49 protein-coding genes and 3 pseudogenes are annotated in these 56,899 nt (G+C 70.3%); 30 read left to right on the plus strand and 22 right to left on the minus strand.

Going from position 1 to position 56,899, the window contains the following annotated elements; translation table 11 throughout:
• Window positions 1-358: 358 nt before the first annotated feature.
• Both IE207_RS20370 and IE207_RS20375 read left to right on the plus strand, forming a co-directional pair.
• Complete coding sequence (locus tag IE207_RS20370; RefSeq protein ID WP_190185912.1) at window positions 359-580, plus strand: DUF7489 domain-containing protein; 222 nt, start codon at window positions 359-361, stop codon at window positions 578-580.
• A gap of 147 nt (window positions 581-727) precedes the next feature.
• Window positions 728-985, plus strand: coding sequence for a DUF6158 family protein (locus tag IE207_RS20375; protein WP_190185697.1), 258 nt, complete (start codon window positions 728-730; stop codon window positions 983-985).
• 47 nt (window positions 986-1,032) lie between these two features.
• Here IE207_RS20375 and IE207_RS20380 read toward each other — a convergent pair whose 3' ends face one another.
• Window positions 1,033-1,830: a TIGR04222 domain-containing membrane protein gene (locus IE207_RS20380; RefSeq protein ID WP_190185698.1), complete on the minus strand. Its 798-nt coding sequence runs from the start codon at window positions 1,828-1,830 to the stop codon at window positions 1,033-1,035.
• Window positions 1,831-2,037: 207 nt separating this feature from the next.
• Between IE207_RS20380 and IE207_RS20385 the strand changes: the two genes are divergently transcribed.
• A complete protein-coding gene (locus tag IE207_RS20385; RefSeq protein ID WP_190185699.1) occupies window positions 2,038-3,489 on the plus strand; it encodes an amino acid permease in 1,452 nt (483 codons plus the stop codon).
• A gap of 85 nt (window positions 3,490-3,574) precedes the next feature.
• Here the strand turns inward: IE207_RS20385 and IE207_RS20390 are convergent, their stop codons facing one another.
• The 4 genes from IE207_RS20390 to IE207_RS20405 all read right to left on the minus strand — a co-directional run bounded on the left by IE207_RS20390 (window position 3,575) and on the right by IE207_RS20405 (window position 7,892).
• Window positions 3,575-4,960: a S53 family peptidase gene (locus IE207_RS20390; protein ID WP_190185700.1), complete on the minus strand. Its 1,386-nt coding sequence runs from the start codon at window positions 4,958-4,960 to the stop codon at window positions 3,575-3,577.
• Window positions 4,961-5,259: 299 nt separating this feature from the next.
• Complete coding sequence (locus IE207_RS20395) at window positions 5,260-5,976, minus strand: VOC family protein (RefSeq protein WP_190185701.1); 717 nt, start codon at window positions 5,974-5,976, stop codon at window positions 5,260-5,262.
• Window positions 5,977-6,217: 241 nt separating this feature from the next.
• Complete coding sequence (locus IE207_RS20400) at window positions 6,218-7,108, minus strand: nuclease (RefSeq protein WP_190185702.1); 891 nt, start codon at window positions 7,106-7,108, stop codon at window positions 6,218-6,220.
• A 172-nt stretch (window positions 7,109-7,280) separates the two neighbouring features.
• Window positions 7,281-7,892 carry a CAP domain-containing protein gene (locus IE207_RS20405; RefSeq protein ID WP_190185703.1) on the minus strand — a complete coding sequence of 204 codons (612 nt, stop codon included), beginning with the start codon at window positions 7,890-7,892 and terminating at the stop codon, window positions 7,281-7,283.
• A gap of 594 nt (window positions 7,893-8,486) precedes the next feature.
• On the opposite strand from IE207_RS20405, the gene IE207_RS20410 reads away from it, so the two are divergent.
• Complete coding sequence (locus IE207_RS20410; RefSeq protein ID WP_229873844.1) at window positions 8,487-9,038, plus strand: SRPBCC family protein; 552 nt, start codon at window positions 8,487-8,489, stop codon at window positions 9,036-9,038.
• 248 nt (window positions 9,039-9,286) lie between these two features.
• A complete protein-coding gene (locus tag IE207_RS20415; RefSeq protein WP_190185704.1) occupies window positions 9,287-10,351 on the plus strand; it encodes a hypothetical protein in 1,065 nt (354 codons plus the stop codon).
• Between the two features lie 96 nt (window positions 10,352-10,447).
• Here the strand turns inward: IE207_RS20415 and IE207_RS20420 are convergent, their stop codons facing one another.
• Complete coding sequence (locus tag IE207_RS20420; protein WP_190185705.1) at window positions 10,448-11,182, minus strand: dienelactone hydrolase family protein; 735 nt, start codon at window positions 11,180-11,182, stop codon at window positions 10,448-10,450.
• A 366-nt stretch (window positions 11,183-11,548) separates the two neighbouring features.
• On the opposite strand from IE207_RS20420, the pseudogene IE207_RS34120 reads away from it, so the two are divergent.
• Window positions 11,549-11,650, plus strand: a pseudogene (locus tag IE207_RS34120) (alpha/beta hydrolase); the annotation flags it as partial.
• 121 nt (window positions 11,651-11,771) lie between these two features.
• Here the strand turns inward: IE207_RS34120 and IE207_RS20430 are convergent.
• Entirely contained in the window at window positions 11,772-13,694 is a 1,923-nt protein-coding gene (locus tag IE207_RS20430; protein WP_190185894.1) for a bifunctional metallophosphatase/5'-nucleotidase, read from the minus strand.
• Window positions 13,695-13,913: 219 nt separating this feature from the next.
• Between IE207_RS20430 and IE207_RS20435 the strand changes: the two genes are divergently transcribed.
• On the plus strand, window positions 13,914-14,543 hold the full coding sequence (locus IE207_RS20435) for a class I SAM-dependent methyltransferase (RefSeq protein ID WP_190185707.1): 630 nt from the start codon (window positions 13,914-13,916) through the stop codon (window positions 14,541-14,543).
• 144 nt (window positions 14,544-14,687) lie between these two features.
• On the opposite strand, the gene IE207_RS20440 is transcribed toward IE207_RS20435, so the two are convergent.
• Together IE207_RS20440 and IE207_RS20445 are read right to left on the minus strand one after the other, a co-directional pair.
• Window positions 14,688-15,644, minus strand: a complete 957-nt coding sequence (locus IE207_RS20440) for a M56 family metallopeptidase (protein WP_190185708.1) — start codon at window positions 15,642-15,644, stop codon at window positions 14,688-14,690.
• Window positions 15,645-15,654: 10 nt separating this feature from the next.
• On the minus strand, window positions 15,655-16,038 hold the full coding sequence (locus IE207_RS20445) for a BlaI/MecI/CopY family transcriptional regulator (protein WP_229873845.1): 384 nt from the start codon (window positions 16,036-16,038) through the stop codon (window positions 15,655-15,657).
• Window positions 16,039-16,346: 308 nt separating this feature from the next.
• On the opposite strand from IE207_RS20445, the gene IE207_RS20450 reads away from it, so the two are divergent.
• Window positions 16,347-17,183, plus strand: coding sequence for an undecaprenyl-diphosphate phosphatase (locus IE207_RS20450; RefSeq protein ID WP_190185710.1), 837 nt, complete (start codon window positions 16,347-16,349; stop codon window positions 17,181-17,183).
• Between the two features lie 86 nt (window positions 17,184-17,269).
• On the opposite strand, the pseudogene IE207_RS20455 reads toward IE207_RS20450, so the two are convergent.
• Window positions 17,270-17,479 (minus strand): annotated as a pseudogene (locus IE207_RS20455) (DoxX family protein); the annotation flags it as partial.
• A 61-nt stretch (window positions 17,480-17,540) separates the two neighbouring features.
• Window positions 17,541-18,035, minus strand: a complete 495-nt coding sequence (locus tag IE207_RS20460; RefSeq protein WP_190185711.1) for a cupin domain-containing protein — start codon at window positions 18,033-18,035, stop codon at window positions 17,541-17,543.
• 80 nt (window positions 18,036-18,115) lie between these two features.
• On the opposite strand from IE207_RS20460, the gene IE207_RS20465 reads away from it, so the two are divergent.
• Window positions 18,116-18,967: a LysR family transcriptional regulator gene (locus IE207_RS20465; protein WP_190185712.1), complete on the plus strand. Its 852-nt coding sequence runs from the start codon at window positions 18,116-18,118 to the stop codon at window positions 18,965-18,967.
• An 85-nt stretch (window positions 18,968-19,052) separates the two neighbouring features.
• On the opposite strand, the gene IE207_RS20470 is transcribed toward IE207_RS20465, so the two are convergent.
• Window positions 19,053-19,925, minus strand: a complete 873-nt coding sequence (locus IE207_RS20470) for a LysR family transcriptional regulator (RefSeq protein ID WP_190185713.1) — start codon at window positions 19,923-19,925, stop codon at window positions 19,053-19,055.
• Between the two features lie 71 nt (window positions 19,926-19,996).
• Between IE207_RS20470 and IE207_RS20475 the strand changes: the two genes are divergently transcribed.
• A complete protein-coding gene (locus IE207_RS20475) occupies window positions 19,997-20,350 on the plus strand; it encodes a nuclear transport factor 2 family protein (protein ID WP_190185714.1) in 354 nt (117 codons plus the stop codon).
• 417 nt (window positions 20,351-20,767) lie between these two features.
• Here the strand turns inward: IE207_RS20475 and IE207_RS20480 are convergent, their stop codons facing one another.
• A complete protein-coding gene (locus tag IE207_RS20480) occupies window positions 20,768-21,946 on the minus strand; it encodes a cytochrome P450 family protein (RefSeq protein ID WP_190185715.1) in 1,179 nt (392 codons plus the stop codon).
• Between the two features lie 167 nt (window positions 21,947-22,113).
• Here IE207_RS20480 and IE207_RS20485 point away from each other — a divergent pair, with 167 nt between their 5' ends.
• From IE207_RS20485 to IE207_RS20495, 3 genes and pseudogenes are all read left to right on the plus strand, one after another.
• A complete protein-coding gene (locus IE207_RS20485; protein WP_190185716.1) occupies window positions 22,114-23,103 on the plus strand; it encodes an ornithine cyclodeaminase family protein in 990 nt (329 codons plus the stop codon).
• Window positions 23,104-23,211: 108 nt separating this feature from the next.
• Window positions 23,212-23,574, plus strand: a complete 363-nt coding sequence (locus IE207_RS20490) for a transposase (RefSeq protein WP_190185717.1) — start codon at window positions 23,212-23,214, stop codon at window positions 23,572-23,574.
• Between the two features lie 412 nt (window positions 23,575-23,986).
• Window positions 23,987-24,120: pseudogene (locus tag IE207_RS20495) on the plus strand (IMP dehydrogenase); the annotation flags it as partial.
• A gap of 382 nt (window positions 24,121-24,502) precedes the next feature.
• Here IE207_RS20495 and IE207_RS20505 read toward each other — a convergent pair.
• From IE207_RS20505 to IE207_RS20515, 3 genes are all read right to left on the minus strand, one after another.
• Entirely contained in the window at window positions 24,503-24,718 is a 216-nt protein-coding gene (locus tag IE207_RS20505; RefSeq protein WP_190185718.1) for a DUF6243 family protein, read from the minus strand.
• Window positions 24,719-24,937: 219 nt separating this feature from the next.
• Window positions 24,938-26,512, minus strand: a complete 1,575-nt coding sequence (locus IE207_RS33990) for an ATP-binding cassette domain-containing protein (RefSeq protein ID WP_190185719.1) — start codon at window positions 26,510-26,512, stop codon at window positions 24,938-24,940.
• Between the two features lie 367 nt (window positions 26,513-26,879).
• Window positions 26,880-28,085 carry a COG4705 family protein gene (locus tag IE207_RS20515; protein WP_229873846.1) on the minus strand — a complete coding sequence of 402 codons (1,206 nt, stop codon included), beginning with the start codon at window positions 28,083-28,085 and terminating at the stop codon, window positions 26,880-26,882.
• A gap of 307 nt (window positions 28,086-28,392) precedes the next feature.
• Here IE207_RS20515 and IE207_RS20520 point away from each other — a divergent pair, with 307 nt between their 5' ends.
• The 6 genes from IE207_RS20520 to IE207_RS33270 all read left to right on the plus strand — a co-directional run bounded on the left by IE207_RS20520 (window position 28,393) and on the right by IE207_RS33270 (window position 32,213).
• Entirely contained in the window at window positions 28,393-28,596 is a 204-nt protein-coding gene (locus IE207_RS20520) for a hypothetical protein (RefSeq protein WP_190185721.1), read from the plus strand.
• 125 nt (window positions 28,597-28,721) lie between these two features.
• The gene (locus IE207_RS20525; protein ID WP_190185722.1) at window positions 28,722-29,249 is read left to right on the plus strand and encodes a SigE family RNA polymerase sigma factor; all 528 of its coding nucleotides are present in this window, start codon (window positions 28,722-28,724) and stop codon (window positions 29,247-29,249) included.
• Window positions 29,246-30,088 (plus strand): hypothetical protein, encoded by an 843-nt coding sequence (locus tag IE207_RS20530; protein ID WP_190185723.1) that lies wholly within the window; start codon window positions 29,246-29,248, stop codon window positions 30,086-30,088. Before IE207_RS20525 ends, IE207_RS20530 begins: the two co-directional genes overlap by 4 nt.
• Before the next feature lie 133 nt (window positions 30,089-30,221).
• On the plus strand, window positions 30,222-30,524 hold the full coding sequence (locus IE207_RS20535) for a hypothetical protein (protein WP_190185724.1): 303 nt from the start codon (window positions 30,222-30,224) through the stop codon (window positions 30,522-30,524).
• 38 nt (window positions 30,525-30,562) lie between these two features.
• Entirely contained in the window at window positions 30,563-31,930 is a 1,368-nt protein-coding gene (locus IE207_RS20540; RefSeq protein WP_190185725.1) for a pectate lyase family protein, read from the plus strand.
• Window positions 31,931-32,084: 154 nt separating this feature from the next.
• Window positions 32,085-32,213 (plus strand): RICIN domain-containing protein, encoded by a 129-nt coding sequence (locus IE207_RS33270; RefSeq protein WP_229873847.1) that lies wholly within the window; start codon window positions 32,085-32,087, stop codon window positions 32,211-32,213.
• A 380-nt stretch (window positions 32,214-32,593) separates the two neighbouring features.
• On the opposite strand, the gene IE207_RS20550 is transcribed toward IE207_RS33270, so the two are convergent.
• The 3 genes from IE207_RS20550 to IE207_RS20560 all read right to left on the minus strand — a co-directional run bounded on the left by IE207_RS20550 (window position 32,594) and on the right by IE207_RS20560 (window position 35,378).
• A complete protein-coding gene (locus IE207_RS20550) occupies window positions 32,594-33,100 on the minus strand; it encodes a SigE family RNA polymerase sigma factor (protein ID WP_190185727.1) in 507 nt (168 codons plus the stop codon).
• Between the two features lie 654 nt (window positions 33,101-33,754).
• Window positions 33,755-34,555, minus strand: coding sequence for an inositol monophosphatase family protein (locus tag IE207_RS20555; RefSeq protein WP_190185728.1), 801 nt, complete (start codon window positions 34,553-34,555; stop codon window positions 33,755-33,757).
• A gap of 79 nt (window positions 34,556-34,634) precedes the next feature.
• Window positions 34,635-35,378 (minus strand): SDR family NAD(P)-dependent oxidoreductase, encoded by a 744-nt coding sequence (locus tag IE207_RS20560; protein WP_190185729.1) that lies wholly within the window; start codon window positions 35,376-35,378, stop codon window positions 34,635-34,637.
• A gap of 1,087 nt (window positions 35,379-36,465) precedes the next feature.
• On the opposite strand from IE207_RS20560, the gene IE207_RS20565 reads away from it, so the two are divergent.
• From IE207_RS20565 to araA, 8 genes are all read left to right on the plus strand, one after another.
• A complete protein-coding gene (locus tag IE207_RS20565) occupies window positions 36,466-37,455 on the plus strand; it encodes a LacI family DNA-binding transcriptional regulator (protein WP_190185896.1) in 990 nt (329 codons plus the stop codon).
• Window positions 37,456-37,800: 345 nt separating this feature from the next.
• A complete protein-coding gene (locus IE207_RS20570) occupies window positions 37,801-38,787 on the plus strand; it encodes an ABC transporter substrate-binding protein (RefSeq protein ID WP_190185730.1) in 987 nt (328 codons plus the stop codon).
• Between the two features lie 157 nt (window positions 38,788-38,944).
• Window positions 38,945-40,474 (plus strand): sugar ABC transporter ATP-binding protein, encoded by a 1,530-nt coding sequence (locus IE207_RS20575; protein ID WP_190185731.1) that lies wholly within the window; start codon window positions 38,945-38,947, stop codon window positions 40,472-40,474.
• Window positions 40,471-41,517, plus strand: coding sequence for an ABC transporter permease (locus tag IE207_RS20580; protein ID WP_190185732.1), 1,047 nt, complete (start codon window positions 40,471-40,473; stop codon window positions 41,515-41,517). Before IE207_RS20575 ends, IE207_RS20580 begins: the two co-directional genes overlap by 4 nt.
• Window positions 41,514-42,488: a galactofuranose ABC transporter, permease protein YjfF gene (gene yjfF, locus IE207_RS20585; protein ID WP_190185733.1), complete on the plus strand. Its 975-nt coding sequence runs from the start codon at window positions 41,514-41,516 to the stop codon at window positions 42,486-42,488. The genes IE207_RS20580 and yjfF overlap by 4 nt, the downstream gene beginning before the upstream one ends.
• Window positions 42,489-42,602: 114 nt before the next feature.
• Window positions 42,603-44,354, plus strand: a complete 1,752-nt coding sequence (locus IE207_RS20590) for a ribulokinase (protein WP_190185734.1) — start codon at window positions 42,603-42,605, stop codon at window positions 44,352-44,354.
• Window positions 44,351-45,022, plus strand: coding sequence for an L-ribulose-5-phosphate 4-epimerase (locus IE207_RS20595; protein ID WP_190185735.1), 672 nt, complete (start codon window positions 44,351-44,353; stop codon window positions 45,020-45,022). Before IE207_RS20590 ends, IE207_RS20595 begins: the two co-directional genes overlap by 4 nt.
• Before the next feature lie 16 nt (window positions 45,023-45,038).
• The gene (gene araA, locus IE207_RS20600) at window positions 45,039-46,553 is read left to right on the plus strand and encodes an L-arabinose isomerase (RefSeq protein ID WP_190185736.1); all 1,515 of its coding nucleotides are present in this window, start codon (window positions 45,039-45,041) and stop codon (window positions 46,551-46,553) included.
• Between the two features lie 209 nt (window positions 46,554-46,762).
• Here araA and mmsB read toward each other — a convergent pair whose 3' ends face one another.
• The 3 genes from mmsB to chvE all read right to left on the minus strand — a co-directional run bounded on the left by mmsB (window position 46,763) and on the right by chvE (window position 50,771).
• Entirely contained in the window at window positions 46,763-48,013 is a 1,251-nt protein-coding gene (gene mmsB / locus IE207_RS20605) for a multiple monosaccharide ABC transporter permease (protein ID WP_190185737.1), read from the minus strand.
• 3 nt (window positions 48,014-48,016) lie between these two features.
• A complete protein-coding gene (mmsA, locus tag IE207_RS20610; protein WP_190185738.1) occupies window positions 48,017-49,564 on the minus strand; it encodes a multiple monosaccharide ABC transporter ATP-binding protein in 1,548 nt (515 codons plus the stop codon).
• A gap of 109 nt (window positions 49,565-49,673) precedes the next feature.
• Window positions 49,674-50,771 carry a multiple monosaccharide ABC transporter substrate-binding protein gene (chvE, locus tag IE207_RS20615; RefSeq protein WP_229873848.1) on the minus strand — a complete coding sequence of 366 codons (1,098 nt, stop codon included), beginning with the start codon at window positions 50,769-50,771 and terminating at the stop codon, window positions 49,674-49,676.
• A 525-nt stretch (window positions 50,772-51,296) separates the two neighbouring features.
• Here chvE and IE207_RS20620 point away from each other — a divergent pair.
• The 3 genes from IE207_RS20620 (at window position 51,297) to IE207_RS20630 (ending at window position 56,853) form a co-directional block, all read left to right on the plus strand.
• Window positions 51,297-53,888, plus strand: coding sequence for an IPT/TIG domain-containing protein (locus IE207_RS20620; protein WP_190185739.1), 2,592 nt, complete (start codon window positions 51,297-51,299; stop codon window positions 53,886-53,888).
• 621 nt (window positions 53,889-54,509) lie between these two features.
• A complete protein-coding gene (locus tag IE207_RS20625; RefSeq protein ID WP_190185740.1) occupies window positions 54,510-56,177 on the plus strand; it encodes an FAD-dependent monooxygenase in 1,668 nt (555 codons plus the stop codon).
• 325 nt (window positions 56,178-56,502) lie between these two features.
• Complete coding sequence (locus tag IE207_RS20630; protein ID WP_190185741.1) at window positions 56,503-56,853, plus strand: VOC family protein; 351 nt, start codon at window positions 56,503-56,505, stop codon at window positions 56,851-56,853.
• Window positions 56,854-56,899 lie beyond the last annotated feature (46 nt).

The raw sequence follows: 56,899 nt of genomic DNA on the forward strand, positions 1-56,899 counted from the left end.
CAAGGTCCCGGACCAGAACAAGGTGCCGGACAAGCCGCAGAACCCGGGCCAGGATCAGGGGACCAAGTCAGACCAGAACAAGGTCCCGGACCAGAACAAGGTCCCGGACCAGAACAAGGTCCCCGACCAGCAGCAGAACCCCGGCCAGGACCAGGGGAACAAGCCGAACCAGGGATGAGGGTCCGTCCCGTCGCCCTGGTGCCAGTGGTCCGAAGAGTCGCCCGGCTGGGAAGCCCCGGCCGGGCGCCTGTCATGCCGACCCAGCGGCGTTCCGGCGCCCCGACATGACATATGTACCCCACAAGAGGTGATTCGCCGCCCTACCGAGGTGTCTGCCGCTCTCCCTAGACTTCACATCATGTCGAAACCATATGAATTCGGACCCGACGACTCCTGGGAAGGCGTCGTCACCAAGATGTCCCGCGGCATGCTCGACGGCTCGAACATGTACCACTTCGTCGAGATCCGCCTTGCCAACGGCGAATCCGTCAAGGTGCGGATCAGCCGCCGGCTCTGGAAGTCGGTGACCGTCGGCGATCGGATCGTCAAGCAGCCGCACGCCGACCCGGCCAAGGAGTAGCCCCCGGCACCGCACCCCCAAGCCACCCCCAAGCCGCCCCCAAACCGCCGGGCAAGCCGTCGGGACGAGCAGCCATCCGTGAGGGGCAGCATGATGGAAGGAGCGGCCCGGGGGCCTGGCGCGTGAGCAGAAGGAGGCGCACCTGCGATGACCGATCACCAGGGCGGCCCGTCGGCCCAAGATCTTGAAGAAAGCGTGCTGCTGAGGGAGCTGGAGGCCATCCACCGCACGCGCCACGAGACCCTGCTGCACGGGTCCGACGATGCGCTGGCCACCCACACGAAGCGGATGGACGAGCTGGAACGCGAGTACCTACGCCGTCACCCGCAGCGCGCCCAGACCCAGGCCCGCACCCGCTCGGGCGCCCGTGCCCGCGCCGCCGACGGCCGTGGCGACGGGGACTGAGGCGACGGTGGTGGGCCTCCTTGCGGTTGCGGGGGAGGGGCGCGCTCTCAGCCCCCGCAACCTCCGCACCCTCCTGACGTCTCGTGCCAGCCGCCCCTTCCGCCCCGCTCCATGGGCTCCCTCGGGGGGCGGGTCAGCAGTCCGCCCTCCTCGGTGAACCGGGGGAGCTGGGCGCGCAGCGCCGACGCGCCGAATAGCGCCACGCTCAGCAGCAGCATGCCCGGATCGTCGCGCTCCGTGGCCCGGCGGGCTCCGGCGTGCTCCAGGCGCAGCCGGGCGAGCAGAGCCGCGCCGCGCGGGGTGCGCCGGGACCAGGCCCACGACGCCACCGCGGTGACGTCGGCGAGGAGGGCGAGCCACAGCCACACAGCCGTCCTTCCGCCTGCGACGGCCTCCAACGGCGCCGCGGCGAACACCGGGAGCAGCAGGGCCCGTACGGCCCATCGCCGCCTCCCGGACATCAGCAGCCCCGCGCGCTCCAGCCCCTGGGCCGTCTCCCCGATGGCATCCCGCACTCGCTCGTAGTCCCGCAGCCGACGGGGGTGCATCCCCCGGTAGAGCGAGCCGTACTGCGCACGGGCCACCGCGGACGAGCCGTGCGGCGGCAGCCGCGTCTCAACGCCCCGGACCGTCTGACGGAACCCCGCCTCCACCGCGCCGACGAGGTACAACTCGACCAGTCCGGTCTGCGCCGCCCCCGGCGCGCCCCCGCGCAACAGTCCCACCTCGACCGGCGACAGCGCCCTGCCGAGTGGCCGGGCCCGCCCGCCGCTGAGCCGCAGCCCACCGGCGAGCAGCAACAGGCACCACGCCACACCGGTCGGCACCCCACCCGTCAAGCCCATGCGAACCACCCCCTGCCCTCACCTTCCCCGGCTCCCCGTCGCCCCAAGCCGGGCCGGCGGGACGGGCCCGCTGCGACGTGTTCTCCCGGCAACCGCTCACGCCGACCGGACTGCCCCGCCCACGACGACGCGCGGAGCGCCTAACTCCGCCGTCCCGGTGACTGCGCCATCATGAAACCCCGTCAGCACCCGTGGAAAGGACCGGACATGTCGAGGCTGCGGATGGGAGAAGGCGTACTGCGCCGCAAGCCGATCGAGCACATCGATGAGACCGAGGGCGCCCCCAGCGAGCAGCTCACGCGGACCCTCGGCCTGTGGCAGCTCACCGCGATCGGCGTCGGCGGCATCATCGGCGCCGGCATCTTCACGCTCGCCGGCACGGTCGCCCACAGCATCGCCGGGCCGGCCGTACTGGTCTCGTTCCTCATCGCCGGGGTGGCCAGCGCCGCGGCCGCCTTCTCGTACGCGGAGTTCGCCGGCCTGATCCCGAAGGCCGGCTCCGCCTACACATACGGATACGCGGTCCTCGGCGAACTGGCGGGCTGGTTCATCGGCTGGGACCTGCTGCTGGAGTACACGGCCATCGTCGCCGTCGTCGCCATCGGCATCTCGGGCTACTTCAACTTCCTCCTCACCGACACCGGCGCCGGCCTGCCCACCTGGATGCTCGGCGCGCCCGGGACGGGGGAGGGCCACCGCGTCGACCTCATCGCCGCCGTGCTGTGCCTGTTCACCGCCTATCTGCTCAACCTCGGCATCAAGAACGCCGCACGCTTCGAGACGGTCGTCGTCGTGCTCAAGGTGCTCGTCGTCCTGCTCGTCATCATCGTCGGCTTCTTCCACATCAACACCGACAACTACACCCCCTTCTTCCCGTTCGGAGTGGGAGGCGCCTTCACCGGGGCGGCCACCGTCTTCTTCGCCGTCTTCGGCTACGACGCGATGAGCACGGCGGCGGAGGAGTCCAAGGACGCCCAACGCCACATGCCCAGGGCGATCATCTACTCGCTCGCCATCGCCATGGTGCTGTACGTCCTCGCCTGCCTGGTCCTGACGGGCATGCAGCACTACACGGAGATCGACCCGGAGAGCGGGTTCTCCAGCGCCTTCAAGTCGGTGGGGCTCGGCGCGCTCGCCGACGTGATCGCGGTCGGGGCGATCATCGGCATCCTCACGGTGATGTTCACCTTCATGCTCGGTGTCACGCGCGTGTGGTTCTCCATGAGCCGCGACGGACTGCTGCCCCACTGGTTCGCCAAGACGCACCCCACCCGGCACGTCCCGACCCGCGTCACCTGGATCGTCGGCGTGGCATCGGCCGCCATCGCGGGCTTCGTGCCGATCGGCGCGGCTGCGGAGCTGACCAACATCGGCATCCTGCTCGCTTTCGTGGTCGTGTGCAGTGCCGTCATCGTGCTCCGCTACCGGCGTCCCGACCTGCCGCGGGAGTTCCGGGCACCCTTCATGCCCGTCACCCCCGCCATCGGGGTGATCGCCTCCATCTGGCTCATCACCTACCTCCAGGTGCAGACGTGGATCCGGTTCGTGGTCTGGTTCCTGATCGGGCTGGTCATCTATTTCGGCTACTCCTACCGGAACTCGGGACTTGCCAAGGCCGCCCGGGACGGCTCTGCGGCCCGGCCGGACGGCGCCCCCTGAAAGCCCCGGTCGCGGAGGGCGTGCGCACGGCACCGCCCGGAGAACCGGGCAGTGCCGTGCGCGACGGTCGTGAGCCGCCCGGTGATCAGTAGTGCCGGCCCTCCCGTGCCAGGGCCGGGACGAAGCGTGCCGCGTCGATGGTGCCGAGGCCGGTCGCCATGTCGTAGCCGTTGACCGCGGTGTAGCCGGTCACGCCCGCGTAGCTGTTGTTCGTGCCGTCGTTGACGTCCACGAGGCCGCTCGACGGCTTGTAGCCCTCGTCCTTGTACAGCGAGTACAGGGCCTCGTTGAGGTTGCCGATCCGGCGACCGGCCGCCTGGTCGGCGAGGGCGACGATGCCTGAGAACAACGGCGCGGCCTCGCTGGTACCGCCGGACACGTCCCAGCCGACCGCGGTCGGGTCGTAGCTGGAATACACCCACGCCCCGCCGTTGACGGCGGCGGCCATCGAGATGTCCGGGGTGCCGCGCCGATTGCCGACGATGCCGCGGACGCCGTTTTGGAACGCGGGCCGCTCGAAGACGTGCGACTGGCCGCCGCCCCCCGCTCCGTTGTCGTTGTAGACGCTCTCGGGGCTGAGGCGGTTGCCCTTGTCGTCGAGGTGCAGCTGGGTTCCGCCGATCGAGGTGACCAGCGGGTCGGACGAGGGCCAGGAGTTCACGCGCTCCTTGTAGTAACCGCTGCCGTCCGCCGTGCTGTCCGTGGCGCCACCGTCACCGGAGGAGGCGAGGACGGTCACGTCGTGCGCCGCTGCCGCCTTGAAGGCGTACCGCAGGTTCTTCAGGCTGGAGAAGTCGCCCTTGTCGAAGCCCGGGAAGGTGTTCTCGGTCGCGCCGAAGCTCTGGGTGATGACGTCGCCGATTCCCCGGTCGATCAGGGACTTCTCGGCCGACATCATCTCGGGGAAGCCGGTGACGCCCTCGGTCTCCGCCACCGCGGTCTCCACGAGCACGATCTTGGCGTCCGGCGCCATGGCGTGGGCCATTTCGACGTCGAGTGTGGACTCGCCGGCCCAGCCGGTCATGTCGGCGTTCTTCGGGTCCCAGGCCGGGACGTTGCCCCACTTGACCACCTGGACCTTGCTGCTGGGAATGCCGAACTGCTTGCTGTACACGTCGAGGTCGTGCTGGATGGTCGGCGAGCCGAACGAGTCCACGATCACGATGGTCCGGCCCTTGCCGGTGATGCCGGCCTTGTAGAGCGGGTCCAGGTGGTACGCCTGGCGGTACTGCAGCGGTCCGTAGCAGGCGATCTTCCACTTCGCCTGACACTGTTCCGTGGACAGCGGGCTGCCGACGGCGCGGACCAACTGGTGTCCGGCGACGGCGGGAACGGGCTTCACCTGCCGGCCGGCGGTGGGGCCGGCCGAGGCGGCCCCGCTCAGAGGAGTGGCGACCAGGGCGGCGCAGGCGAGGGCGGTGGCCCCTGCCGTGGCGACCGTGGCGCGGAGCCGGGGGCGAGGTATGCGCATGAGTGCTCCTTGTGTGGGGTGGAGCCGCACGTGACGGCTTCCGTGATCCCATCGGGAGGTCATGCACAGGACAAGCACCTTTGTCACTTGATGTCGAACGCTTTGCTTGACTCCTCATCCTTTGACGCTTCCTGACCCAATCATGGGCGGTGTCCCACGGCGGATCTGCGACGGGGCGTCCGCCCGGCCCGCGGCCGATGTGGAGCCGCTCCCATGTACAGGCCAAGGCGGTCAGCGTCCCGCGCAGTTGCCGCGCGGGCCTCATCGACGCGCGATCCCGGCCCCCGCAACAGCCCTCGCTACCGGCGCTTTTGTACGGAGAACTCGTTGCCGTCGGGGTCGAGCATCAGTGCCCGGGCGCCGTCGCCCTCGCCGGTGTGCGTCGCGCCGAGCGAGATCAGGCGGTCGACTTCCGCCTCCCAGCCCGAGCCCGCGGGGGGCGCCAGCTCGAAGTACAGCCTGTTCGTCCCCGTCTTCGGCGCCACGGGAGGACCACCCCAGGTGATCTTCGTACCGCCGTTCGGCGATTGGATCGCGGTCTCCTGGTCCTGGTCCCAGACCAGCGGCCACCGCAGCGCCTCGCTCCAGAAGTAACCGACCTCCTGCGCTCCGTCGCAGGCCAGTGCTCCGATGAAGCCGGTGTCGGCGAGGAACTTGTTGCCCGCCTCGATGACGCAGAACTCGTTGCCGTCCGGATCGGCGAGGACCACGTGCCCCTCTTCCGGCAGTTGCCCCACGTCGATGTGCTTCCCGCCGAGAGCCAGCGCCCTGGCCACCGTCTGCTGCTGATCCTCCGGTGAGGTGCTCGTCAGGTCGAAGTGCGCCCGGTTCTGGCCGGTCTTGTGCTCCTGGCCAGGCAGAAAACGGATGCGGATCCCGGCGGGGTCGGGGGGCAGGAGCGTGACGTCGGTGTCCGGTCCCTCGGTCGACTCCCAGCCCAGGAGCCCGGACCAGAACTGCGCGAGGCTCGACGGCCGGGTCGCACGGAAACAGATCGCGAACAATCGACTGGTCATATCCCGTGCGTCCCCGATCCACTGACGGTCGATACGGCGCCTCACCCTCCCGGCGAGCGCAGCCTAGGGCCGGCCGTGCGGCACCCGCATCCGAGTTTCCGTCGCGGCCGGCCCGGTCCCCCCACAAGACGGGGGACACCGTCGTCAGCGGCACCGTCGTTTCCTGATGCCGACGGGGCGTTTCATGTGGCGTTTCATATGATGCCGGCGGCCTCCGCGTGGTCAGGCCGGCGGCCCGGGTTCACTTCTCCGTGAAAATGATCTCTCTGGCCGGGTGGGTCATCTTCACGGTGTTGTCGGCGGTGACCTGGACGATGTTGTGCAGCCCGCTGAAGAGCTGCTTGGTGTCGGGCAGGAGACGGTACTCGTCCGCGCCGCCGGCCAGGTACGCCCGGAAGCGATCCAGCGAGGGATCGTCCGGGGTGAAGTCCAAGTAATCCTTGAGGCGGCGGAACAGCTTCGGCAGCATCACCTGTCCGCTGTGGTCGTCCGTGATCGAGGGCATCCCGGTGACCGTCGCCCCGTCGATGGTCTTGTCGACACCGGCGGCCCACAGGCCCGCCCCGGCCGCCCGGGCCTGTTCCGAGGCGTCGGTGAGCAGTTCACGCAGGTACCCGGCCAGGCCGGAGTAGTACGTCGGGTAGGTCAAGCCGAGCCGCAGCAACTGGTAGTTGGCGGTCTTCTTCAGCAGCTCTTCGTCGATGGCCGTCTCGTAGCCGCTGTACACGGGCGGGGTGGTCTTGCCGACGAAGGCCACGCACCGGCCGTGGACGTCGCTGCCCCGGGTGAGGATCCAGCCGGGCACGCTCTTGGGCACGGTGACGACGGTCTCGTCGTCCTCGTTGCGAATGACGGACTCGAAGCCGACGAGGGTCAGCAGCTTGTCCGCGGCCTGGTGGGCGAGGTCGCGCGGCTGGTGCTCCTCGTGCGGCTTCTGGCCGTAGTGGGTCTCCAGCGCGTCGATGGCCTCGAGCCGGATGCTGACGCGGCCGTCGGCCTTGGGCACGATCGGTGCGCATCCGGGCACGAGCTTCCAGTCGGCCACGTTGTCCGCGACGAACGGAAGCGTGTCCCCGTCCGGCCGTGCGCGGTCCGTCATCTTGAACGAACCCCTGATCAGCAACATGGACATGACGACTCCCACAGCGAACGGTCGAGGTCGGTGCGCATGGTCGGGCACGTGGTCGGGTCGGTGCACGTGGTCGGGGCGGGGCACGAGACGCCTGCCCCCCGCGGCCGCCGTTGATCAGAGCACCGTCGACCTTGCAGACCCTGCTCGCAGTGCCCGGACCTCACGCCCCGGATCACTGCTGGCAGCGCCCGAAGGTCACGACGTACGTCCCGGCCTGGCTCGCGCCGGCTCCGGCCTGGTCGGCCGCACCCGGCTGGGCCCAGGCCCCTATCTCTCGCATCGACGGGTCGAGGATGATCTGGCGGTGGCCCCACGTGCTGACGTTCATCCACCAGTTGACGGCGGCGTTCGGGGTCCCCGAGCCGCCCCAGCCGGTGTACGTGATTTCAGCGACGGCCCATGATCTGGGGTTGGGGCAGTAGCCGGCGGCCTTGATCCGACTTTCCGGTGTCGATCCGGTCTGGGGGTTGCGGTGCGAATCCTTGCCCGGTCCCCACCACTTGAGCGCTACGGCGGCGGCGGAGTGCTGCTGTGCCGCGGTCGTCAGGGCCGTGTTCGTGCTGAGCGCGGGAAGGCCCCTCTGGGTGCGCTGGGCGTTGATGAGGCAGAGCAGCGCGTTCCGCACAGCGCTGTCGTTGCTGCTGCCGGGAGCTCGGGCAGCGGCCGCGGCATCGCATGCGACGGCCGTCGCCGGTGCTGTGGAGACCGGCACCAGGGCGGCCGACAGGACACCGGCCACGGCGAGACTCCGTACGATCCTGGTGAGCGAAGCCTGTCTGCTCAAGGAGGTTCACCTCCTGGGAACATGGGGAGACGACCAGTTTGCGGCGGTGGAGACTTTCACACCGCGCAGGGGCGGCGCGTGACATTCTGCGCCGCTTCGGTCTCTCCTCCAGGCTGCCACCCGACGCGCCGACCCGCCATCCGGGCCCGGGGGCAGGCGGACCGCCCGCCGTAAGCCGCGTGTCGCGCGCGCATCTTCACGGTGCCTCGGGAGTGGCCGGGCGGGTGCGTCGGGCGGCGGCCACTCGACCGCCGCGTCGACGTAGTCGCCCAGTTGGGCCCTCAGCGCCGGACACGGGGTTGTGCTTCGCGTTCCTGCTCCCCCGGGTGAAGCGCTGTTCCCGCAGCGAGAGCGCTGCCTCGATGAGCGCCTCTCGCTTCACGAAGTGCCAGTGAGGCTGCCCCTGGTCGTGCCGAGCCGGGCCGCGAGCGGCTCCACCGCGACGGCGCTGACTCCGCCTTCGCCGAGGGCGCTCAGTGCGGCTTCCGTCCAGTCGTTCGCCGAAACCGCCGACGATCTTGTCCCCTCCCCATACGGTAGCGTACGGTCGTATCCATACGCACCCGTATGGAGTGTGTTCGGAGGAGGCACCGCATGCGCAACATCCAGCGCCGCGCGATCGAGGCACCGGCATCCGAGGTCGGGCGGCTACTCGACCGCCTGAGCACCCCACAAGACCGCTTGTGGCCGGCGCGTTCCTGGTCCCCGCTGCGGCTCGACGCCGGACTGGCCGTCGGCTCGGCCGGGGGGCACGGCAGGATCCGCTACGAGGTCAGCGCGTACGAGCCCGGCACCCGGGTCCGGTTCACCTTCACCCCCGGGCTGGGCCTGGAGGGCCACCACGAATTCGTCGTCGTACCCGACGGGCCGGCCCGCTGCGAGGTCGTCCATACGGCGTCGGGGCGTCTGGCCGGGAAAATGCGCCTGGTCTGGCCGCTCGCGATCCGCTGGCTGCACGAGGCGCTCCTCGCCGACCTGTTCGACAACATCGAGCGGGAGGCCACGGGCCACCTGGTCCGGCCCGCCCGTTGGTCCCCATGGGTCCGCCTGCTGCGCCGCTTCTTCCCGCCGGACTCGGCATCGACCAGCGGTCGCAGCCCCGGCCCGACATCCGGGCCGCGCGACGAACCCCCGACGGGGCCGTGATTCCCGCATCGCCAAGCGTGCCCGCCCGGGGGAGGGGGGCCGGTAGCGGGCGCTCCTCGCCCAGGAGTCTTTCTGCTTCCCGTGTTCCGGGACCCGGGGAACTGCCATGGTGGGCGTATGGCCTTACAGATCACCTACAGGGGCGTCCGGCTCGGTGAGGACCTTGACATCACCGTGTACTGGTTCCCCCGGGATCCTGACCGGCCGACGGACACGTCGCGGACACCCTGGGCGCATGGCGAACATCGATGCCCCGTTATGTGGACGTGACCGGCACGCCGGAGGAGGTCGCTTCTTGGACCGCCGCCGCTGCCTCGTTCGTGCAGCAGATCGCCGCGGAGGAGCAGAAGCTGCTGAAAGCGGAACGGTGGATCGGGCGGTGGGACACGATCGTGACGCGTCGACGGGCGCGGGCGAGGTACGACGACGCCGGGGCATCGTTCCTGGCGCAGGTGCGGTCTGCGGCGGCCGCGTACCAGCCGGTCCGGGACGTCATCGAAGCGCGCCTGACGGAGCGGGAGGCTCACGAGCGCGAAATGGCGAGGCGTGCGTACCGGGAGAAGGAGCGTCAGCGGACGGAGGTCATCGCCCGGCTCAGGAAGTGGGAGAGCCGGCAGGAGGTGGCTGACCGCCCGCTGTCGGGCGGCCTCAGCCCCCGCCAGATGGCAGCGAGAGGAGAAAGCCCCGCGAGTTGGCCTCCGCAAGTGCAGTCGGCCGTGGGTGACGTCGCCGTGTGGTGGGCGGGTGTGCGCGCGTCGGTGCGCAACAGGCAGGCGAGCGCGCGAGCCGTACGGAAAGTCGTCGAGGCGATCACCGAAACGGCCGCAGCACTGGAGGAGGCGGGCAGGCCCGGCATCAGCACGATAAGGGCGAATCCCCAGGAAGTGCTCCGTGGCTGGTGGATCCGCTTCGACTGGTCGGACCTGCCCGACACCACCCGGCTCCGGACGCCACCGGACGTGCCGGCCGGATGCGTTGACGCGAAGGAATGGCTCTACCAGCTGTACCTGCCCCCCGACCAGATCCTCACCGTGCACCGATCGGGAGAGTTCGGTTTCGCGAGGGAATTCAGGTCAAAGATCCCGCCGGGGGGCTATGGCTATACGTACTCGTGGTTCAAGCGGAGCATCGAGGAGTTCGCGGAGGAGCTGATCCGCAACGAGATCATCGTCTTCCGGCCCCCGGGCCGCGACGAACCTCTGGCACTGCCGATGACCGACCACGCGGACCCCGAGGCGTACATGCCGTACGTCGAAGCCGTAGCCGAGCGCGCGGCGGCCCACTTCCACGCCCTGATCCCACGTCAGCCGTAGCGATCCGGCTGTGACCGCAGGGCCGGAGCCCGTTCTCGGCGGGTGGCATCCCGGCCGGCACGGGATGCCTCCTGCTGCCGGCCTGACGGCCCGGCGTCACCGCAGGTGCCGGGTGAAGAACTGGGCCGCGGCGTCCGCCGCGAACTGCGGGACGCCGGTGTGGCCGCCCATGTTGGCGTGGAGGGACTTCTCCTCGGAGCCGAAGGCGTCGAACAGGTCCAGGGCCGCTTGCCGGTCGTTGCCTTCGTCGTCCCACTGGAGCAGGACGTGCAGGGGAATGGTGACCTGGCGGGCCTGCTCGAACATGGCGCGAGGCACGAAACTCCCGGCGAAGAATGCGGCGGCCTCGATGCGCGGTTCGACCACCGCAAGGCGAACGCCGATGGAGATCACTCCCCCCGAGTACCCGACCGGGCCGCCGATCCCGGGCAGCGACAGGAGGTCGTCCAGGGCGGCCTGCCATTCGGGGACGGCTTTGTCGACGAGCGGGAGGACGAGGGCGTCGATGATGTCGTCGCTGACCGGGTCGCCCGCTTCCATGGCCCGGCGCAGGTCGGCGCGGGCCTGCTCGGCGGCGGCCCAACGGGGCCGGTCGCCGCTTCCGGGGAGTTCGATGGTGGCCGCGGCGAAGCCGTCCGTCACGGCGCGCCGGGCCCGGGCCACCAGCCGGGGATACATCTTGTGCAGTCCGAGCGGAGGGTGGCCGAGCAGGATCAGTGGGACCGGCGCGGATGCGGATACGGGCGTCCACAGGATGCCGGGGATCTCGCCGAGGGTGAATTCGCGTTCGAGGACACCGTCGTCGAGGTGCTGCTCGGAAGTGAAACGCATGGTCGTGCCTTTCGGGAGTGCTCAGAGACGGCGCTCCCGGACGACCTATCGTCCGACCGTGACCCCGGAGGGGAGCACCCATGTCGATACTGCGTCCACGGGTACCACCTCCTCGTTCTCTCGCACGGCCTCCGCGAGGTTAACAGTGGTCGCCGGCGTCCGCCAACGGGTTTCGCGGAGGCTCCCTGTGGACGAACCCTCCCGCCGAGCGCCTCCTCGCACTCGGCGAGGTCGCCGTCCCGCCGCCACTCGGGGGGCGGGGCACCGCGTGGCACCGGTCGCCCGCCCGAGTCGGTGGCTCTCCTCCGGCTCGACACACCCGCGTCATCACTCGCGTGATGACGTACCGGATGGTGGAACTGGTGGAGGACAACCGTCTTCCGCGCGGTGGGGATGCTCAGCGTCCCCTACGCCCCGCGCGGCGGGCCGCGGCCCAGCAAGGTCTTCGCGCAGATGGGAGGGGACGAGCGTCCCGCCGAGACCAACCGGCTCCTTGCCGACTGGCTCGCCTCCCTTCCCGCCTGAACCTGGTCGACGTCGTACTGCCGGATCGGTCCTCCAGGCCGCGGAGCGGCGGCGTCAGGACGGCTCAGCACGGCGGCCGGTGGCCGTCGCGCACGGCGTGGGGGCGGTCCGCCGAGACGATCGCCGCTTCGGCTCGCGGCATCGGGCTGCCGTCGGGAAGCAGGAGGAGGGCGGGTTCCAACACCGTGCCCACGTCGGCGCCGCTGTGCGTCGTGTTCACGGCCGCGACGCGGTTCAGGGGGGCGGGTGCCAGTGTCTGCGTCTCGCGGATGTACGCGACGAAGCTCTCGAAGTCGCGCTGGTGGCGGTACGGCTCCCGGAAGCCGGTGAGCGCGTCGTAGCCGTCGTTCGCGAGGAAAGTGTAGGAGGGGGAGGCCAGGCGGTAGGTGCCGGTGAGGTCGAGCGGGGCGCCGTCGATGACGATGTCCGCCGGGCTCACGCGATCACCGACCCGGCCCAGGGCGTTGAACGTGTAGTGGACGTTCTTGGAGAGGGCCAGCGGCGCGAAGCGCAGTTCGCCGCTCGCCGTGCTCGTCCACTGCTGCTCCAGCGCGTCGTGGATCTGCTGCCCGCTCACCCACGCGCTGACCACCGGATCGCCGAAACCGACGGCCCGCCAGGCATTGCCGAAGGGCACCGCCCCGTCCGACGCCGCGTCGCGGACCAGGTCGCCCGCGATGACGGCTTGGCCGACGCGCGGAGCGGCGGCGACCAGGGCGAACTGGGCCGGCACGTTGGGGTGGATGTTGGCGTCGTTCTCGGGGTCGCTCGGGCGGCGGCCCGCCCACAGCGCCCAGTCGGCGACCAGGTCGCCCATCGTGCTCTCGCCCGCCGCGTTACGGGTGCGCAGGAACGAGCCGGTCTGACGGCCGATCCTGGACCGGTCGCGTGCGGCCGCCTGGCCGGCCCAGTAGTCCACGACCTCTTTGAGGACCGGGTCGGGGGTGACGTCCCGGGTGTTGGGGTGGTTCGTGGAGACGGTCAGCTCGCGGATCACCTTGCCGGTGACCGGGTGGAGGCGGAGGTTGATCTCGTTGATGAGCTGGCCGTAACAGCCCGCCTCGACGAAGGGGCGGGGGATCCCGGCGGGGTCGGGGAGCATCATGTTGAACCGGCAGTGCCAGTGGCCGGTGACGATGGCGTCGATGTCGGGGGAGACCCGCAGCGCCAGGTCCAGGGCCGGGCCGGAAGGGTCGGTGCCGCTGTTGAAGTCGGCGCCTGCCACTGCTCCGTCGTGCATGCTGAGGACGATGGCATTGACGCCTTGGGCCTTGAGCATGGCCGCGTACCGGTCGGCGGTGGCGACCTCGTCGAGGGTGGCGAGGCCGGGCTGGTACGAGCCGGGGAAGAGCTCGGTACCGAGGGCGGTGAGGTGGATGAAGCCGATCTGCAGTTCCCGGCCGTCGGCGTTGTGGACCTTCTCGATGCTGTACGCGGGCAGGACGGTGCTCTGGTCGGCGGCCCGGACGACGTTGGCGCTGTAGTAGCGGAAGTCGGCGCCGTGGAAGCGGGCGCCGGAGGAGTCGGTGAAGGAGGCGTCGCGGCCCTCGACGGGGAAGGGGATGCCCTGCTCCATGTGCCGTTGCAGCAACGCGGGGGACTTGTCGAACTCGTGGTTCCCGGCCGTCGCGAAGTCGAGGCCCATCCGGTTGAGGGCCTCGATGGTGGGCTCGTCGGCGAAGGCGGCGGCGTCGAACTCCCAACCGGAGAAGGCGTCACCGGGGGTGAAGAAGAAGGAGTGGGCGTGCCCGGAGCGGAGCCGTTGGAGGTGGGCCGCCATGTAGGCGACGCCGCCGACGGTGTAGCTGCGGCCGCTGTTGCCGGTGATGGTGGCGTTGCTTCCGGGCGCGGCCTGGAGGTAGCCGTGCAGGTCGGTGATGTTGAGGAGCTGCACGTCGACGTACTCGTCGGCGGTGGCCGCGTCGCGGGCGTGGTGGGTCGCGTAGGCGGGAACCCCGGTGGCGAAGGTCGCTGCGGCGGTACCCATGGCGGTGAGGAAAGCGCGCCGCCCGAGGTGGGCGGAACTTCGGTCCGGACAGGTGGTCTTGGAGTACGAGTGCCTCGTCACGGAGGAATGGTCCCGCCGGACGCCCCCCGTGTCGACTCGCCGGGCCGCACACCCGCAGCCCGTCGGTCCTCGCGGGGCGGGACGGCGCCATGGCGCCGGAGAACGGCTTCGAACGGCGTGGATGTTAGCTTCGTTCCCGTGGCGGAACACCAGGACCGGACCAGGACGGCCTACGACGGGGTCGTCGAACTCTATGCGTCCATGTTCGCCGACCGGCTGGAGACGCGGCCGTTCACCCGGGCCATGGTCACCACCTTCGCAGAGCTGGTGCGCGCAACGGGCAACCTGCGGACCGCCGACCTGGGGTGCGGGCCCGGACATCTGACGGCCGTGCTGCACGACCTGGAGCTGGACGCCTTCGGACTCGACCTCTCCCCGGCCATGGTCGCCCACGCCCGGCGGGCCCATCCGTCGCTGCGGTTCGACGAGGCGCGGATGGAGGCCCTGCCGGTCGAGGACCGCGCACTCGGCGGCGTGCTGGCCCACTACTCGATGATCCATACTCCGCCCGGGGAACTGCCCGCGCTGCTCGCCGAGCAGGCGCGTGTCCTGGCTCCAGGGGGCCTGATCCTGGTCTCGTTCTTCGCGACGGACGGCCCCGAGCCGGTCCGCTTCGACCACAAGGTGACGCCTGCCTACAGCTGGCCGGTGGACCGCTTCGCCGAGTTGCTGGCAGGGGCCGGCCTCGCAACGTTCGCCCGGCTGCTCCACGACCCGGCCTCCGAACGGGGCTTCCTCGACGCCCACTTGCTGGCCCGCTTGCAGTAGAGCACGTCCGCGGCCGCGTGGCGTGCGCCTCCGCGACGGGCGTATCCGCGGGGCAGGGCCGGCGGGCCGGCCAAAGACCGGGCAGCCGGCACCGCGGCCGCACCGCCGGGCCCGGCCGGAGTGCGGGTTCAGCGGCGCACGGGTTCAGCGGCGTGCGACGCCGTGCCTGGCCAGGTCCAGGAGGGCCTCCAGGTCGCGCGTCGCCTCGAAGGCGCACACGGCCGTCGCCAGCAGCAGTGCGACGATCGCGGCGACAAGCAGGGTGCGGTTGCGCAAGGGCGGCGTGAGCAGGGCCGCGACCCGACGCGGTACCGGGCCGGGTTCCGTGGGAGCGAACCGGCCCAGGACGCCGAGCGCGGCGGCGGGGATCCAGCCGCGGGCACGGGTGCGCTTGGCCGCCAGGGCCGCCTTGCCCACGGTGCGGGCCACCTGCCGTCGGTCGCCGACCGCGGTCGCGGCGCTCTCGTCGGCCCAGCGTTCGACCGTGTAGGACGTGGTGGAGGCGAGCGGCCGGAGCAGAGGATTCGCGGCCGCCGCGAGCTGGGTGAAGGCGACGAACAGGTAGTGATGGTGGGTCAGGTGGGCCCGCTCGTGGGCGAGGAGGACCTCGTGCTCGGAGCTGTCGAGCGCGTCCAGCATGCCGGTGGAGACCACGATGCGGCCCGGCAGCCCGGGGAGGGCGTACGCCTCGGCCGCCGGGTCTTCGACGACCACCAGTTGCTCGTGGCCCGGCATGCAAGCGGCTTCCGCCGCGGCGGCGGCCAGCGTGCGTACCCGGCGCCACAGCATCACGGCCGCTGCGGTGGCAGCGGCGGCCAGCACGGCGCAGGCGAGGAGACCGACCGACAGCGAGGCCGGGTCGTGGTGCTGGGCCACTTGCGCCGACCAGCGTCCATCGGCCAGCCGCGCGAGCAGGGGGAAGCGGAGCAGCGCGGTGATCGCGAGCACTCCGAGGGCAAGGCTGCTTGCCGAGGCCAGCACCACCGCGCCGACCGTCAGCAGCCAGGTGGCCAGGCGGGGCGGCAGTCGCTCGCCCAGCGGCCGGGCGGCCCAGGCGGCCGGCACCGGGAAGAGCAGGAGCAGGTACACGGCGAAATGCATCAGGGGAGCCTCAGTCACCGATGTCCAGGAGCTTGCGCAGCAGCTGCTCGTCGTCGTCGGAGAGGTCGTCGACGAACCGGGTCAGTACGGCTTCGCGGTCCGGGCGGCCCTCCAGCACCTTGCGCATCTCGTGGGCGGCAAGGCCGGATTCGTCGGCGATGGGGGCGTAGGCGAAGGCGCGCCCCCGCGGGCTGCGCTTGAGCAGGCCCTTGGCGTACAGCCGGGACAGGGCCGTGACGACCGTGCTGTACGCGAGGTCGTCGCCGAGGACGTCCTTGACTTCGCCCGGGCTCAGGGCCTTGGGTGCGGCGTGGTGGAGCGTGTCGAGGACCTCGGCCTCCAGCTCGCCTTTGCCCCGTCCGCGCTTGGGCGGGGTGGGTTCGTACACGGACACGGTCGGCCTCCTCCAGCGCCGTCTTCTGCGTTCACGCAGATGTTCTACGTTGCCGTAGAAGCTGCTCCTGGAGTCTGCCATGCCCGACGGCCGCCGTGCAGGTCCGGTGTCGCCCCGGGTGGCGCCACGGTTCCGGGAGTGTGCCCGCACCCATGGGTTTTGTGTTCCCTGACGCATCTTCTACAGTCACGTAGAACTTCTGCGGCGGCGCTCGACCTGCTCACCCGGGTGGTGGGGGTACCCACGCGAACCCTCGCCTTGCAACGCCTGACCACGCTCACCACCCACGACGAAAGAGATGGACCCCTATGAGTGCTATCAGCGTCGGACAGGCCGCAGTCCTCGGAGTCGTGGAGGGGGTGACCGAATTCCTGCCCGTCTCCTCGACCGGCCACCTCAAGATCACCGAAGGGCTGATGGGCATTCCCGTCGGCGACGCCTCCGTGGTCGGTTTCACCGCCGTGATCCAGGTCGGCGCGATCGCCGCGGTCCTCGTCTACTTCTTCAAGGACATCGTGCGGATCGTCTCCGCCTGGGGCCGCGGTCTGGCCAACCGCGAGGAGCGCTACCACCACGACTACAAGTTCGCCTGGTGGGTCATCTACGCCACCATCCCGATCGTCGTCGTCGGCCTGGCGGCCAAGCCGCTGATCGAGGGCACCCTCGCCTCCTTGTGGGTCGTTGCCGGATCACTCATCGTCGGCTCCGCCCTCATGTGGGCCGCCGACCAGATGGGCCGCCACAAGCGCGGCGAGGACGACACCGGTCTCAAGGACGCCATGCTGGTCGGCTGCTCCCAGATCCTCGCCCTGCTCTTCCCGGGCTTCTCCCGCTCCGGCGCCACCATGTCCACCGCCCTCATCCTCGACCTCGACCGCGTGGCGGCCACCCGCCTCTCCTTCTTCCTCGGCATCCCGGCCCTGACCGGCGCGGGTCTGTACGAACTCAAGGACGCCATCGGCGCCGGAGTCGACCCGCTGCCACTCGTCGTGGGCACCGCCGTCTCCTTCGTCGTCGCCTACGCCTCGATCGCCTGGCTGCTCAAGTTCGTCGCCAGGCACTCCTTCAACGCCTTCGTGCTGTACCGGATCGTCATCGGTGTCCTGCTCTTCGGCCTGCTGGGCACGGGAGTGCTCGCCGCCTGACCGCTGCGGGGGAGGGGCGCGCCGCCGCGCCGGAACGCCCGCCCCTGCGCCAACGCCCGGTCCGGCCACGGGGCATCGCCGCCCGGTCACAGCCAACCGGTGGCCGGCCAGACGGTGACGGCCGCAGCGGCGATGAGGTCGACGTTGAGTACGACGCGGCGGTCTTCGCCGGTCAGGTGTACGGCGATCGCACCGCTCTGCAGGAGCACGAACCCGACGGCCGCGGCCAGGGCGAGCCACGGCGCGACGCCGGTCGCCGGTGGCAGGAGCAGTCCGGCGGAGCCCAGGACTTCGAGCGTTGTCCCTTCATGCTGACCGCTCGCGCCCGAACCCGGCCGGTCGGTCGGCCGGCTCGGTTCAGGCGAAGTCGGTGGCGGGCTCGGTGGCGTAGCGGCTCATGACCTGGATGCCGGCCCGGGGTGTGAGCGGCCTGCCGTCGGCGGCCAGGCTCTGGAGGTCCCGGAAGTACTGGACGTACAGGGCGGGCGTGAACGTGCTGAGCATGACGGCGGGTTGACCGGTCGGGTTGGTGAAGGTGTGCGGGGTGCCGGGCGGGACCATCACGAGCGTGCCCGCGCTCGCGTCGTAGTCCTCGTTCCCGACGGTGAACCGCACCGTGCCGGAAACGATGTAGAAGCCCTCGTCGTGCAGGGCGTGGCGGTGCTGCGGGGGGCCGGGGGTGTAGGGGGCGAGCACGGACTCCGTCATTCCCAGACGGTGCCCGGTGTGGCTGCCGTCTTCGAGGACGCGCATGCGCGTGGTGCCCAGGACGATCACCTCGCCGTCGTCGGGGCCGGTCACCGATACGCCGGGGGTGGCCTGCGGTTCACTGGTCTTCGCTTCGTCGGTCATGCTCCCAGTGCAGCGCCAGGGCCCTGCGGGTGTCCAAGACCTGTTCCGCCGCCCGGATACCTTGCCGGTATCGTCGCAGCGTGGAGCTACGCACCCTCTCCTACTTCGTGGCGGTCGCCGAGGAACTCCACTTCGGCCGGGCCGCGGCCCGGCTGCACATGAGCCAGCCGCCGCTGAGCCGTGCGATCAAGAAGTTGGAGACGGAGATCGGTGCCCCGCTGCTCGTCCGCTCCCCTGCCGGCGTCACGCTCACCCCGGTGGGGGCCTTGCTGCTCGACGAAGCGCGGGCCCTGCTCGACCAGGCCGACCGCGTCCGCGCCCGCGTGACCGCGGCGGCCGGCGCCGCGACCCTCACCCTCGGCATCCTGGGCGACAGCACCGACCCCGCCATCATCAGGCTGGCGGCCGTCTTCAGGCGACGGCACCCCGGCGTCGACATCCGTATCCGCGACGCGGACCTCACCGACCCGACCTGCGGACTGCGCGCCGGACTGGTCGATGTCGCCCTGACCCGTGCGCCTTTCGACGGCACCGCCCTGACGGTGCGTGAGCTGCGCGCCGACCCGGTCGGCGCGGTGCTGCGCGCCGACGATCCGCTGGCCCGTCGCGACCACCTCCAACTGGCCGACCTTGCCGACCGCCGTTGGTTCCAGTTCCCGCAGGGCACCGACCCGGCCTGGCAGTCGTACTGGAACGGCGGCGAGCCGCGCGAGGGCCCGGTGGTACGCGTGGTCCAGGAATGCCTGCAAGCCGTGCTGTGGAACAGCACGGTCGGCCTGGCCCCCCTCGGACACGGCCTGCCCGATAACCTGGCCGTGGTTCCGCTGGTCGACATGGCGCCCAGCCGCGTGGTCGCGGTGTGGAACGACGGTGACACCAGCCCGTTGCTCCGCTCGTTCATCGAGATCGCGACGGCCGTGTACCGCGCTTGAGTTCCGTGGCCCGCAGCTTTCACGGGCAGCGGCACGTGCCATGCCGCTCGGGCCGCCACGATGGGCAGGCATCCGCGCGGCGCTGTCAGCCGGTCAGTGCCGCGCGCAGCCGTGCCAGCGTGAGTCGGGCTGCCGGGGAACGCTGATCCGGCCGGATGGCCAGTCCGAGGCAGGCGCGCGTCGTGGCATCGGTGATGGGCACGGGGCTGATGCCGTCACCCACGCCCGAGGACGGGCTCAGGACGGCGACTCCGGCGCCTCGTCGGGCGAGCCCGAGCAGCGTCTGCGGTGAACTGGCTTCGATGTCCACGCGCGGTTCGATCCCCAGTTGGAGGCACGACCGCTCGTAAGCGTCCCGGATGCCCGTGCCCTGCGGCAGGCACAGCACCCTCTCGCCCTGTAGCTCGGTGAGCCGCATCGACGGACGCGCCAGCCGGTGCCCCTCGGGCACCACCGCGGCGATGGGTTCATCGATGATCACGGTGACGTCCAGCTCGGGCTCGGCCCGGTCGGCGAACGCGATCAGGGCCAGGTCGAGGGAGCGCGTGAGCACCTGGGTCCGAAGGGCATGGGAGTCGTCCTCGTGCAGGCTCAGGACGACGTCCGGGTGGGTCTTCCCGATCCCGGCCACGGCATCGAGAAGGCCCGGGATCGCGCACCCTCTGATCATGCCGAGACGCACCCTGCCCCGGGTGGCCTGCGCGAACTCGGACGCCGTGTGCTCGATGCTGTCGAGCGTCTCAAGCGCCTCCCGGGCGAGAGGCAGGACCGCTTCACCCGCGGCTGTCAGATGGACGCGGCGTCCGGACCGCTCCAGAAGCTGTTGTCCCAGCTCTCGTTCGAGCTTGCCGACCTGTGTGCTGATGCCGGACTGACTCACGTGCAGACGTGCTGCCGCGGCCGTGAACGTTCCCTCGTCCACCACCGCCGCGAGGTAGCGCAACTGGTGCAGTTCCATAATCAGCGATGATACTTGGCATCTCGATCATCTGTTGGACTGATGGGTGGATCTTCCGTGACCATGGACGCATGAACACTCCTGAACAGATCTCCGAGCAGTACTTCACTGCCTGGGAGGCGGGCGACTTCGACACCCTGTCCGGCCTTCTGGCAGACGGTGTCGACTTCGTCGGCACCCTCGGCCGGGCATCCGGCAGGGAGGAGTGCCTCCGTGGCCTGCGCGGCCTGGGCCGGATCGTGGAGAAGATCGAGGTGCAGGCGAGGGTGGCCAACGACACGGACGTGATCACCTGGTTCAACCTGCACACCATCGGCGCTCCGCCGACGCCGACGGCGAACTGGAGCCATGTGGAGGACGGGCAGATCACCCGGATCCGGGTGACTTTCGACCCGCGGGCGATTCTGGCCCAGCGAGACCACTGAGCAGTCGGCGGCCGGTTCGAGATCCGGACCGGCCCCCAGCCGGTACCCGTCGCTGACATCGCGGAACGGCTCGCTCCGTCGCTCCGTCGGGGCGACAGCGTGCGGTCCACCGGGCCCGTGCCGGACCACCTCAAGCGCTGGCTCAGGGTGCGCGGGACCATGCGGTGGCGGGAAGCGTCCGACGGTGGCGACGAACCGGTACCTGTCCGAAGAGCGCGATCTTCTTGCGGTCCGGAGGCAGACGCGGCTCCAGGAACGCGCCGCGGCCAAGCTCGCCGAGGTCGACGCGGAGATCGCAGACCTCACCACCATCCGCACCGCTCTGACAGCGGCCGTGGACGTGGGCTGCGAGGAACGCCGGACCCACCCTGCCGACCCCCGCCCCGGCAGCGCGCAGCACGCCATGCAGGCCGGCCGCTACGTCTGGAGGGGAAGCGATACCAGCCCGCGGACCAGACGGGTGCTCCGCCAGGCCAGGCGGTCGGGCGGCACGGCAAGCCGGATTCCGGGAAACCGGGTCAGCACCGCTCGCAGGGCGATCTCCGCCTCGGCCTTGGCCAGGGGAGCGCCGAGGCAGCGATGGATGCCGTGGCCGAAAGCGAGGTGAGCGCGCGCGTCGCGGTCCAAGTCGAGGACGTCCGGTGACGCGAACCGCTGTGGGTCACGGTTGGCGGCTCCAAGAGCCACCAGGACCGGGACACCGGCCGGGATATCGCTGCCGCCGAGCGTGACCGGCTGGGTGGTGAACCGGAACGTGGCCGTACTGACGGGGGAATCGAACCGGAGCAACTCGTCCAGCACGGCTGGGACACCGTCCGGATCCCTCCGAAGAAGATCGAGCTCGGCAGGGTGCCGCAGCAGCGCCAGAGCGGCGTTCCCGAGGAAGTTGGTGGTGGTCTCGTGCCCGGCCACGAGCAGCAACACCGCCAGAGAGACCAGCTCGTCCTCGCTCAGACGGTCGTCTCCGTCGCGAGCCGCGATGAGCTGGTCAAGCAGAGAGCCACCGGGGTCCGCTCGCTTGGCGGCGATGAGGCCGGCCATGTAGCCGGCCAGGGAATGCGAGGCCGCGTCGATGACGTCGGGCTCACCCGCGGCGAACAGCTCTGCGGACCAGCGCTGGACGTCGGGCCGGTCTTCCCCCGGGACCCCGAGCAGCTCACAGATCACGATGACCGGCAGTGGCACCGCCAGGCCGGCCACGAAGTCGAACCGCTCGCCGACGGGCCACCGATCCAGCAGTTCGTCGGTGACCCGGGCAATGAACGGACGCAGCTTCGCGACGGCTCCGGTCGTGAAGGCCTTGGTCACAAGCGTGCGCAGCCGCGTGTGCCGGGGCGGGTCGCTGGCGAGCATGGTGTGCGCCACCGCAGGGTGCAGGCGGCGCCGTGACCCCTTGCCCGCGAAGAAGGCCGCCGTGTCCTTCGAGAGCCGGGCGTCGCCGAGGGCTTCCCTGGCTTCCGCATAGCCGGTGACGAGGTAACCGGCGTGTCCACCGGAGCCGGTGGGCACGAGCTGCACCGGGCACCTGGACCGCATGGAGGCATAGGCGGGATAGGGGTCTTGAAGGAAGCGCGGGTCCTGAGTCGGGTCGGTCATGCCTACAGACTCCCTGTCGGCGTACTCGCGATGAACGTGACCCGGCGGCGGGCACGGATGAAGATGTTCCGGGGGCGGCGTGTCACGGCCGCGGCAACAGTGCCGTGGGACAACCTTTCATCGACCGTCCGCCGCCGGGCGCGACGGCCCTCTGGAGGTTCCGCCGGATGCTCGTTCTCGGGCGCTCGCAGGTCGAGGCCCTCATCGATATGGACGCGCTGATCGACGCCTTGGCCTCGGCCATGGCGGATCTCAGCGCGGGCCGCGCCTCGGCACCCGAGCGTATCGCTGCGCTCGTGCCCGAACGAGAGGGCTTCCTGGCGGCCATGCCGGGCTACGTGCCGTCGGCCTCAGCACTCATGACCAAGCTGGTCACCCTCTTCCCAGGCAATGGCGGGACGCCGGTGCCGACGCACCAGGCGGCGATCGTCATGTTCGATCCAGCCACCGGTGCGCCTGCCGCTCTGCTGGACGGCACGGCCATCACCGCGGCGCGGACCGGCGCCTGTTCGGCGCTGTCGGCGCGACTGCTGGCGCATGAGGACGCGACGGTCCTGGCGGTCCTGGGCACCGGAGTGCAGGCCCGGTCCCACGCCCGCGCGTTGTGCCTGGTCCGCCCGATCCGCGAGGTCCGCGTTGCAGGCAGGGATCCGGCGAAGGCGGCCGCCCTCGCTGCTGAGCTCTCGTCCGCGCTGCACGCCGAAGTGCGGGCGGTACCCACCTACGCCGAGGCGCTCGACGGCGCGCACATCGCCGCGGCGACCACCCATGCCACCGAACCGGTTGTCCGTCGCCCCTGGTTGACTCCCGGGGTGCACATCACCTCGGTGGGCTACAACCCGGCCGGCCGCGAGGTCGACGACGCCACGATCGCCGATGCGCTGCTGTGCGTCGAATCGCGGCAAGCCGCGTTGGCCCCCTTCCCAGCGGGCAGCAACGACCTGCTGATGCCCATCCGGCACGGCGTCATCACCGCCGAGCACGTGCACGCCGAACTGGGCGAACTCGTCTCCGGCAGCAAACCGGGCCGCACCTCACCTGACCAGATCACCTTGTACAAGTCCGTCGGGGTGGCCGTCGAGGACGCCGTTGCCGCCGCGTTGGTCGTCAGCGCCGCCCGCGTGCAGTCCGTCGGCGACGACATCACACTGGCGTAATGCCGACGTTCGGCCCGCCCAGGCGCGCGGCGGTCCAGTGCACGGGCGTCGTAGCGACGCGCCGGGAAAGGTCTCGTGCCCGGGCTCGTGGCGGATCGTTCAACCGGTATGAACACATTCCATGATCTCGACGATCGGCAATGGGCGGCCGTCTGCGGCCTGCTCCCGCGGTGCGGGCCGCAGGGACCGGACTACCGGAGCATTGTCAACGGCATCCTGTGGCAGCAGAGCGGCGACCGCCGCTGGCACGACCTGCCGACCCGCTACGGCCCCTGGCACCGCTGCGCGGAGCGCCTGCGCTTGTGGAGTACCGACGGGACCTGGGAGAAGATCCTCGCCGCCCTTGCCGGCATCGAGCAGCTCGCCGAAACCACTGCGACCGATCAGGCGGTGGCGGGGGCCGAGGTGGGGACGACGCCGGGGACTGCCGGGAATACGGCGGACTACTGGAACCGCCCCTGGCTCGTGTAGCGAGAAGGGGTGGCCGGTCAGCCGGTCTCGGGCGTGGCGGGCGCTTGTGGCCGCCAGGGTAGGCAGGCGGCGTCGCCCGGTCGACGTTGCCGGCTTTCGGCTGCTCGACGTGGCAGCCGTCACCGGCGGTGTGCCACCCCCCCCGCAGCGACCGGCTGCCGCGCGCTCATCGGGGACCGCCCGTGCTCCTCTCCCGGGTCGTCGACGCCGCCCACCCCCTGGTCGCCGTGATCGTGCGGACGAGCCGTAGAAGGCGAAGGGGGACATCGCGTGGTGACCGGGTTCGCCCACTGAGGGCACGCGCCCCAGAGGTTTCAAACCGTCTGCTCGGGACCACGAGTCGCCGGAGTGCGGCCCGGGGTCCGGGGAGAGGCGGCCCACGAGGCGAGCAGGCGCAGTCCTTCTTCGGAGGGGGCAGGAACTCTTCTTCTCCCACGTCGGCCTGCGCGGCGGCCCCGCCCCGTCCGCCGCTACCTCCCCGACCTCATCGACCGCGTCCTGACCCGCGCCATCGACCCGGTCAAGGTCTTCGACCTCACCCTCCCATGGTCCACCTGGCCGTCAAGGAAGGCGACGCCGACCACGGCGTCGTGAACTGGCTGACGCCCGTCACCGACGAGGAATACGCCGCCGCCCCGGCCACCGGCTGAAATCCGGCCCCGGGCCGCCCCGCCCAGTGGCGTGGTGGGGCGGGCTGCTCGTCCGGGCCGGCCGAGATGAGCGGTTTCCTGACCTGATGACGGCCGCGGTGCGGAAAATGCCGCACGGCCTGGTCCTCGCCGGGGAACTGCTCGTGTGGGACGCGGAGGTGGGCCGGCTCCCGTTCGAGGTGTTGCGGCAGCAGCGCCCCGGTACGGCAGCAGGGCCCGGACCGCGCGTCGCGGTCCGGGCCCTGCCCCGTGCGGTGCCGCCCAGCGGCGGCGCTGCGTCAGCCCTGCGAGGGTTCGCCGCCCGCCTGCCCGGCGCCCCCAGCTGCCTCCGCCTTCTCACGGATCTTGCGCACCAGCTCCGCCTTCTTGTCGGCGGCGCCCTGGCGGTCGAGGTTGCGGTGCGGACCGTGGTTCTGCCGTTCGGTACGGGACAGCCTCTTGCGCTGGCCGCCGCCCTGGCCCACGGGGTTGTTGATGTTCTTGCTCACGGTCACGGGTTCTCCCGGTAATGAGGTGAAGTGATCTACGGATTCATCGGTGAGGGACGGGCGCGGCGACATCGAAGGACGTCAGCGGGGCCCATCGCGCTCTCAGTCGTAAATCGGCGTCGGGAAGAACATGACGAAGACGTTACCTTGTTCTCCCGGCGTGGCGTACACCCTCATGTAGCGGAAGGGTTTGACGGCGACGCCCAGTAGCCCGTCACGGGCCGGCTATTCCACTGCGCGCGGGATGTTGCCGCGCACCCGTCCGCCGCGTGCCCGGTCCCGGAAGTGGCCGTAGGCCATGAACGCGAAGAGGACCGCCAGGAGTACCGCCGAGGAGCCGGCCGTGCCCAGGTCGAGGCCTCCCTTGGCGGTGGGCTTGGTGAGGAAGTCGCCCGCGGTGGCGCCCAGGGGGCGGGTGAGGACGAAAGCGATCCAGAAGAGCACGACGTTGGGGACGAAAGGCACGCGGATGAGGGCGACGAGGATGAGCAGAATGCCGGTGATGAGCAGGGCACTGCCCGCGTAGCCGAGTCCGGAGCTGTCGGAGAGGAAGTCTCCCATCGAGGTGCCCAGGGTGTTCGAGACGAGGATCGCCGACCAGAACAGCGCCTCGCCGCGGAAGGTCACGATGTCTCGGATCACGAAGGTCTGGCCGGTGAACTTCCAGGCGACGAAGATCGCGATGAGCAGTGAGATGAGGATGGCCGCGCCGACCGGATAGCCGAGCCCCAGGCCCTGTGGGCCCCAGCCCAGTGCGGTGGTGCCCTTGCCCAGGTACTTGGAGCTGGCATCACGGTTCATGAAGTCCGACACGGTGGTGCCGACCATGCTCGTGGAAACGATGACGGGCCAGTAGAAGAACGGGTTGTACCGCTTGGAGCGCAGCTGCACCAGCAGGGTCACCACGAACATGAGGAACAGGGCGATCGTGGTGAGGAAGTAGCCGAGGCGCAGGGTCTGCGCGAACAGGTCTCCCGCGGTCTCGCCCAGCGTGGTGGCGGCAATCTTCATGATCCAGAAGGCGAGGGTGACCTCTGGCAGCTTCCGCACCACGTACTGGGCGGTGCTCGCTCCGTCTGCTTCGGGCAGGCTGAGCAGGGGATCGCTCGGCGCCGCCCCGGCCGGGGGCGGGGGACGAGGCGAGAGGTGCAGGCGACCCTCGTGCATCGCCCACCGCTTGCGCAGTCGTCCGGCGACAGCCGGGTCACGCGTGGTGACCACGAGGGCGGCTCCCGCCTCATCCGCAGCTGCGAAGAGCACGTCGATGACCCGTCGGCCGGTGGCGTGGTCCAGGTCGCTCGTGGGTTCGTCCGCCAGGATCAGGCGGGGGCAGGTGGCCAGCGTGCGGGCAATGGCCACGTGCTTGGCCTGTCCGCCGGAGAGTTCGGCGGGCATTTTGTGAGCGAGTTCGGCGGCTGCCACCACGGCGAGGCAGTGCAGGGCCCTGAGGTGCGCCTGTTCCTTGGGAACACCGGCCAAAACGAGGGGCAGCGCGGCGTTCTCCGCCACGTTCAGCGCCGGCACGAGGGCGGGTCCGTGGAGTACGACTCCGACCCGTCCGCGTGCGGGTACCCGGGGCAGCCCCGGCCAGGTGATCTCTCCGGCCGTGGGTGGCACGACGTCTGCCATGAGGTGCAGCAGGGTGGACTTTCCGGAGCCCGCAGGGCCCGTGATGGCTATCCGGTCGCCGGCGTGGACCTGGCACGTCGCGCTGTTCACGGCGGCCACCGCCGTCGGTCCGTTGCCGTAGGTGCGGGCGGCATCCTGGCATCGCACGAGCAGGGTGCCGGCGGCGGTCACGGCAGTGCCCCTCGGCGGCCCTGCCGGTCGACCCGACAGGCGGCCCCGATGACTCCACGGGTGTCGAACGGAAGGGTGGCCCAGCCCTCGGTGGCGGGCGCGGGAGCCGAAACGGTCGTACGTCGCATGATCATGGCGCCTTCCAGGAGACGAAGCGGAACCGCAGGTCTCCTCTGATGCTAGGCAGCGGCTGGTTAGCGCCCGGCCCGCTCAGGGTGAGACGACGGTAAAGCCTCAGCTCACGCATTCGGCTCGCCACCGGAAAACCTGGCCCCGTGCCTGCCGGCGGTCCCGGCAGGCGCCTCGCGCCGGTTGGCTGCCCCGACACATGGGTGTACGCCGGGGCGGTCCGTCACCCGTCGGCTGATCAGCCGAGCGAGGTGAGGAGCGTGTTGAGTGCGTTGACCTCGGTGGCCTTGTCGGGGTGCGGGGCGCGCAGTGCCTTGAGAACCTGGTCGATCTCCCCGTCGAGGAAGCTCCACGCCTTCTCGCTCTTGGGCTCAAGGGTGGACTGGTCGTCGTCCCACGCGGTCTCCAGGTCGGCAACGCGGCTGGTCGCGGCTCGCTGATCGCCCGAGTTGACCTTCGCCAGCGTGTCGGCCGCAATGGTGCGGAATTTTGCGATCTCGGCCGGAGGGAACGGCGACGTCGCCTCCTGTGGGGCGATGTGGCCGGCCACCGGCGCGGGCGACTCCTCTTCTGCGCCCGCAGCGGCGTGTGGCTGGTGGTTCGCCCAGACGAGAAGCGCTGTGGCTGCGACCGCCACGGCCGCGTAGTAGGCGAGCATGACCCGCTCACGTGCCGGGTTCAGTGCCCGCGCGGTACTGGCCGGCTCCTGAGCCTCGATGACATCACTGCGGCTGCGCGTGAGGTACACGACCGTTGCGAGGATGGCGAGCAGGAAGATCACGCTCGTCAGGGCGGTGCCGAGGCCCAAGCCTCCGTCGCCGCTGGGTGACCCGAGCCAGTCGCCGAGGTTGGCGCCGAGCGGGCGGGTCAGGATGTAGGCCAGCCAGAAGGAGAGCACGGCGTTGGCGCCGAGGCGCCAGCCGACGAAGATCGCGACGATCAGTCCGAGCGGCAGGAGTACGGAAACGCCCGCGGTCCAGCCGGTCAGCTCCAGGGTCCAGTCTCCGGTGGCGGTACCGAGGGCAAAAGTGACCAGGACCGCGAGCCAGTAGAAGAGCTCACGGGGCCGGGTCGTGATGCTGTGGACCGACAGGGTCCGCTCTCTCACGTACCAGACGCCGAAGACGACGGCGAGCACACCGGCGAACACACTGCTGCTCAGGGCAAGGGGCACTCCCTGGCTGTCGGTGAGGATGTCGGTGTAGAGGGTGCCGGTCACGCTCACCACCACGACGGTGAGCCAGTACACGAACGGGATGTAGCGCTCGGCGCTGAGTTGCCAGACCAGGACGGCTGCCAGAGCTCCGGTGAAGATCAAAGCGGTGCTGATCAGGCCGACACCGAGGTTCATGTTGATCCAGTCGGCGAAACTCTCGCCGACGGTGGTGCACAGGACCTTGATGATCCAGAACCAGACCGTCACCTCGGGAACCTTGTTCAGCATCTGCCTGGCAGGTGTCCGAACGCTCCCGCCGACTCGCAGCTGGTCTCCTGGATGGGCGCCTGCCCCTGGAGCCGTAGGGCTCTCAGACGTTTCGTTGGTCATGCGGCCCGACTGTGCCATCGGCGACCTGAACGCATCCTGACTGTCTCACCGCGCATGACGGCAGCGATGCACCGGGCCGGGTGCCTGAGCCCGCCGAGATGGGGATGAGCCGCTGGTGAGAACTTCCAGGTTCAGCGGCAACCTTTTCGTACGCGGCGGCAACTGAGGGGGGAACAGTGCACTCAACCCCTAGGAGCGACCACGCATGTCCCCCGCTTCCCCCCACCGCCGCACCGCCGGTCGTCGTAGGCTCGCCCTGTTCGCCGAGTACGCCAAGGCTCAAACCGGCCCCGGCTCCGGCACCGGTGGGGGACCGAACCGCAACTCGCCGCGAGCGGCCGGGGCGGCGACCACCCGTACCGTCCGCTCCTACCTGGCCGGCACCGACGGCTGGAACGCGACGCGCTGATGGGCACGACCACGCAGAACCGCCCCCGGCAGGCCCAGACCGCCGAACGACCACCGAACGGGCTGCTTCACTCCCGCACCCGCCCGGGAACGCCCCACATCGCACCGAGAGGCCGCACCGAGGCCATGACCACCGATGAGGCGTCCGATGACTTCCACGACTTCTTCGAACGCCATCACGCCGAACTCTCCCGCCTCGCCTACATGCTGACCGGCGAGGCGGACGCCGCCGACGACCTCGCCGCCGACGCGATGGTCGCGCTCTGGCACCGCTGGGACCGGGTCCGGGGCGCCGACTCCCCGGCCGCCTACGCCCGCGGGGTCGTGGCCAACCTCGCCCGGAGCCGGATCCGGAGCACGGTGCGCGAGAGACGGCGCGTACTGCTGTTCTGGTCGCACCGCCCGGACCGCACCGACGGGCCGGACGTGGCCGCCGTCATGGACGTACGCGCCGCACTGGACCGGCTGCCGTTCCGCAAGCGCGCTTGCGTCGTCCTGCGCTACGCGTTCGACCTCTCGGAAAAGGACACCGCGCACGTGCTCGGCATATCAGTGGGTACCGTGAAGAGCCAGACCTCCAAGGGGACGGCGGAACTACAGCGGCTGCTCGGTGCCGGGGCCGCAGGCGAACTGGTGGGGAGCAGGAACCGATGACGGACGAACTTCGACACCTGCTGCGCGAGAGCGCCGAAGCCCACCGGCCCGACCGGGCCAGCATGCTCGCCCGGGTGGAGCGCGGCACGGCCCGTCCGCAGCCGCTCGGCCGCCCACCCCACCGCGAGCGGGGCGGGGCCCTGTCCTGGCCGAAGGTCGTCCTCGCGACCCTGGCCACCACCGGCGCCCTGGCAGTGGGCGGCTTCGCGGTGGTCGCCGTCGTCCGCGCCCCCGACCCGCCGCAGACCACGATCGCCACCGACGCCGGCACCCCCACCCCCGCGCCGCCCTCCCCGGCCGGGACGCCTTCCGCCGCGGCGCCGTCCGCCCCTGCCGCGCCCGAGTCCAGCCGGACCCCCGCAGGGCCCACCACCGGCGGCCCGTCCGCCTCCGGCTCCGCGTCGAGCGGCCCGCGCCCGACACCACCCGCAGACGGCGCCCGCACCTCGGACGGTCCGCTGTGGGCCGACGGCTCCGTCGACCCCCACAGCAACGCCTACTGGGCGCAGAGCAATGTCACCCTCAAGACGCGCAGCCCGCTCTCGGCGCTCACGGTCGAACTGAGGATCGCCCTGGGAGGCGGGGTCAAGACCACCGGCAGCTGGCTGACGCGCCCCGCCGCAGACTTCGACGTCTCCGTCCGCGAGGAGGGCCGCTTCCTCGTCTACCGGTGGACCCTCAAGCCCGGGAAGACGGTTCCGGCCGGCCAGCACGTCTTCGCCGGTCAGTACAACCACGCCACCGGCGGACGCGACGCCAAGGACGACGGTTACCGCGCCGAGGCCGTCACCCCGGCCGGAAAGGCCGCGGTATGGGGTGATTTCGCGCGTACCGGCTGAATGGTCCTGCATGGACGAGCCGGATGCACGAACCGGCGGCCGGATCCGAAGCCTGCGGTCGTCGGCGACCTTTTCGCTTCCCGCGGTCACTGGTGAATGCACCATCGGCTCGATCTTCCGAAACGGACGGGCCATGACGACACCGAGGCAGGCTGCTCGGCAGCGCAGGCACAGACGCAGGATCATGCTGGGCGCCACACCGGCGCTCACCGCGGCGGGGGCTCTCGCCTACCTGGTCATGGCCGTGCCCCAGGACCGCAAGGCGTTCGCCAAGCTCGCCGATCCGGGCGTCGGCCGGACTACTTCATTTCCACGGACGGCGGCGGGTGCGGCGGCGCGATCGCGCCCAGTGACACCCGAGCATCAGGTGGAGGCTCCTGCGAAGGTGGCCCAGGTTGGCGGTGGCGGCAACCTCGCGCCCGGCGGCGGCAACTGAAGCACTGACAGTCCGCCTCACCGAAGGATTGACATCACGTGTCTGCTTCATCGCACCGCCGCTCGCCCGCCCGCAAACGTCTGGCCCTGATCGGCGCCGCCTCCCTCGTGGCTGCCGGTCTCGCGGCCGTGCCGCTGACCATGAGCGCGGGCGCCGCCACCGTCGACCTCGCGCACGCGGTGCTGCCCGCCGACGACGGCTGGGCCGCCAGTGGCTCGGGCACCACCGGCGGCCACGCCGCAGACGCGGCGCACACCTCCACCGTCTCGACCCGCGCCGAGCTGGCGAAGGCCCTCAAGGCCGGCCCCGAGGGAGCGCCGAGGATCATCCAGGTCAAGGGCGCGATCAACATGAACACCGACGACTCCGGCAAGCCCCTCACCTGCGCCGACTACGCAGCCGGCACGGGCTACTCGCTGAACTCGTACCTGAAGGCCTACGACCCGGCCGCCTGGGGCCGCTCCAAGCTGCCCTCCGGCGCACAGGAATCGGCGCGTGCCGCCGCGCAAGCCCGGCAGGCCGGACGAGTCGTCCTGAGCGTTCCCTCCAAAACCACGATCGTCGGCGTGCCCGGCTCCGGCGCGACGATCGTCGGCGGCAGCCTCCAGGTGAGCAACGCGGACGACGTCATCATCCGTAACCTCGTCTTCAGCGACACCCGTGACTGCTTTCCCCAGTGGGATCCGACAGACGGTTCCACGGGGAACTGGAACTCCCAGTACGACGCGGTGTCAGTGCGCCGCTCCACCCACGTCTGGGCCGACCACAACACCTTCGGCGACGGCCCGCACTACGACAGCTCGAACCCCTCCTACTTCGGCCGGGAGTACCAGGTCCACGACGGCGCCCTGGACATCACCAACGCCTCCGACCTCGTGACCGTCGAGTACAACAGGTTCACCAATCACGACAAGACCATGCTCATCGGCAGCAGCGACAAGGACACCAAGCTGCGGGTGACGCTCCATCACAATCTGTTCCAGGGAATCGTCCAGCGTGCCCCGCTCGCCCGGGTCGGGCAGATCCACCTGTACGACAACTACTACGAAACGGCGACGCTCAACGGCTACGCCCACAGTTACAGCATCAACTCGCGGGCCAAAGCGCAGGTAGTCGCCCAGAACAACTACTGGGTCCTTTCCGACGGGCGGAAGGCCTCGCAACTGCTCAGTGGGGACGGCACCGGCGCGGTGGCGGGCAGCGGCAACCTGGTCAACGGCACAGTGACCGACCTCGTCGGCGCGTACAACGCCGAGCACTCCGGCAAGAAGATCGCAACGGCCGTGAACTGGACGCCGAAGCTGACCGCGGGCCTGGAGCCGGCGAACGGTCTGCCCGCCAAGCTCACCAAGTCCACGGGCGCGGGCGTACTGACCGTGGCGGGCGCAACCACCGCCGGCCGATAGCGGCATGGCGGCTGCCCGTATCCACCGTGCGGCGACGTGGCCGGCGGTCACGGCCGGCCGCCGTGCTGTCGATGATCTTCCTCGCAGGCTTACCGGCCGCGCTCAACGCCCGCGCCGCCCATGGCGGGACCGCGGGCGGCATCGTCTCGGCACGGTGTACACGCTCACCGGCGTCGCCTCCGGCCGGGCGCTGGACGTGCCGGGCGGGCAGGGTACCAACGGCGCCAGGGTGCAGGTAGCGGACTCCAGTGGCGGCGCCAACCAGCACCGGAACCTCGGGTAGACCCGAGCCGCGCCGCAACGCGGTTGCCCCGCTGACCTAACGGGCTCGTTCGGGAAGGTGCGCGGTCCGCGCACCTTCCCGGAACGGATCGACGGTCTGACTCGTTCCGGAGCGCACCGCGGCGGAGGGCAGTGCGCGGGGTGCCGAGTGGGCTCTGCGGGGGAGTGCGGTGGATGTGACGGGCCAAGACAAGACCCAGGGCCGTCGCCGCGAGGGTCCAGCCGGCAAGAGCGGTGAGTGCGGTGAGCCAAAGGGGCATGTGGACAGTCCGTTCGACCTGGGGTTGATGTGGAGCGCTGGCGGGGCGTGGTCCGCGGGGGAGTGACGGTTGCCGGCGTCCGAGGCGGGGTGCCCGTTCACCGACTCCTCGTCCCTGCCACCTATGTTCTGACCGCTCGCACGTCGAGTACGCGTTCCAGCTCGGCCATTCCCTTCGAGGTCTGGCTCTTCACCGTGCCGATCGAAATGCCCAGAGCCTGCGCGGTGTCCTTCTCGGACAGGTCGAGGGCGTGGCGCAGCACCACGCACGCCCGCTTGCGGAACGGCAGGCGGGCGAGCGCCGCGCGGACGTCCATCACGGCCGCTACGTCGGGGCCCTCCACCTTCTGCGGACTGCGGGCCCAGAAGAGTGCGATCCGGCGCCGCTCGCGCACCGCACCGCGGATCCGCTCCCGGGCCATGTTGGCGACCACCCCGCGGGCGTAGGCGAGCGGGTGATCGGAGGCGCGGAGCCGGTCCCAGCATTGCCACAGGGCGATCAGGGCGTCCGCGGCGAGGTCGTCGGCCGCGTCCGTCTCACCGGTCAGGAGGTGGGCGAGGCGCGAGAGTTCGGCGTAGTGGAGTTCGAAGAAGTCGTGGAACTCCGCGGACGTGTCATCGAGGAGCATCTTCCCCGGGCGCCCTCTCCCTGCAATGTGAGCGTTAACGGTGGGCGTGAGAGTAGCAATGTCTCCCGTACCGGCATGGTGGTGGCCCCCCTTGGGCGGACATCCGGCGGCGAGCCGGCGAGCGGCGCGATCACGTCCGTGCGCACCGGACACCGGCCGGCGTGGGGCCGTCGACTTCGGCGAAGGTCTCTTTGCCGGGGCCGAGCCGCGTGGGTGCGCGGGGCCGACCGGGACGGCGTGCGTCATTGCCCTCATGCCCATCCGTTCGCTGGATCAAGTCGAGATCGCGCTACTCAGTGGCCACGGAAGCCGAAAGGGTTGCCGGTTCGGCGTGGCGTACCGATTCCGATTTCTTCCCGTAGGCGGCGGGCCGGCCCCTTCCGCACCGGGCCCGCCGCCCACGGAGCAACTCAGGTCAGGAAGGATCGCCGTACACCACGCCACGGCCGTAGGCGCCCAGGTACACCCGGCCGTGCGATGCCCGGGCGGCGCCCTGCTGTTCGGCGCGGGTCAGGAGGAACAGACGTCGATCGAGACCGACGGCGGAAACCTGATCAGGAAGACGATCACCTGTCACAACTCGGGTGGTGCAGCGCTCGAATAGGGTCGGGACGGGACCCCCGGGCCGCTCCGGGAGCCGGACAGATTGCAGTACTAGCCTCGGCCGTCGCCGATCAGCGACATCAGCAGGTCGTGGGTTTCGGGGTCGGCGGCCGCGACGAGTCCGCGGCCTGCCTCCCCGACCGGTGCGCCGTCGATCCCGGTGACCACACAGCCGGCGGCCCGGCACAGGGCGATGCCGGCGGCGAAGTGAACGCTTCCGGACAGGTCGCCGCCATCGGTGACGTACGCGGCACGCTTGCCGGCGGCGACCCAGGCCAGAGCGAGCGTCGTGGAGACCACCCGCGGCCGGAACCGGTCGACGAACAGGGGGTGGGCCAGCAGGTCGACGGCCCGCAGGCCGGGCGCGCTCGGGAACGGCGGATCCAGATTGACGTCCACCAGCCGGGTGGCCGACGTGGGCGCCAGCTGCGTGTCCACCCCGCCGCGTCGCACCGTGGCCCGCTCGCCGTCGGTGAAGAAGACCTCCCCGCTGAACGGGTCGGCAACGGCCGCCGCCCCGCCGCGCAGCGCCACGTTCACGGCCACCAGCATGTTGCCGACGGCGTAGTTCAGCGTGCCGCACAGCGGATCCACCAGCCACTGGCGCGCGGCCTCGGCGGCGCCCTGCTCGCCGCCCTCCTCGCCCAGTATCGCGTCATCGGGCCGGGCGGCCCGGATCACGCCGAGGATCGCCTTCTCCGCCTCGATGTCGGCGGCGGTGGCGAAATCGCCCGCGCCCTTGTCGATGCGGGTCAGACGCCGGCCGTACATGCTGCGCACCACCTCCGCTCCGGCGCCTGCCGCGGCTATCGCGACTCCGGTGTCGTCACCCCTCGCAGATGAGTTGATCATGCGGTGCAGCGTAGCGGCGCCAGTGCGTCGGGGCAGGCGACCACCACGCTCCCTTGGTCACAGCACCCGGCCGGACAGCTCACAGGGGAACTCCCGTTTCACGCGCCAGCGCCCGTAGGAGGCGGTCTTGGAACCCGTGGTCGTGGACTGCTTCGTGCGGTTCCCGCCGCTGACGGTGATACCAGTACCCACCACTCGTCAGGGCCTCGGAATCGTCGCTCGACGCCAGCCACGCCTGCGTCCGGTGGCCGAGCTCGAGGTCGTCCGGGGCGTTGGGGCCTCCCATCTTCGTCGGCACCCAGCCCGGATCCACGGCGTTGCTCAGCACCCCGGGACGCAGGCGCGCCACCGCGGCGGCGAGCGTCGTGACGAACAGTTTGCTGTCCGCGTACGAGCCCGCGTGCTCGCCGCCCCAGTCGATGTCGTCCAGCGAGGAGCGGGGGCGGCCGCCGAAATGCGAGCCACTGCTCAGGTACACCAGCCGTCGCGGTGCACCCAGCAGGGCCGTGAGCAGGTACGGCGCGACGACGTTGACCGGCATGACCGCCCGGCCGCTCCACACGCCGGCGTTGTGGATGACCGCATGGAGGGCCGGTGCGTCGTTCAGCGCCGCGGCGACGCGCCGTACGGCGTCGCGGTCGGTGAAGTCGCCGACCACGATGCCCGCCCCTTGCTCCAGCAGTGGTCCAAGGCCGGCCGCGCGTTCCTCACTGCGCGCGTGCACCACCACCTCGTGCCCCGCTGACAGCAGCGAACGCGCTGCGGCTCGTCCCAGACCGTCGGTGGAACCGGTCACCAGAATCCGGCGGGGCGTGTCGTTCACGGGATCTCCTCAGGGAGGCAGGAGGTTGCCATTGCGTGCGACGTCGGCGGACGTACTCCGCATCCTGGCATCAATGGGGTGGACGTTCCTCGCGCGCAGCGGGGAGCCGTCGTGTTCCGCCCGAGTGGCAGCGCGCCCTCAGGCACCGGCCGGGGACGGCGCACGGTCCCCCGGGCCACCCCAGCCCGTCCGTCAACCCTTCGCTCGCACACCGGGGAGGTCCGGACGTCGGGTTGCGGTCGGGTGCCCGGTCCTCGCGGGGGCGGCGCCGGCCGACCCAAGGGGACCGGCTTCGACCCCGGCGGCCACATCCCGTCACGGAGCCCGGGCGCCGTCTCCGGCGGCGCGCAGGATGAGCTCCGCGCGTGGTGGGGGGCCGTAGCGTCTGCCTTCCCGAGCGTGTGGCTCTCACGGACCGGGTCGGGACGCTTCCGGACGCCAGGTCCCGGCTGCGCCGGCTGCTGGTCCGCTGACCCGACCTGACCTGTCCGTCGCGCCCGCCGAAACCGTCTGAGAAACGCACGCGCTGCGTCTGCGTCCGGCGGAGATCGCGCCGTGCAGATGCACAGGTGCAGGTCTCGGCCCGGTCCACCCGGAGTTGGTGGGCGGGGTCAGTGCCGACCGGTCGGCGAACCTCGGCGGCGTGCTCCGGCACCCCGCTGCCCTTCAACAGGTCGCGCCTGGATGTGGGCGCGGAGGGTGCGCCGGAGGTCGGGCCGACTCGGGCGCGCGCCGGACCGGAGCGAAAGCGCTGCGCACAGGCCGCAAGGAGGCGACGGCGCCGCCACTGACCCGCCTCCGCGCGCGAGCCGGTCGGTCATCATGCCGCGGCCGGGCGCGTGACCGCCCGTCTCGCCGCGCGCCGGTTGCCGCGTGATCGCGAACAAATACACTCTCGTCAGCACTCATGAGACAGTCGTAGTGTCTGCGCGGCCCGCGTGCCTGACCGGCCGGATCCCGAGAACGGTCGGCCCGCCGAACGCCGTCACCCGCAGACACCGACCGGCAGCCGATGGGCACCGATAGACCGACGAGGGGGCCTTGAGTGGGAACTGCAAGCACCGAGCCGGAGTCCCGCCAGCCTGTGATGGCGGACGTGGCACGGGTGGCCGGGGTGTCCCACCAGACCGTATCGCGGGTGCTGAACGGTGCACCGCACGTCCGGCCCGACACCCGGGACCGGGTGCTCGCCGCCATCCGCGAACTGGACTACCGCCCCAACTCGGCAGCCCGTGCGCTGGTCACCCGCCGCTCCCGGACCCTCGGTGTCGTCAGTTTCGGCAGCGCGCTCTACGGGCCCGCGTCGATGCTGGACGGGATCGAGCAGGCCGCGCGCAGTGCCGGGTACTTCGTCAGCGTCGCGAGCCTGCGTTCGCTGGACAGCCGCTCCGTGCAGGAAGCGGTGGACCGGCTCCGTGACCAGGGCGTGGAGGGCATCGTCGTCATCGCCCCGCAGATCTCGGCGGTGAGTGCGGTGGGGAAACTGTCCAGCGCGGTGCCGGTGGTCGCGGTCGGGTCGGGCAGTCAGTCCCGGGTGCCGATGGTCGCCGTCGACAACGAGTCGGGCGCGCTGGCCGCCACCCGGCACCTGCTCGACCTCGGGCACGCCACGGTCCACCACGTCGCCGGCCCGTCCGGCTGGATGGAGACCAAGACCCGGCAGGACGGCTGGCGCAAGGCCCTCGAGGCCTGCGGCGCCGAGGTGCCGCCGGTGCAGACCGGTGACTGGAGCGCGAGGTCCGGGTACGAGGCCGGCCTGCGGATCGCCGAGGATCCCCTCGTCACGGCGGTCTTCTGCGCCAACGACCACATGGCCCTCGGCCTGCTTCGCGCGTTCCATGAAGCGGGCCGCGCGATTCCGGGCGACATCAGCGTGGTCGGCTTCGACGACATCCCGGAGGCCGCGTACTTCGCCCCGCCGCTGACCACCGTGCGTCAGGACTTCGGCGAGCTGGGACGCCGCGCCCTTGAGTTGCTGGTGGAGGAGCTGACCGGCGTCGGCCATGCCCGCAGCCACGTGCTGATCTCCCCGGAGATGGTGCTGCGCCGCAGTGCGGGCACGGTGGCGCGCCGGTAGTCGGCAGTCCGCCGACGACGGTCCGGGCTCGGGTCGCGCGAGGGCCGGGTCAAGATTGGGTAACGGCACGGCGACCCTCTTGTCCGCCCAATTGTGAGCGTTAACAATCTCTCACACGAACGACGCGGACCGGACCGCTGACCGACTGCCTCCCTGCACTTCCACCTGCACCTCCGCCCGCACCAGCCGCACCGGGCGCCCATCGCCCCGACGGTGTTCCCGCACCTCCCGCGCCGACCGGCGCTGCCCTGTCGGCCCGTCCGCGGTCGGTCCATCCGTGGCGGTCCGTCAAGCGCGCCGTCACAAGCGTCGGCAGCGGCCTCCCCACCCGAGAGGAATCCCAAGATGTCCAAGAGAGCTGCGGCCGCCCTGGCCGCCGCCACCACCATGGTCGCCGTTCTGTCCGCCTGCGGTTCCGGGGGCGGCGGCGCGGCCGACAGCAAGGGTTCGGGTCACAAGCTCACGGTGGGCTTCTCCCAGGTCGGCGCGGAGAGCGGGTGGCGCACCGCCAACACCAAGTCCGTCCAGGACGCCGCCAAGAAGGCCGGGATCACGCTGAAGTTCTCCGACGCCCAGCAGAAGCAGGAGAACCAGATCAAGGCGATCCGCTCGTTCATCCAGCAGAAGGTTGATGTCATCGCCTTCTCGCCGGTGGTCGAGTCGGGCTGGGACACCGTGCTCAAGGAGGCCAAGGCGGCGCACATCCCGGTCGTACTGACGGACCGGGCAGTGGACTCCAAGGACGAGTCGCTCTATGCCACCTTTCTCGGCTCCGACTTCGTAGAGGAGGGCAAGAAGGCGGGCGACTGGCTGGTGAAGGAGTACCAGGGCAAAAGCGACGCGGTGAACATCGTGGAATTGCAGGGCACCACCGGCTCCGCCCCGGCCAACGACCGCAAGTCGGGCTTCGCCGACGTCATCAAGACCGACGCCAAGTTCAAGATCACGGCTTCGCAGACCGGTGACTTCACGCGTGCCAAGGGCAAGGAGGTAATGCAGGCCTTCCTGAAATCCCAGCCGAAGATCGACGTGCTGTACGCGCACAACGACGACATGGCCCTCGGCGCCGTCCAGGCCATCGAGGAGGCCGGCAAGAGGCCCGGCACCGACATCAAGATCATCTCGGTCGACGGTGTCAGGGACGCCTTCACCGCGATGAGCCAGGGCAAGATCAACGTCCTCGTCGAGTGCAACCCCCTGCTCGGCGACCAGCTGATGGACCTGATCAAGAAGGTCAAGGCCGGCGAGCAGGTGCCGCGCCGGATCAAGACCGAAGAGGGCGTCTTCACCCAGGACCAGGCCGCTGCCGCCCTGCCGACCCGCCAGTACTGACCAGACCGGTGACCAGGCGCTGCTCGGCCCGGCCCCTGCCGGGCGGCCGCCGTCCCGGTCCCGGTCCCGGTCCCGGTCCCGGTCCCGTCCGGGTCCCGGTCCCGTCCGGGTCCCGGTCCCGTCCGGGTCCCGGTCCCGGCCAAGAAAGGAGACGCGGATGCCTGCGCACCCCGCAAGACAACCGGTCCTGGAAGCACACGCGATCCGCAAGGAGTTCCCCGGCGTGGTGGCACTGGACGGGGTCGACTTCCGGCTCTTCCCCGGCGATGTCCACGCCCTGATGGGCGAGAACGGCGCCGGAAAGTCCACCCTGATCAAGGTCCTCACCGGCGTCTACGCCTCGGACGGCGGCGAGATCGTCCTGAACGGCCGCCCCGTGCGCATCACCGGCCCGCTACAGGCGCAGCGGGCCGGGATCAGCACGGTGTACCAGGAGGTCAACCTCTGCCCGAACCTTTCGGTCGCGGAGAACATCTTCATCGGCCGGGAACCACGCCGCCTCGGACTCGTCCACTGGTCCGAGCTGCGCACCCGCGCAGCACGCCTGGTTGCCTCCCTCGATCTCGACGTCGACGTCAGCGCCCCACTGAACAGCTACTCGATCGCCATCCAGCAGTTGGTCGCGATCGTCCGCGCGGTGGACGTCTCGGCCAAAGTGCTGATCCTGGACGAGCCGACCTCCAGCCTGGACCGTGACGAGGTGCGGCAACTGTTCACCGTGCTCCGCCGGTTGCGCGACCAGGGGGTGGCGATCTTGTTCGTCTCCCACTTCCTGGAACAGATCTACGAGATCTGCGACCGGATGACGATCCTGCGCGACGGCAGGGTCGAGGGCGAGTACGCGATCGGCGAGCTCAGCCAGGCCGACCTCGTCGCCCGTATGATCGGCGGCGAACTGGCCGGCCTGGAGGACCTGTCCGGCCGCCACGGCCCCCACGCCGAGGCCGACGCCGCGCCGTTCCTCCGTGCCGAGGGCCTCGCGCGCAGCGGCGCGGTCGAACCGTACGACCTCACCATCAGGGCCGGGGAAGTCGTGGGCCTGGCCGGTCTGCTCGGATCCGGCCGCACCGAAGCGGCCCGCCTGCTGTTCGGTGCCGACCGCAGTACCGAGGGTTCGGTGCGGATCGAGGACGCCGTCGTCACGCTGCCCACACCGCGCGCCGCGATCTCGTACGGGATCGCCTTCTGCTCGGAGGACCGCAAGACCGAGGGCCTGGTCGGTGAGTTGACGGTTCGCGAGAACATCGTCCTCGCCTTGCAGGCGGCCCGCGGCTGGCTGCGTCCGCTCTCCCGCGCCAGGCAGGACGAGATCGCGCTGCGCTGGATCCGGTCCCTGGACGTCCGACCGGACGACCCCGAGACGCTCGTACGCAACCTCAGCGGAGGCAACCAGCAGAAGGTGCTGCTGGCACGCTGGCTGATCACCGACCCCCGGCTGCTGATCCTCGACGAGCCGACCCGGGGCATCGACATCGGTGCCAAGGCCGAAATCCAGAAGCTGGTGGCCGAGTTGGCGCAGGACGGCATGTCGGTGCTGTTCATTTCGGCCGAGCTGGAGGAAGTGCTGAGGCTCAGCCACCGGGTGGGCGTGCTGCGCGACCGCCGGCTGGTGGCCGAGCTGCCGAACGACGGCTCGCTCACCCCCGAGCGCATCATGGCGACGATAGCGAGCGGGGCCCCGTCATGACCAAGCACCGCCTCTTCTGGCCTGCCGTGGTGCTCGCCGCCCTGCTGCTGGCCAACGTGGTGTTCACCCCGGACTTCTTCGCGATCCGGATCAAGGACGGGCACCTGTACGGCAGCCTGATCGACATCCTCCACTTCGGCGCGCCGCTGATCCTGGTGGCGCTCGGCATGACGCTGGTCATCGCGACCAGCGGCATCGACCTCTCGGTCGGCTCCACCGTCGCCATCGCGGGCGCGCTGGCCTGCCTGCACATCAGCGGGGCGGCCGACCCGGCGAGCCCCGCAACGGTGCTCGGCGCCGTCGCCCTCGCCCTCGGGGTGGCCCTCGTTCTCGGGGCGGTCAACGGCGTACTGGTGGCCCGGGTCGGTGTCCAGCCGATCATCGCCACCCTCATCCTGATGGTGGCCGGACGCGGCGTCGCCCAGCTGGTGACGGACGGCCAGATCGTCACCGTCACCAGCGAGCCCTACAAGCTGATCGGCGGCGGCTACTGGCTCACCATGCCGTTCGCGATCCTGTTCGCGGCCGCTGTCGTCCTGCTCACCTCTCTGCTGACCCGGCGTACCGCGCTCGGGCTGCTGCTGGAATCGGTCGGCGGCAACCCGGTGGCCAGCCGCCTGGCCGGCATCCGGGCGACCGGCCTGATCGGCCTGGTGTACCTGTTCAGCGCGCTGTGCGCAGGGGTCGCGGGGCTCATGATCAGCTCGAACGTCTCCAGTGCGGACGGCAACAATGCCGGGCTCTGGATCGAGCTGGACGCCATCTTGGCCGTGGTGCTGGGCGGCACCTCACTGACCGGTGGGCGGTTCTCACTCGGCGGCACGGTGATCGGCGCCCTGATCATCCAGACCCTGTCCACCACCGTGTACACCATCGGCATCCCGCCGGAGACCACCCTGGTCTTCAAAGCCTTCGTGGTGATCGCGGTCTGCCTGATCCAGTCACCCGCCTTCCGGGCCAAGGCCGCCCGCCGACGGGCGCGGCCCGGGCGCGGCACGGCCTCTCGTCCGTTGACGCCCGAGAACACGGAGGTGGGGGCATGAGCGCGATCGCGGCGGCCCGTGGCCGCGCGTACGTCCCGCTGCTGGTCACATCGGCCCTGCTGGTGGCCATGTTCAGCGCCGGATCCGTCCAGTACGAAGGCTTCTTTTCCGGGCAGGTGCTGCTCAACCTGCTCATCGACAACGCCTTCCTGCTGGTGGTCGCCATCGGGATGACCTTCGTGGTGCTGGCCGGAGGGATCGATCTGTCGGTCGGCGCGATGGCCGCGCTGTCGACGATGATCTCCGCTTGGCTGGTGGAACAGCACGGCTGGCCGCCGCTGCTGGTGATCCCGTTGGTCCTGGCGGTGGGGACGGGTGCCGGGCTCGCGATGGGATGGGTGATCCACTCTTTCGAGATCCAGCCGTTCATCGTGACGCTCGCCGGAATGTTCCTGGCCCGTGGCCTGTGTTACACGATCAGCATCGACTCGATCTCCCTGACGGACCCGGCCTACGTGGCCTTCGCCCAGACCCGGATCGCCCTGCCCGGGGGCCTGTTCGTCTCGCCGAGCGTGCTGATCGCGGTAGGTGTGCTGGTGATCGCCTTCGTGGTCCTGCACTACACCCGGCTGGGGCGGAACGTGTACGCGTTGGGCGGCAACGAGCAGTCGGCCCGGCTGATGGGGCTCCCGGTCGGGCGGACGAAGATCGCCGTATACGCCGTCAGCGGCTTCTGCTCGGCGCTCGGAGGAGTGCTGCTGACCTTCTACATGCTCTCCGGTTACGGGCTCCACGCAGTGGGCCTGGAGCTGGACGCGATCGCCGCCGTGGTGATCGGCGGGACGCTCCTGACCGGGGGGTCCGGGTACCTGCTCGGAACCCTGCTCGGGGTGCTCGTACTCGGCCTCATCCAGACCGTCATCAGCTTCCAGGGCACGCTCAGCTCCTGGTGGACCAGGATCGTGGTCGGCGGCCTGCTGTTCGTCTTCATCCTGCTCCAGCGCCTGATCGTCGGCCGCCGCAAGGTCTGATCGCCTGAGGGACGGCTGACCCTTGACACAGCAATTGTGAACGCTAACAATCACCGAGCGGGTGACCCGGCGGCGCCCTTCGGCCCTCCCGGCGCTCCGTACGAAGGATGTGAAGTGACCGTGACCCCTCCCACCCCGGCCGCGGAGAGCCACGTAGTGGGTGTCGACTTCGGCACGCTCTCCGGCCGGGCCGTGGTGGTCCGCGTACGCGACGGCGAGGAGGTCGGCTCCGCCGTCCACGCATACCCCCACGGCGTCATCGAGCACGAACTCCCCACCACCGGCCGGACCTTGCCGCCCGACTGGGCCCTCCAGCACCCCGACGACTGGCGCGAGGTGCTGCGCACCGCCGTGCCCGCCGCGGTGGCCGCGAGCGGCATAGACCCGGCCGCCGTCATCGGCATCGCCACCGACTTCACCGCCTGCACCGTCCTGCCCGTACGGGCCGACGGCACCCCGCTCGCCGAGACCGCGCTGGGCGTGCGGCCGCACGCCTGGCCCAAGCTCTGGAAGCACCACGCAGCCCAGAGCCAGGCCGACCGGATCAACCACCTCGCCCGCCAGCGCGCCGAGAAGTGGCTCCCCCGTTACGGCGGCAGGATCTCCGCCGAATGGCAGTACGCCAAGGCGCTCCAACTGCTGGAGGAGGACCCGGAGACCTACGCCGCCACCGAGCGCTGGATCGAGGCCGCGGACTGGATCGTCTGGCAGCTGACAGGCGTCGAGACCCGCAACGCCTGCACGGCGGGGTACAAGGGAATCCACCAGGACGGCCACTACCCGAGCGAGGACTACCTCGCCGCCCTGCACCCCGGCTTCGCCGACTTCGCGCGCACCCGCCTGGAGCACCCGCTCTCCCCCCTGGGCTCCCGGGCCGGCTCCCTGACCGCCGAGGCCGCCGCCTGGACCGGGCTGCCCGAGGGCATCGCCGTCGCCGCCGGCAACGTCGACGCCCATGTCGCCGCCCCCGCCGCCCAGGCCGTCGAGAACGGGCAGCTCCTCGCCATCATGGGCACCTCCACCTGCCACGTCGTCAACGGCCCCGTCCTCGCCGACGTCCCCGGCATCTGCGGAGTCGTCGACGGCGGCATCATCGAAGGCGCCTACGGTTACGAGGCAGGGCAGAGCGCGGTCGGTGACATCTTCGCCTGGTGGCTGCGCCAGGGCGTACCCGCCGACTACCTGGCCGAGGCCGAGAACACCGGCGAGGACCTCCACCAGCTGCTCTCCCGCAAGATCGCCGGTCAACCCGTCGGCGGCCACGGCCTGGTCGCCCTCGACTGGATGAACGGCAACCGCTCCACCCTCGTCGACCACCACCTCTCCGGCGTCATCGTCGGCCTCACGCTCGCCACCCGCCCCGAGGAGGTCTACCGGGCGCTGCTGGAGGCCACCGCCTTCGGCACCCGCACCATCGTCGACGCCCTGGAGCAGGGCGGCGTCCCCGTCACCGAGTTCGTCGTGACCGGAGGACTGAGGAAGAACCCCCTGCTCATGCAGATCTACGCCGACGTACTGCGCCGCCCCGTCTCCCTCGCAGAGTCCGCCCAGGGCCCGGCCCTCGGCTCCGCCATCCACGCCGCCGTCGCCGCCGGCGCCCACCCCGACGTACGCACCGCGGCCGCCGCCATGGGCCGGGTGCGGCGCGGCGCCTACCAGCCGGATACCGCCCGCGCCGACGTGTACGACTGCCTCTACGCGGAGTACCGCGCCTTGTACGACCACTTCGGGACCGGGCCCGACAAGCTCCTCCACCGCCTGCGCGCCCTGCGCAACGCGGCGCTGACCGCCGCGCAAGCCGATCCGAAAGCCACCCCGGGCGCCGCCCCGGCCGCTGCCGTCCGAAAGAGCGAGGTCCGACCATGAATTCTCCGATCGACCTGATGCGCCGCCAGGTCAGCGAGCTCCACCAGGAGCTGGTCCGCTACGGCCTCGTCGTCTGGACGGCGGGCAACGTCTCGGCCCGCGTCCCCGGCAAGGACCTGCTGGTGATCAAGCCGAGCGGCGTCCCGTACGACGAACTGTCGCCCCGGAACATGATCGTCTGCGACCTGGACGGCACCGTTGTCGAGGGCGATCACTCCCCGTCCTCGGACACCGCCGCGCACGCCTACGTCTACCGCCACATGCCCGAGGTCGGGGGAGTGGTCCACACCCATTCGACGTACGCGAGCGCCTGGGCCGCGCGCGGTGAGGCCGTGCCCTGCGTACTGACCGCCATGGCCGACGAGTTCGGCGCCGCGATCCCCGTCGGCCCCTTCGCGCTGATCGGTGACGACTCGATCGGCATGGGCATCGTCGAAACCCTCCAGGGCCACCGCTCTCCCGCCGTCCTGATGAAGAGCCACGGCGTCTTCACCATCGGCAAGGACGCCAAGGCCGCCGTCAAGGCCGCCGTGATGTGCGAGGACGTCGCCCGCACCGTCCACATCTCCCGCCAGCTCGGCGAACCCCTGCCGATCGCGCAGGACGACATCGACCGCCTCAACCACCGCTACCGGACCGTGTACGGCCAGCGCCCCGCTGCCCGCTAAGGAGACACCCGCCCCCATGAAGGCACTGAAGGCAATCGAGGGCCGCGAGGTCTGGTTCCTGACCGGCAGCCAAGGGCTCTACGGCGAGGACACCTTGCGTCAGGTCGCCGTGCAGTCCTGCCGGATCGCCGAGACACTCGGCGACTCCCCCGGGATGCCGGTCCACATCGTCTGGAAGCCCGTGCTCACCGATGCCGGCGCGATCCGACGGGTCTGCCTGGACGCCAACGCCGACGACGCCTGCATCGGCCTGATCGCATGGATGCACACCTTCTCCCCGGCGAAGATGTGGATCTCGGGCCTGGACGCACTGCGCAAGCCGCTGCTCCACCTGCACACCCAGGCCAATGCCGCACTGCCCTGGGCATCGATCGACATGGACTTCATGAACCTGAACCAAGCGGCCCACGGGGACCGCGAGTTCGGCCACATCCAGTCCCGGCTCGGTGTGGCACGCAAGACGGTCGCCGGGCACGTCACGGACCCCTCGGTCGCCGACCGGATCGCCTCCTGGGCCCGGGCCGCCGCCGGCCGCGCCGAGCTGCGCGGCCTCAAGCTGGCGCGATTCGGCGACAACATGCGCGATGTGGCGGTGACCGAGGGCGACAAGGTCGAGGCCCAGCTCCGCTTCGGCGTCTCGGTCAACACCTACGGCGTCAACGACCTGGTGGAGGCGGTCGACGCGGCGGCCGACGGCGAGATCACCGAACTGGTCAAGGAGTACGAGGACACCTACCGCCTCGCCCCCGAGCTCCGCGCGGACGGGGACCGGCACGAGTCGCTGCGGTACGCCGCCCGTATCGAACTCGGCCTGCGCGGCTTCCTGGCGGACGGCGGCTTCCAGGCTTTCACCACGAACTTCGAGGACCTCGGAGGGCTTCGCCAGCTGCCCGGCCTGGCGGTGCAGCGGCTGATGGCCGACGGCTACGGGTTCGGCGGCGAAGGAGACTGGAAGACCTCCGTCCTGCTGCGCACGCTGAAGGTGATGTCCGCCGGGCTGGTGGGAGGCACCTCGTTCATGGAGGACTACACCTACCACCTGGAGCCGGGGCGGGAGCTGATCCTCGGCGCGCACATGCTGGAGGTCTGCCCGACCATCGCGTCGGACGTACCGTCCTGCGAGGTCCACCCGCTGGGCATCGGCGGCCGCGAGGACCCGGTCCGCCTCGTCTTCGACGCCCGGACCGGGCCCGCCATCGTGGTAGGACTGGCCGACATGGGCGACCGGTTCCGTATGGTCGTCAACGAGATCGACGTGGTCGAGCCCCTCGAACCGCTGCCCCATCTCCCGGTCGCGCGTGCGGTGTGGCAGCCGCGACCGAACCTGCGCACCTCGACCGAGGCGTGGCTGACCGCCGGCGCGCCCCACCACACCGTGCTGTCCGGCGCGATCGGGACCGAGGAGCTCGCCGACCTCGCCGACATGCTCGCCACCGAGCTGCTGGTCATCGACGCGGACACCACGATCCGCCAGTTCACCAAGGAGATCCGCTGGAACCAGGCGTACCACCGCCTGGCCCAGGGCTTCTGACACCGACTGGGTCCCAGGCCGCCGCTCCTCCCGACCGGGAGGGGCGGCGGCCGACGTCATGCCGGGGGCACGAGCGTGGCGGCTTCCCCGGCGCTCTCACGGTGGTGGACACGACCGACCGCGCCTGCCCGGGCCCGGTCCCGGCGGTGGGAACGGGGCCGGCGCGCCCCCCCCGCGAGGGGGACGCGCCGGAGAGGGGACGCACCCGGTCAGGAACCGGCCTTGCGCTTGTTGTAGACGTCGAACCCGACCGCGGCGAGCAGCACCAGGCCCTTGATGACCTGCTGGTAATCGGTGCCGATGCCGACCAGCGACATGCCGTTGTTCAGCACGCCGAGCACCAGGCCGCCGATGATGGCGCCGAGCACGGTGCCGACACCGCCGGAGGCCGAGGCGCCGCCGATGAACGCGGCGGCGATCGCCTCCAGTTCGAAATTGATGCCGGCCTGCGGCGTACCCGCGTTGAGGCGCGCCGCGAAGACCATCCCGGCCAGCGCGGCCAGCACCCCCATGTTGACGAAGGCGAGGAAGACGATCCGCTTGCCTTTGACGCCCGACAGCTTCGCCGCGGCTTCGTTGCCGCCGATCGCGTAGGTGTGGCGGCCCAGGATGGAGTTGCGCATCAGGTAACCGAAGGCGACCAGCAGCACGCCGAGGATCAGCAGCACGATCGGGAAGCCGTGGTAGCTCGCCAGCAGCAGGGTGAACACCAGTACCGCGGCCGCAATGGCACCCAGCTTTGCCAGGAAGAAGCCCAGCGGGAGCACTTCGAGGCCGTAGCGGGCGGCTTGCCGGCGCCCCCGGACCTCCTGGAGGACAGCCAGCGCGAGTACGCTGAGCCCCAGCAGCAGGGTGAGGTTGTGGTAGTCGGTGTGCGGGCCGACCTCCGGCAGGAAGCCGCTGCTGATCTCCTGGAAGCCCTTCGGGAAGGGCGCCACCGACTGGCCCTGCAGCACGATCTGCGTCCCGCCGCGGAACAGCAGCATGCCGGCCAGCGTCACGATGAACGACGGGATGCCCACGTAGGCGATCCAGAACCCCTGCCAGGCCCCGGCGGCCGCGCCGATCAGCAGGGCGGCGGCCAGCGCGAGCGGCCACGGTACGTCGTGCTGGACCATCATCACGGCCGCGGCGGCCCCTACGAAGGCGGCCAGCGAACCGACCGAGAGGTCGATGTGCCCGGCGATGATCACGATCATCATGCCGATGGCCAGGATCAGGATGTAGCTGTTCTGCTGGATCAGATTGGTGATGTTGAGCGGCTGGAGCAGGATGCCGTCGGTCCAGATCTGGAACACCGCGACGATCAGCGCCAGCGCGACCAGCATGCCGTACTGGCGTATGTTGCCGCGCAGGGCCCGTGCCAGCAGCGGGCCGAGGCCGCCACCGCCTCCGGGCTTCGCGGGCGGGGCCGTCTTGAGGTCCGTGCCCGTGGTGTCCGTGGTCTTCGTCTGAGCCATGCCCTACACCTGCTCGTTCTGGGTCGCGGCGCTCACGGTCATGAGGCGCATGAGTGATTCCTGGGTCGCGTCCGCGCGGTCCACCTCGCCGGTGAGCCGGCCTTCGGCCATCGTGTAGATGCGGTCGCACATGCCGAGCAGCTCGGGGAGTTCGGAGGAGATGATCAGCACCGCCTTGCCCTGGGCCGCGAGTTCGGCGATCACCGTGTAGATCTCGGCCTTGGCGCCGATGTCGATGCCCCGGGTGGGTTCGTCGAGGATCAGCACGTCCGGCTCGGAGAAGATCCACTTGCTGAGGACGACCTTCTGCTGGTTGCCGCCGCTGAGCTTCCCGGTCTGCGCGAACACCGACGGTGCCTTGATGCGCATGCTCGTGCGGAAGGACTCCGCGACCCGGTTCTCCTCGTGCTCGCTCACCCAGCCGCGCCGGGAGACCTTGCCGAGCGCGCTCAGCGAGATGTTGCGGCTGATGCCCTCCGTCAGGTTCAGCCCGAGGCGCCCCCGGTCCTCGGTGACGTACGCGAGGCCGTGGCCGATCGCTTCTGGGACGGTACGGGTGCGGACCTCCGTGCCGTTCAGCAGCACCCGGCCCCCCGTATGGCGCCCGTACGAGCGGCCGAAGACGCTCATCGCGAGCTCGGTGCGGCCCGCACCCATCAGGCCGGCGATCCCGACGATCTCACCGCGCCGCACGTGGAGTGACACGCCGTCGACGACCTTGCGCTGATGGTCGATCGGGTGCTGCACCGTCCACCCCTCGACGGCGAAGACGACGTCGCCCGCCTCGGAAGTGCGCTCGGGGTAGCGGTGCTCCAGATCGCGGCCGACCATGCCCCGGATGATCCGGTCCTCGGAGATGCCGTCCGCGTCGACCGCGATGGTCTCGATGGTCCGGCCGTCGCGCAGGATCGTGACCGAGTCGGCGACCTGGGCGATCTCGTCCAGCTTGTGCGAGATGAGGATGCAGGAGATCCCCTGGGCCTTGAGCTCCAGGGTGAGGTCGAGCAGCTTGCGGCTGTCCTCGCCGTTCAGCGCCGACGTGGGCTCGTCCAGAATCAGCAGCTTGACGTCCTTCGCGAGCGCCTTGGCGATCTCGACCAGCTGCTGCTTGCCCACGCCGATGTCCGCCACCCGCGTGTGCGGGCTCTCGTCCAGCCCGACCCGTCGCAGCAGCGACGTGGCGTGGGTGAGCGTCTTGTTCCAGCTGATGATGCCCCGGCTGGCGTGCTCGTTGCCGAGGAAGATGTTCTCCGCGATGGAGAGGTACGGCACCAGGGCGAGTTCCTGATGGATGATCACGATGCCGCGCTGTTCGCTGGCCCGGATGTCCTTGAAGGCGCAGGGTGCGCCCTGGAAGAGGATTTCGCCCTCGTAGGAGCCGTGCGGGTGGACCCCGCTGAGCACCTTCATCAGGGTGGACTTCCCGGCGCCGTTCTCACCGCAGACGGCGTGGACTTCGCCGTGGGCGACGCTCAGGTTGACCTCGGAGAGCGCTTGGACACCGGGGAAGGACTTGCTGATCGAACGCATTTCGAGGACGGGTCCGGCCATGGTGGTGCGTCCGTTCGACGGGGGCGGAACGGGCGGGGGCCTGTCAGGTCGACTTCCCCCGCCCGGACGCGCCCGGCTTAGGTGGGGCCCTGCGTTCAGGGCCCGGCGGCTACTTGAGCTGGTCGGCGGTGTACTGCCCGCCGTCGACCAGGACCTTCCGGTAGTTCTCCTTGTCGACGCTGACCGGCGGCAGCAAGTAGGCCGGGACGACCTTGACCCCGTTCTGGTACTGCTTGGTGTCGTTGACCTCGGGCTTGCCGCCGGTGAGCAGCGCGTCGCCCATCTGAACCGCGACCTTGGCCAGCTCGCGGGTGTCCTTGTAGACGGTCTGGGTCTGCTCACCCGCGATGAGGGATTTCACCGACGCCAGCTCGGCGTCCTGGCCGGTGACGATCGGCAGCGCCTTGCCCGAGCCGCCGTAGCCGACTCCCTTGAGGGAGGAAAGGATGCCGATGGAGATGCCGTCGTACGGGGAGAGCACCGCGTCGACCCGGGCCGAGGTGTACGACTTGCTCAGCAGGTTGTCCATCCGGGACTGGGCTACACCGCCGTCCCAGCGCAGAGTGGCGACCTGGCTGAAGCCCGTCTGGCCGCTCTGGACGACCAGTTTCTTCTGGTCGATGTACGGCTGGAGCACGCTCATGGCGCCCTGGAAGAAGAAGGTGGCGTTGTTGTCGTCCGGCGAGCCGGCGAACAGCTCGACGTTGAAGGGGCCCTTGCCACTCGCGAGGTCCAGCTTGTCGACGATGTAAGTGCCTTGCAGCACACCGACTTTGAAGTTGTCGAAGGTCGCGTAGTAGTCGACGTCGCCGGTGCCGCGAATGAGGCGGTCGTACGAGATCACGGGGATCTTCGCCTCGGCGGCCCGGTGGAGGACGTTCGTGAGCGAGGAGCCGTCGATGGCGGCGACCACCAGCAGCTTGGCACCCTTCGTGATCATGTTTTCGATCTGCGACACCTGGTTCTCGACGACGTTGTCGCCGTACTGCAAGTCGGTCTTGTAGCCCTTGGCCTGGAACTGCTTGACCATGTTGTCGCCGTCGTTGATCCAGCGCTCCGACGACTTGGTGGGCATCGCGATACCGATGAGACCGCCCTTGGCGTCACCGCCCTTGGCTCCGTCACCGACACCGTTGGCGCTCTGGCCGCAGGCCGTCAGGGCCAAGGCGAGGCCCGCAGCGGCGAGGCCCGTCAAAACCTTTCGCACTCTTCCTCCAGTGGTATACCGCGATCGGCGCGACCTCGGCACATGCCTCGGATCGGGTCGAACGGGGGCCGAGCGCCGGCCCGGGGTGGGAGGGGGCCGGGTTCGCCCGGGGTCGGTACGGCCGACCGGGCGGCGGGGTGAGTGAACCCTGCTGGAGGCCCCGGTGGGTGCCGCTCTGGGCTGGCGTTACATGAGTGTTAACGCTCACAGAAACTCCGTCAAGGGCTCGGAGATCACCGTTGGGTATAGCGAGGGGATGGTGGGGACGTGCTCGGCGGCGGTGCTCGCCGCCGGATCGTCAACGCTGACGATCGCACCACGCGTCCACCGCGCCTGTCCGTACTGCTTGCCGGTCGCCGCCTTCGAGCTCCCCTCGCACTCGCCGCCCCCGCTGGTCCTCGGCGTTTGCCCAACTGGTTGCCGTTCTGGTGCCGTCGTACGCTGGACGAGGGATGCCGAAGGCCGACTGACGAGCCTGAGTGAACACCGGCGCTCGTGCAGCGGCGGGCTCCGGAGGAATCTGTCGTGACCGTTTCCAGTCAGGCCAGCATCACCGCCATGCAGGCTGTCACTTCGCCGAAACCCGGGGACGTCATCGAGGTCGCCGGCTACCAGACCCCTCACGACGGGGGAGGCGGAACCTTCTTCTTCGACACCACGCACATCACCTCGGCAGTGATCAGTACCGTCCGGATCACCGGGGCGGGGGCCGACCCGTCCAGACCCGGACCGATCGTGATCAAGGCGCCCGGTCACCGTTTCACCACCGGCCAAGCGGTTCTCGTCGAGGGTGTCGCCGGAACGAGCGCCAACGGGCGGTGGCTGGTCGCGGTCGACCCGCTCACACCGGACTCCTTCACCCTGCTCGGCTCCAGAGGCGACGGCCCGCTCATGGCGGGCGACGCCCGAGCGACGAGCATCACGGTCACCACGTCGTCGCCGCACGGACTCGCGCCCGGCGGCCGCGCTTGCATCGCCGGCGTGGTCGAGACGGGCGACTTCAGGCTGAACGGCAGCCACCTGCCCGTCGGGACGTTGACGGCGACCGTGTTCACCCTCGCCGCCAAGACCTCGGGCTCGTACGACCGCGGCGGGTCGGTCGGGGACGGAGGCGTGTCCTTCCCGTCCAATGCGCCGTCGACGGGCCCGGCTCGCGGGGGCCGCTGGATCCGACGGCGCGACCGCGGTGAGCTCAACGTCAAGTGGTTCGGGGCGGTCGGCGGCGGCAAGGCGGACGACACGGAGCACCTCGTCGCGACGATTCGCGCGGCCAGGACGCTCGCCACCGGCGTCTACCTTCCTGCTCAGAACTTCAAGACCACCGAGGAGATCAGACTGGAGACCCTTCCCATACCCGGAGCCAACGACATCGGACTGACCATCCGCGGCGAGGGGGCGGTTCCGCCGACCGGCGATCGGACCCGCATCTCGGCCGCTGACACCGCCATGCGGTCGGTCATCTCGGTCGACGCCGGCAACGTCACGATCCAGGGTGTGACCCTGCACTGCTCGGGCGCTGCCGACCACGCCCTCTACCTCCAGGCCGCAGCGCGGCTGCACCTTGACGACGTGCAGGTGTTCAGCGCCGTCAAGGACGGTTGTCGAGTCGCCGGAAGGCGTGACAGCGGAGAACCCGCGAACAGCGACAACGTCTACGTGCGGGAGTTCAACGCCACCGTGTGCGGGACGATGTACTGCTCGCCGTCGCTTGCGCACCGGTACGGCAACATGAGGGCGATCGTGCCGACCGCGGGGTCGGTGTCCTGCAAGGCCGGCAACCAGACGATCACCGGAACGGGCACCGCGTTCAGGTCGATACCTGCCCGGCCGGGAGACTTCATCGTCGTCGGAGACACCGACGGCTCGCTGCAGAAACTGGAGATCGCCAGGATCGTCGACGATGCCACGATCGAAGTCGACTCCCTGATCACCCCGTCGACCAGCCTCTCCGGGCAGCCCTACGCCATCGGGGTAGGCGACGGGTGGAGCGACGCGCTCGACGTGGCCGCCGCAGGCCCTCTCGTCCCGGGTGACAACAGCCGGGCGCGGATGGACACGGGGACGTTCCTGTCGTGCGCCGGAAGCGGAATCGTGAGCCGTTCCCCATACGGTCCGCTTCTGCAGCACCAGGAATTCCAGTTCTGCGGATTCGCCGGCATCGTGGTCGGAACGCTTTCCGGCGCCAGTGCCCTCCAGTTCAACACCGTGATCTCACACGCGTACTTCGAAGGTGTCTTCCTCGGCGCGTGCGTCTTCGTGGCGCAGGCACGGGGGATCACGATCGACCAGCCGATGTGGGCCGGCCAGCCGGCTCACCGTCGTCTGGTGTTCAGCACGATTGCCGCCCACAACGCAGGGATCGTCGGCTACGTGGCCGACATCAACACCACGGACTCCGGTGCCAGCGCCCTTCACCCGATCGGGGATTCGACCACCACTGACATCCCCGCCCTGACCAGCCTGAACCTCAAGAACACGGGTACCCTCATCATGCCCAGCGGGGGAGCCGCGGTGATCATCGACAGGAGTCCTTGGACCACACGGATTCCGGTCACCTCGCGGAACCTCAACTTCGTGGCCGACCGGGGGAAGATCGACTCCGCTGCCGACATCACCGCCACGCCGACTTTCCCGGCCGGCGTCGACGGGCAGGAGATCGCGGTCTGCAATGTCAGCGAGCACCCCCTGACCTTCCACGACTGCCGGAGAGGGCTCCCGGGCACCCTGGGCACCGGCCTCGTCCTGGACTGCGCCCCGGGCGGCAGCATCTCCCTGGCCAGGGGACAGATCGTGGAGTTCTACTTCTCGTCGACCAACTCCATGAGCGGCCTGTGGACGCAACGGGGCCCGGTGTCCGCCTCGGCTCCCGTCCTCGTGTCCCTCGCCGGTAACGCGCACGCACCAGGCGGCGACACGATGGTGGTCAAGGGCAGAAACCTCGACGAGGCATCCCTCGTCTACATCGGCTCCGGCACCCAGAAGTTCGGGAACATCACCTCGACCTCGTCCACGTCCCTCACGTTCACCATGCCTCCGATGGCCGCCGGCACCTACAACGTCCTGGTGACGACCGGCCACGGCGCGAGCAACGTGTTGCCGCTCAGCGTGGCCAACTGAGGTGCCACACAGCGCGGTTCAGGGGTGTGGACGTCAACGCCGAGGGGGCCCGCAGGATCCTGGAACCCGCAGGATCCTGGAATTCGCCGACGACGCCCGCGTGCCCGTCACCCTGATCTCCTCCGCCTCAGCTGCTTTCGATGTCCCCCGGGGACGGCCTCGCTGCCCGCTCCATGCGCGCGTACGGCCAGTCCAAACGCCGAGCCGAAGAACCGGCCGCCCGGTGCCCCGGTTCTCTGCCCATCCAGCCCGACCGATCCGGGGGACGCGACTGCCCCCCGGCCTCCACTGGGCCACGGCCGGCCCTGCGCGCCTGACCGCAGCCGACCTGGAGCTTTCCGAGGTAACCGAAGCCCCCACGGACAACATCCGACGCTGCCCGCCGTGGACAGCGTGAAGCGTGGTTCAGCCTGGAGGACGCTCGAGGGAGGGGCGTCGCGCCGACGCCGCGTTCTTGGACGCAGGGTCATGCCGCCAGGTGAGCGATCACCCCCCGTTAACCCGCCCGGACCAGCTGATCAGCGGCTACCGCGCGGCGCGGAGCCATAACCTCGCGGGTCGGTGCAACCTGGTGAAACACACTGGCTCACGGGCCAAGCCGGATGACGAGGGGTCCTGATCATGGCCGATATCGACGTACTCGTGGTGGGCGCGGGCCCGGTGGGCCTGACGGCGGCAGCCGAGCTGCGGCGCCACGGAGTGGACTGCCGCATCGTCGATCGGCTGGCCGGCCCGCAACCCTATGCCAAGGCCATCGGCATCCAGCCGCGCACGCTGGAGGTGTGGGACGACATGGGCCTGGCCCGCGGGGCGCTGGACAACGCGGTGCCGCACCGGGGCCAGATGGTCTTCATCGACGGCAAGCCGAGCCCCCAGGTCGAGCTGACCCTGCCGCCCGAGGTCCCCTACCCCTTCGCCACGCTTCCCCAGTACGCGACCGAGCGGCTGCTCGTCGAGCATCTTGCACGCTTCGGCACGGAGGTGGAGCGGCCGACCGAGCTCCGCTCGGTGCAGACGCACCCGGACGAGGTCGAGGCCGTCCTCGCGCACGCCGACGGCCGGACCGAGCGTCTGCACGCCCGCTACGTCGTGGGCTGCGACGGCGCGCACAGCGTGGTCCGCAAGGCGGCCGGGCTGGCTTTCGAGGGCGACGCCTTCCCCGAGCAGTACATGATCGGTGACGTCGAGCTCGACTGGGGGCTGCCCGCCGGCTACAGCATGCGTGCCGTGAACATGGACGCGAACGGTGCGATGGCCGACATGCTCATTTGCATTCCGATGCCGGGCGTCCGGCGGTATTGGCTGTCTATGCTGCGCCCTGGCGCCCACGCCGGCGGCGATGGTGAAGACGGCTGGAGCGCGCCGGACGGGATGGGGGACGGCCACGGACCGGACATCGACCAGATCCAGGCCGTGCTCGACCGGCTGTCCCCGGAGCCGACAACCGCCTCCAGGCTGCGCTGGTCGTCCTCCTTCCGGGTCAGTCACCGCCTGGTGGACCGCTACCGGAATGGGCGCCTCTTCGTCGCCGGGGACGCCGCGCACATCAACCCGCCGATCGGCGGTCAGGGGCTGAACACCGGCGTACAGGATGCCTACAACCTCGCCTGGAAGCTGGCCCTGGCCGTGCGCGGTGTGGCCACGGACGACGTGCTGGAGAGCTATCACGCGGAACGCCACCCGGTCGCGCAGGAGGTGGTCGACCGCACCGTCCGACATGCCCGCACCACCGGTCATGCCCGCTCCGGCCTCGGCAACAAGGGGGACGACGCCGAGACGACGCTGCGGCGCCAGGCCCAGCTGCTGGTCGCCTACCCGGACAGCCCCTTGATCCAGCCGAAGCCGGCGGACGGCACACCCGCGGCCGGTCCCGCCACCGGCGAGCGGGCACCGGACTGCCGCGGCCTGCTGAGCGACCTCGCCAGCTACCCGCGGCGGCTGTTCGACCTGCTGCGCACCCCCCGGCACGTGCTGCTGCTGTTCGCGGGACCGGAGCACGCCTCGGGCGACAGCGCCGCACGGCTCGAAGCCTGCGCCGCCGAGGCGCATCGCGCCGCCCACGGCCTGCTCGACACCTATGTGATCACCGCCGCAGAGGTACCGCGGGACACCGGCCCGGTCCGCCTGCGCCTGCCGCGGGTGCACGACGCGGCGGGCGAGTTCCGCGACGCCTATGCGCCGCGTGACGGCGAGGCCCTCCTGATCCGCCCGGACGGCTACGTCTCCGGACGCTTCCACCCGGCCGTACCGGAACGCCTGACGGAACATCTGCGCCGAACCTTCGCCTGACCCACGCCGGGCTGCCGCGGGCGGAGCGCCACCGAGGGTGCTGTCGAGCCTCGCTCAGTACTTCCTCCGCCTCCTCCAGGGCTTTGCTCACGACGTGGAGCAGCTCCCCTCGGACCGGGCTTCCTGAGCTGGCCGGCAGACCGTCCCCGTCACACGGTGATGCCCGCACAGCCGAGTCGGCCGTCCACCAGGCCCCGCGGCCTCCGGTTCACCCGGAGGCCACGGGGCCTCCTCGTGTCACGCATGGGGTCGAGGACTCCCCGGGACCTCGCGTGCCAGGATGCCGGTGACACGACCTCCAGCACGTCGACGGGCAGGGCCGGCCATGATCAGTGGTGCACATGTCATTCTCTACAGTCAGGACCCCGAGGCGGACCGTGCCTTCATCCGTGACGTCCTCGACCTTCCCGGCGTCGACGCGGGCGGCGGCTGGCTGATCTTCAAGCTGCCCCCGGCCGAGGTGGCCGTGCACCCGGCCGACGGTCCGACCCGGCACGAACTGTTCCTGATGTGCGACGACCTCGATTCCCAGCTTGACGAGTTCCGCGCCCGGGGCGTCGCGATCACCCGCCCGGTCAGCGAACAGCGTTGGGGCAAAGTGACCGCGATCCGGCTCCCCAGCGGCGCCGAACTCCCGCTGTACCAACCACTGCACCCCACGGCCCACAGCCAGTGACGGTCCGCCGCCCCGGCCGCCGCATCCGATCTCGGACAACGGCTCA

The organism is Streptomyces cirratus, assembly GCF_014650775.1.
In the GTDB taxonomy this organism is placed as follows: Bacteria; Actinomycetota; Actinomycetes; order Streptomycetales; family Streptomycetaceae; genus Streptomyces; species Streptomyces cirratus.

What these genes read in the sequence shown, in the direction of transcription:
- IE207_RS20475 (WP_190185714.1), top strand. Translation starts at nt 19,997, where the DNA reads ATGAACACTCCTGAACAGATCTCCGAGCAGTACTTCACTGCCTGGGAG.
- IE207_RS20430 (WP_190185894.1), bottom strand. Translation starts at nt 13,694, where the DNA reads ATGGGTACCGCCGCAGCGACCTTCGCCACCGGGGTTCCCGCCTACGCG.
- araA (WP_190185736.1), top strand. Translation starts at nt 45,039, where the DNA reads ATGAAGGCACTGAAGGCAATCGAGGGCCGCGAGGTCTGGTTCCTGACC.
- IE207_RS20580 (WP_190185732.1), top strand. Translation starts at nt 40,471, where the DNA reads ATGACCAAGCACCGCCTCTTCTGGCCTGCCGTGGTGCTCGCCGCCCTG.
- IE207_RS20550 (WP_190185727.1), bottom strand. Translation starts at nt 33,100, where the DNA reads ATGCTCCTCGATGACACGTCCGCGGAGTTCCACGACTTCTTCGAACTC.
- IE207_RS20470 (WP_190185713.1), bottom strand. Translation starts at nt 19,925, where the DNA reads ATGGAACTGCACCAGTTGCGCTACCTCGCGGCGGTGGTGGACGAGGGA.
- IE207_RS20450 (WP_190185710.1), top strand. Translation starts at nt 16,347, where the DNA reads ATGAGTGCTATCAGCGTCGGACAGGCCGCAGTCCTCGGAGTCGTGGAG.
- IE207_RS20515 (WP_229873846.1), bottom strand. Translation starts at nt 28,085, where the DNA reads ATGCTGAACAAGGTTCCCGAGGTGACGGTCTGGTTCTGGATCATCAAG.
- IE207_RS20570 (WP_190185730.1), top strand. Translation starts at nt 37,801, where the DNA reads ATGTCCAAGAGAGCTGCGGCCGCCCTGGCCGCCGCCACCACCATGGTC.
- IE207_RS20480 (WP_190185715.1), bottom strand. Translation starts at nt 21,946, where the DNA reads ATGACCGACCCGACTCAGGACCCGCGCTTCCTTCAAGACCCCTATCCC.
- IE207_RS20595 (WP_190185735.1), top strand. Translation starts at nt 44,351, where the DNA reads ATGAATTCTCCGATCGACCTGATGCGCCGCCAGGTCAGCGAGCTCCAC.
- IE207_RS20490 (WP_190185717.1), top strand. Translation starts at nt 23,212, where the DNA reads ATGAACACATTCCATGATCTCGACGATCGGCAATGGGCGGCCGTCTGC.
- IE207_RS20380 (WP_190185698.1), bottom strand. Translation starts at nt 1,830, where the DNA reads ATGGGCTTGACGGGTGGGGTGCCGACCGGTGTGGCGTGGTGCCTGTTG.
- IE207_RS20375 (WP_190185697.1), top strand. Translation starts at nt 728, where the DNA reads ATGACCGATCACCAGGGCGGCCCGTCGGCCCAAGATCTTGAAGAAAGC.
- mmsA (WP_190185738.1), bottom strand. Translation starts at nt 49,564, where the DNA reads ATGGCCGGACCCGTCCTCGAAATGCGTTCGATCAGCAAGTCCTTCCCC.
- IE207_RS20535 (WP_190185724.1), top strand. Translation starts at nt 30,222, where the DNA reads ATGACGACACCGAGGCAGGCTGCTCGGCAGCGCAGGCACAGACGCAGG.
- IE207_RS20420 (WP_190185705.1), bottom strand. Translation starts at nt 11,182, where the DNA reads ATGCGTTTCACTTCCGAGCAGCACCTCGACGACGGTGTCCTCGAACGC.
- IE207_RS20565 (WP_190185896.1), top strand. Translation starts at nt 36,466, where the DNA reads ATGGCGGACGTGGCACGGGTGGCCGGGGTGTCCCACCAGACCGTATCG.
- IE207_RS20410 (WP_229873844.1), top strand. Translation starts at nt 8,487, where the DNA reads ATGCGCAACATCCAGCGCCGCGCGATCGAGGCACCGGCATCCGAGGTC.
- mmsB (WP_190185737.1), bottom strand. Translation starts at nt 48,013, where the DNA reads ATGGCTCAGACGAAGACCACGGACACCACGGGCACGGACCTCAAGACG.
- IE207_RS20460 (WP_190185711.1), bottom strand. Translation starts at nt 18,035, where the DNA reads ATGACCGACGAAGCGAAGACCAGTGAACCGCAGGCCACCCCCGGCGTA.
- IE207_RS20370 (WP_190185912.1), top strand. Translation starts at nt 359, where the DNA reads ATGTCGAAACCATATGAATTCGGACCCGACGACTCCTGGGAAGGCGTC.
- IE207_RS20440 (WP_190185708.1), bottom strand. Translation starts at nt 15,644, where the DNA reads ATGCATTTCGCCGTGTACCTGCTCCTGCTCTTCCCGGTGCCGGCCGCC.
- IE207_RS20390 (WP_190185700.1), bottom strand. Translation starts at nt 4,960, where the DNA reads ATGCGCATACCTCGCCCCCGGCTCCGCGCCACGGTCGCCACGGCAGGG.
- IE207_RS20395 (WP_190185701.1), bottom strand. Translation starts at nt 5,976, where the DNA reads ATGACCAGTCGATTGTTCGCGATCTGTTTCCGTGCGACCCGGCCGTCG.
- IE207_RS20575 (WP_190185731.1), top strand. Translation starts at nt 38,945, where the DNA reads ATGCCTGCGCACCCCGCAAGACAACCGGTCCTGGAAGCACACGCGATC.
- IE207_RS20520 (WP_190185721.1), top strand. Translation starts at nt 28,393, where the DNA reads ATGTCCCCCGCTTCCCCCCACCGCCGCACCGCCGGTCGTCGTAGGCTC.
- IE207_RS20385 (WP_190185699.1), top strand. Translation starts at nt 2,038, where the DNA reads ATGTCGAGGCTGCGGATGGGAGAAGGCGTACTGCGCCGCAAGCCGATC.
- IE207_RS20630 (WP_190185741.1), top strand. Translation starts at nt 56,503, where the DNA reads ATGATCAGTGGTGCACATGTCATTCTCTACAGTCAGGACCCCGAGGCG.
- IE207_RS20525 (WP_190185722.1), top strand. Translation starts at nt 28,722, where the DNA reads ATGACCACCGATGAGGCGTCCGATGACTTCCACGACTTCTTCGAACGC.
- IE207_RS20400 (WP_190185702.1), bottom strand. Translation starts at nt 7,108, where the DNA reads ATGTCCATGTTGCTGATCAGGGGTTCGTTCAAGATGACGGACCGCGCA.
- IE207_RS20555 (WP_190185728.1), bottom strand. Translation starts at nt 34,555, where the DNA reads ATGATCAACTCATCTGCGAGGGGTGACGACACCGGAGTCGCGATAGCC.
- IE207_RS20625 (WP_190185740.1), top strand. Translation starts at nt 54,510, where the DNA reads ATGGCCGATATCGACGTACTCGTGGTGGGCGCGGGCCCGGTGGGCCTG.
- IE207_RS20530 (WP_190185723.1), top strand. Translation starts at nt 29,246, where the DNA reads ATGACGGACGAACTTCGACACCTGCTGCGCGAGAGCGCCGAAGCCCAC.
- IE207_RS20485 (WP_190185716.1), top strand. Translation starts at nt 22,114, where the DNA reads ATGCTCGTTCTCGGGCGCTCGCAGGTCGAGGCCCTCATCGATATGGAC.
- IE207_RS20415 (WP_190185704.1), top strand. Translation starts at nt 9,287, where the DNA reads ATGCCCCGTTATGTGGACGTGACCGGCACGCCGGAGGAGGTCGCTTCT.
- yjfF (WP_190185733.1), top strand. Translation starts at nt 41,514, where the DNA reads ATGAGCGCGATCGCGGCGGCCCGTGGCCGCGCGTACGTCCCGCTGCTG.